65 protein-coding genes, 1 tRNA gene, 1 pseudogene and 1 riboswitch (2 of these 68 only partly in view) are annotated in these 56,275 nt (G+C 51.1%); of the genes and pseudogenes, 57 read left to right on the top strand and 10 right to left on the bottom strand.

Annotation, left to right across the window (positions count from 1 at the left end; all coding sequences use genetic code 11):
* Positions 1–1,342: the 5' portion of a sigma-54 interaction domain-containing protein gene (locus tag SLIP_RS06105; RefSeq protein WP_013175408.1), read on the bottom strand. The gene continues 62 nt to the left of window position 1, outside the view; 1,342 of the gene's 1,404 nt are visible here — the first part of the coding sequence; it begins with the start codon at positions 1,340–1,342; the stop codon falls past the left edge of the window.
* Positions 1,343–1,788: 446 nt separating this feature from the next.
* Between SLIP_RS06105 and SLIP_RS06100 the strand changes: the two genes are divergently transcribed.
* From SLIP_RS06100 to SLIP_RS12375, 3 genes are all read left to right on the top strand, one after another.
* Positions 1,789–2,013, top strand: coding sequence for a DUF1659 domain-containing protein (locus tag SLIP_RS06100; RefSeq protein ID WP_013175407.1), 225 nt, complete (start codon positions 1,789–1,791; stop codon positions 2,011–2,013).
* Between the two features lie 40 nt (positions 2,014–2,053).
* Positions 2,054–2,275, top strand: a complete 222-nt coding sequence (locus tag SLIP_RS06095; protein ID WP_013175406.1) for a DUF2922 domain-containing protein — start codon at positions 2,054–2,056, stop codon at positions 2,273–2,275.
* A gap of 337 nt (positions 2,276–2,612) precedes the next feature.
* A complete protein-coding gene (locus SLIP_RS12375; protein ID WP_013175405.1) occupies positions 2,613–2,768 on the top strand; it encodes a YvrJ family protein in 156 nt (51 codons plus the stop codon).
* Here SLIP_RS12375 and spoIIP read toward each other — a convergent pair.
* Together spoIIP and SLIP_RS06085 are read right to left on the bottom strand one after the other, a co-directional pair.
* The gene (gene spoIIP / locus SLIP_RS06090; RefSeq protein WP_013175404.1) at positions 2,765–3,715 is read right to left on the bottom strand and encodes a stage II sporulation protein P; all 951 of its coding nucleotides are present in this window, start codon (positions 3,713–3,715) and stop codon (positions 2,765–2,767) included. The two genes, SLIP_RS12375 and spoIIP, sit on opposite strands and share 4 nt — an antisense overlap.
* 108 nt (positions 3,716–3,823) lie before the next feature.
* Positions 3,824–5,101 (bottom strand): adenosylhomocysteinase, encoded by a 1,278-nt coding sequence (locus SLIP_RS06085; protein WP_013175403.1) that lies wholly within the window; start codon positions 5,099–5,101, stop codon positions 3,824–3,826.
* A gap of 285 nt (positions 5,102–5,386) precedes the next feature.
* Here SLIP_RS06085 and SLIP_RS06080 point away from each other — a divergent pair, with 285 nt between their 5' ends.
* Together SLIP_RS06080 and SLIP_RS06075 are read left to right on the top strand one after the other, a co-directional pair.
* Positions 5,387–5,839 carry a PaaI family thioesterase gene (locus SLIP_RS06080; RefSeq protein ID WP_013175402.1) on the top strand — a complete coding sequence of 151 codons (453 nt, stop codon included), beginning with the start codon at positions 5,387–5,389 and terminating at the stop codon, positions 5,837–5,839.
* Positions 5,840–5,857: 18 nt separating this feature from the next.
* Positions 5,858–6,145, top strand: a complete 288-nt coding sequence (locus SLIP_RS06075; protein WP_013175401.1) for a putative Se/S carrier protein — start codon at positions 5,858–5,860, stop codon at positions 6,143–6,145.
* A gap of 267 nt (positions 6,146–6,412) precedes the next feature.
* Here the strand turns inward: SLIP_RS06075 and SLIP_RS06070 are convergent, their stop codons facing one another.
* The gene (locus tag SLIP_RS06070; protein ID WP_013175400.1) at positions 6,413–7,420 is read right to left on the bottom strand and encodes a potassium channel family protein; all 1,008 of its coding nucleotides are present in this window, start codon (positions 7,418–7,420) and stop codon (positions 6,413–6,415) included.
* Between the two features lie 82 nt (positions 7,421–7,502).
* Positions 7,503–7,862, bottom strand: a complete 360-nt coding sequence (locus SLIP_RS06065) for a TIGR04086 family membrane protein (RefSeq protein WP_242649150.1) — start codon at positions 7,860–7,862, stop codon at positions 7,503–7,505.
* A 144-nt stretch (positions 7,863–8,006) separates the two neighbouring features.
* Between SLIP_RS06065 and SLIP_RS06060 the strand changes: the two genes are divergently transcribed.
* Together SLIP_RS06060 and SLIP_RS06055 are read left to right on the top strand one after the other, a co-directional pair.
* On the top strand, positions 8,007–8,984 hold the full coding sequence (locus SLIP_RS06060; RefSeq protein WP_013175398.1) for a daunorubicin resistance protein DrrA family ABC transporter ATP-binding protein: 978 nt from the start codon (positions 8,007–8,009) through the stop codon (positions 8,982–8,984).
* Positions 8,985–8,994: 10 nt separating this feature from the next.
* Positions 8,995–9,750: an ABC transporter permease gene (locus SLIP_RS06055; protein WP_013175397.1), complete on the top strand. Its 756-nt coding sequence runs from the start codon at positions 8,995–8,997 to the stop codon at positions 9,748–9,750.
* A 14-nt stretch (positions 9,751–9,764) separates the two neighbouring features.
* On the opposite strand, the gene SLIP_RS06050 is transcribed toward SLIP_RS06055, so the two are convergent.
* Complete coding sequence (locus SLIP_RS06050; protein ID WP_013175396.1) at positions 9,765–9,980, bottom strand: hypothetical protein; 216 nt, start codon at positions 9,978–9,980, stop codon at positions 9,765–9,767.
* A gap of 160 nt (positions 9,981–10,140) precedes the next feature.
* Between SLIP_RS06050 and SLIP_RS06045 the strand changes: the two genes are divergently transcribed.
* Positions 10,141–10,350, top strand: coding sequence for a heavy-metal-associated domain-containing protein (locus tag SLIP_RS06045; protein WP_041432792.1), 210 nt, complete (start codon positions 10,141–10,143; stop codon positions 10,348–10,350).
* Positions 10,351–10,377: 27 nt separating this feature from the next.
* On the opposite strand, the gene SLIP_RS06040 is transcribed toward SLIP_RS06045, so the two are convergent.
* Positions 10,378–10,737: a sulfite exporter TauE/SafE family protein gene (locus SLIP_RS06040; RefSeq protein WP_013175394.1), complete on the bottom strand. Its 360-nt coding sequence runs from the start codon at positions 10,735–10,737 to the stop codon at positions 10,378–10,380.
* A 152-nt stretch (positions 10,738–10,889) separates the two neighbouring features.
* Entirely contained in the window at positions 10,890–11,279 is a 390-nt protein-coding gene (locus SLIP_RS06035; protein ID WP_013175393.1) for a hypothetical protein, read from the bottom strand.
* A gap of 450 nt (positions 11,280–11,729) precedes the next feature.
* On the opposite strand from SLIP_RS06035, the gene SLIP_RS06030 reads away from it, so the two are divergent.
* The 13 genes from SLIP_RS06030 to SLIP_RS05970 all read left to right on the top strand — a co-directional run bounded on the left by SLIP_RS06030 (position 11,730) and on the right by SLIP_RS05970 (position 21,004).
* Positions 11,730–12,437: a ZIP family metal transporter gene (locus SLIP_RS06030; RefSeq protein WP_013175392.1), complete on the top strand. Its 708-nt coding sequence runs from the start codon at positions 11,730–11,732 to the stop codon at positions 12,435–12,437.
* Between the two features lie 76 nt (positions 12,438–12,513).
* Positions 12,514–12,957: a DMT family transporter gene (locus SLIP_RS06025; RefSeq protein ID WP_013175391.1), complete on the top strand. Its 444-nt coding sequence runs from the start codon at positions 12,514–12,516 to the stop codon at positions 12,955–12,957.
* Between the two features lie 105 nt (positions 12,958–13,062).
* Entirely contained in the window at positions 13,063–13,440 is a 378-nt protein-coding gene (gene queD, locus SLIP_RS06020) for a 6-carboxytetrahydropterin synthase QueD (protein WP_013175390.1), read from the top strand.
* On the top strand, positions 13,437–14,090 hold the full coding sequence (gene queC, locus SLIP_RS06015; protein WP_013175389.1) for a 7-cyano-7-deazaguanine synthase QueC: 654 nt from the start codon (positions 13,437–13,439) through the stop codon (positions 14,088–14,090). The genes queD and queC overlap by 4 nt, the downstream gene beginning before the upstream one ends.
* A 258-nt stretch (positions 14,091–14,348) precedes the next feature.
* Positions 14,349–14,909 carry a DUF366 family protein gene (locus SLIP_RS06010; RefSeq protein WP_013175388.1) on the top strand — a complete coding sequence of 187 codons (561 nt, stop codon included), beginning with the start codon at positions 14,349–14,351 and terminating at the stop codon, positions 14,907–14,909.
* A complete protein-coding gene (locus tag SLIP_RS06005) occupies positions 14,906–15,637 on the top strand; it encodes a 7-carboxy-7-deazaguanine synthase QueE (protein ID WP_013175387.1) in 732 nt (243 codons plus the stop codon). Before SLIP_RS06010 ends, SLIP_RS06005 begins: the two co-directional genes overlap by 4 nt.
* A gap of 31 nt (positions 15,638–15,668) precedes the next feature.
* Positions 15,669–16,235, top strand: a complete 567-nt coding sequence (gene folE, locus SLIP_RS06000) for a GTP cyclohydrolase I FolE (protein WP_013175386.1) — start codon at positions 15,669–15,671, stop codon at positions 16,233–16,235.
* Positions 16,236–16,263: 28 nt separating this feature from the next.
* Positions 16,264–16,449: a YpmA family protein gene (locus SLIP_RS05995; protein ID WP_013175385.1), complete on the top strand. Its 186-nt coding sequence runs from the start codon at positions 16,264–16,266 to the stop codon at positions 16,447–16,449.
* Between the two features lie 17 nt (positions 16,450–16,466).
* Positions 16,467–17,012, top strand: a complete 546-nt coding sequence (gene lepB, locus SLIP_RS05990) for a signal peptidase I (protein WP_013175384.1) — start codon at positions 16,467–16,469, stop codon at positions 17,010–17,012.
* Positions 17,009–17,785: a 5'/3'-nucleotidase SurE gene (gene surE, locus SLIP_RS05985; RefSeq protein WP_013175383.1), complete on the top strand. Its 777-nt coding sequence runs from the start codon at positions 17,009–17,011 to the stop codon at positions 17,783–17,785. Before lepB ends, surE begins: the two co-directional genes overlap by 4 nt.
* An 18-nt stretch (positions 17,786–17,803) precedes the next feature.
* Positions 17,804–18,061, top strand: coding sequence for a hypothetical protein (locus SLIP_RS05980; protein ID WP_013175382.1), 258 nt, complete (start codon positions 17,804–17,806; stop codon positions 18,059–18,061).
* A 60-nt stretch (positions 18,062–18,121) separates the two neighbouring features.
* Complete coding sequence (gene fusA / locus SLIP_RS05975; protein WP_013175381.1) at positions 18,122–20,140, top strand: elongation factor G; 2,019 nt, start codon at positions 18,122–18,124, stop codon at positions 20,138–20,140.
* Positions 20,141–20,179: 39 nt separating this feature from the next.
* Positions 20,180–21,004, top strand: coding sequence for an arginase family protein (locus tag SLIP_RS05970; protein ID WP_013175380.1), 825 nt, complete (start codon positions 20,180–20,182; stop codon positions 21,002–21,004).
* 123 nt (positions 21,005–21,127) lie between these two features.
* On the opposite strand, the gene SLIP_RS13110 is transcribed toward SLIP_RS05970, so the two are convergent.
* Positions 21,128–21,445: a DUF1540 domain-containing protein gene (locus SLIP_RS13110; RefSeq protein WP_423218582.1), complete on the bottom strand. Its 318-nt coding sequence runs from the start codon at positions 21,443–21,445 to the stop codon at positions 21,128–21,130.
* Here SLIP_RS13110 and SLIP_RS12910 point away from each other — a divergent pair.
* The 32 genes and pseudogenes from SLIP_RS12910 (at position 21,345) to SLIP_RS05800 (ending at position 51,859) form a co-directional block, all read left to right on the top strand.
* Entirely contained in the window at positions 21,345–21,557 is a 213-nt protein-coding gene (locus tag SLIP_RS12910; RefSeq protein ID WP_013175379.1) for a hypothetical protein, read from the top strand. The two genes, SLIP_RS13110 and SLIP_RS12910, sit on opposite strands and share 101 nt — an antisense overlap.
* A gap of 221 nt (positions 21,558–21,778) precedes the next feature.
* The gene (locus tag SLIP_RS05960) at positions 21,779–23,572 is read left to right on the top strand and encodes a sigma-54-dependent Fis family transcriptional regulator (protein WP_013175378.1); all 1,794 of its coding nucleotides are present in this window, start codon (positions 21,779–21,781) and stop codon (positions 23,570–23,572) included.
* Positions 23,573–23,816: 244 nt separating this feature from the next.
* Entirely contained in the window at positions 23,817–24,416 is a 600-nt protein-coding gene (locus SLIP_RS05955) for a 4Fe-4S dicluster domain-containing protein (RefSeq protein ID WP_013175377.1), read from the top strand.
* Positions 24,409–25,350: a CoB--CoM heterodisulfide reductase iron-sulfur subunit B family protein gene (locus tag SLIP_RS05950; RefSeq protein ID WP_013175376.1), complete on the top strand. Its 942-nt coding sequence runs from the start codon at positions 24,409–24,411 to the stop codon at positions 25,348–25,350. Before SLIP_RS05955 ends, SLIP_RS05950 begins: the two co-directional genes overlap by 8 nt.
* 3 nt (positions 25,351–25,353) lie before the next feature.
* A complete protein-coding gene (locus tag SLIP_RS05945; protein WP_013175375.1) occupies positions 25,354–26,388 on the top strand; it encodes an FAD-dependent oxidoreductase in 1,035 nt (344 codons plus the stop codon).
* A 30-nt stretch (positions 26,389–26,418) separates the two neighbouring features.
* Complete coding sequence (locus tag SLIP_RS05940) at positions 26,419–26,976, top strand: 4Fe-4S dicluster domain-containing protein (RefSeq protein ID WP_013175374.1); 558 nt, start codon at positions 26,419–26,421, stop codon at positions 26,974–26,976.
* 4 nt (positions 26,977–26,980) lie between these two features.
* Complete coding sequence (locus tag SLIP_RS05935) at positions 26,981–27,835, top strand: CoB--CoM heterodisulfide reductase iron-sulfur subunit B family protein (protein ID WP_013175373.1); 855 nt, start codon at positions 26,981–26,983, stop codon at positions 27,833–27,835.
* Between the two features lie 274 nt (positions 27,836–28,109).
* Positions 28,110–29,111, top strand: coding sequence for a CoA transferase subunit A (locus SLIP_RS05925; protein ID WP_013175371.1), 1,002 nt, complete (start codon positions 28,110–28,112; stop codon positions 29,109–29,111).
* A gap of 31 nt (positions 29,112–29,142) precedes the next feature.
* Positions 29,143–29,937, top strand: a complete 795-nt coding sequence (locus tag SLIP_RS05920) for a CoA-transferase subunit beta (protein ID WP_013175370.1) — start codon at positions 29,143–29,145, stop codon at positions 29,935–29,937.
* A gap of 120 nt (positions 29,938–30,057) precedes the next feature.
* Positions 30,058–31,377, top strand: a complete 1,320-nt coding sequence (locus SLIP_RS05915; protein WP_013175369.1) for an MFS transporter — start codon at positions 30,058–30,060, stop codon at positions 31,375–31,377.
* A 58-nt stretch (positions 31,378–31,435) separates the two neighbouring features.
* Positions 31,436–32,257 (top strand): annotated as a pseudogene (locus SLIP_RS12905) (CoA transferase subunit A).
* A gap of 2 nt (positions 32,258–32,259) precedes the next feature.
* Positions 32,260–33,012, top strand: a complete 753-nt coding sequence (locus SLIP_RS05905) for a CoA-transferase subunit beta (protein WP_013175367.1) — start codon at positions 32,260–32,262, stop codon at positions 33,010–33,012.
* A gap of 260 nt (positions 33,013–33,272) precedes the next feature.
* On the top strand, positions 33,273–33,524 hold the full coding sequence (locus SLIP_RS05900; protein WP_013175366.1) for an AbrB/MazE/SpoVT family DNA-binding domain-containing protein: 252 nt from the start codon (positions 33,273–33,275) through the stop codon (positions 33,522–33,524).
* Positions 33,508–33,933, top strand: coding sequence for a type II toxin-antitoxin system VapC family toxin (locus SLIP_RS05895; RefSeq protein ID WP_013175365.1), 426 nt, complete (start codon positions 33,508–33,510; stop codon positions 33,931–33,933). Before SLIP_RS05900 ends, SLIP_RS05895 begins: the two co-directional genes overlap by 17 nt.
* A gap of 213 nt (positions 33,934–34,146) precedes the next feature.
* On the top strand, positions 34,147–34,968 hold the full coding sequence (locus SLIP_RS13010; RefSeq protein WP_013175364.1) for a methyl-accepting chemotaxis protein: 822 nt from the start codon (positions 34,147–34,149) through the stop codon (positions 34,966–34,968).
* A gap of 140 nt (positions 34,969–35,108) precedes the next feature.
* Entirely contained in the window at positions 35,109–36,332 is a 1,224-nt protein-coding gene (locus SLIP_RS05885; protein WP_013175363.1) for a type IV pilus twitching motility protein PilT, read from the top strand.
* 82 nt (positions 36,333–36,414) lie between these two features.
* Positions 36,415–36,500: riboswitch (cyclic di-GMP riboswitch) on the top strand.
* 250 nt (positions 36,501–36,750) lie between these two features.
* Positions 36,751–37,503 (top strand): prepilin peptidase, encoded by a 753-nt coding sequence (locus SLIP_RS05880; RefSeq protein ID WP_013175362.1) that lies wholly within the window; start codon positions 36,751–36,753, stop codon positions 37,501–37,503.
* An 85-nt stretch (positions 37,504–37,588) separates the two neighbouring features.
* Positions 37,589–38,077 carry a type II secretion system protein gene (locus tag SLIP_RS13005; RefSeq protein WP_013175361.1) on the top strand — a complete coding sequence of 163 codons (489 nt, stop codon included), beginning with the start codon at positions 37,589–37,591 and terminating at the stop codon, positions 38,075–38,077.
* A 192-nt stretch (positions 38,078–38,269) separates the two neighbouring features.
* Positions 38,270–39,973, top strand: coding sequence for a GspE/PulE family protein (locus tag SLIP_RS05870; protein ID WP_013175360.1), 1,704 nt, complete (start codon positions 38,270–38,272; stop codon positions 39,971–39,973).
* Between the two features lie 73 nt (positions 39,974–40,046).
* Complete coding sequence (locus SLIP_RS05865; RefSeq protein ID WP_013175359.1) at positions 40,047–41,255, top strand: type II secretion system F family protein; 1,209 nt, start codon at positions 40,047–40,049, stop codon at positions 41,253–41,255.
* A gap of 10 nt (positions 41,256–41,265) precedes the next feature.
* Positions 41,266–41,742 (top strand): prepilin-type N-terminal cleavage/methylation domain-containing protein, encoded by a 477-nt coding sequence (locus SLIP_RS05860; protein ID WP_013175358.1) that lies wholly within the window; start codon positions 41,266–41,268, stop codon positions 41,740–41,742.
* Positions 41,742–42,122 (top strand): type IV pilus modification PilV family protein, encoded by a 381-nt coding sequence (locus SLIP_RS05855; protein WP_242649148.1) that lies wholly within the window; start codon positions 41,742–41,744, stop codon positions 42,120–42,122. Before SLIP_RS05860 ends, SLIP_RS05855 begins: the two co-directional genes overlap by 1 nt.
* Positions 42,112–42,765 (top strand): type II secretion system protein, encoded by a 654-nt coding sequence (locus tag SLIP_RS05850; RefSeq protein WP_169303751.1) that lies wholly within the window; start codon positions 42,112–42,114, stop codon positions 42,763–42,765. The genes SLIP_RS05855 and SLIP_RS05850 overlap by 11 nt, the downstream gene beginning before the upstream one ends.
* Before the next feature lie 94 nt (positions 42,766–42,859).
* On the top strand, positions 42,860–44,575 hold the full coding sequence (locus SLIP_RS05845; protein ID WP_013175355.1) for a chitobiase/beta-hexosaminidase C-terminal domain-containing protein: 1,716 nt from the start codon (positions 42,860–42,862) through the stop codon (positions 44,573–44,575).
* 10 nt (positions 44,576–44,585) lie between these two features.
* Positions 44,586–45,503 carry a type IV pilus biogenesis protein PilM gene (gene pilM, locus SLIP_RS05840; RefSeq protein WP_013175354.1) on the top strand — a complete coding sequence of 306 codons (918 nt, stop codon included), beginning with the start codon at positions 44,586–44,588 and terminating at the stop codon, positions 45,501–45,503.
* Positions 45,504–45,507: 4 nt separating this feature from the next.
* Positions 45,508–46,077 carry a PilN domain-containing protein gene (locus SLIP_RS05835; protein ID WP_013175353.1) on the top strand — a complete coding sequence of 190 codons (570 nt, stop codon included), beginning with the start codon at positions 45,508–45,510 and terminating at the stop codon, positions 46,075–46,077.
* A gap of 37 nt (positions 46,078–46,114) precedes the next feature.
* Complete coding sequence (gene pilO, locus SLIP_RS05830; protein ID WP_013175352.1) at positions 46,115–46,909, top strand: type 4a pilus biogenesis protein PilO; 795 nt, start codon at positions 46,115–46,117, stop codon at positions 46,907–46,909.
* A gap of 265 nt (positions 46,910–47,174) precedes the next feature.
* A complete protein-coding gene (locus SLIP_RS05825; RefSeq protein WP_013175351.1) occupies positions 47,175–47,867 on the top strand; it encodes a TIGR00266 family protein in 693 nt (230 codons plus the stop codon).
* An 18-nt stretch (positions 47,868–47,885) separates the two neighbouring features.
* Positions 47,886–48,566 carry a TIGR00266 family protein gene (locus SLIP_RS05820; RefSeq protein WP_013175350.1) on the top strand — a complete coding sequence of 227 codons (681 nt, stop codon included), beginning with the start codon at positions 47,886–47,888 and terminating at the stop codon, positions 48,564–48,566.
* 540 nt (positions 48,567–49,106) lie between these two features.
* Positions 49,107–50,120 carry an ABC transporter substrate-binding protein gene (locus SLIP_RS05810; protein WP_013175349.1) on the top strand — a complete coding sequence of 338 codons (1,014 nt, stop codon included), beginning with the start codon at positions 49,107–49,109 and terminating at the stop codon, positions 50,118–50,120.
* Between the two features lie 22 nt (positions 50,121–50,142).
* A complete protein-coding gene (locus SLIP_RS05805) occupies positions 50,143–51,072 on the top strand; it encodes an ABC transporter permease (RefSeq protein ID WP_013175348.1) in 930 nt (309 codons plus the stop codon).
* Positions 51,065–51,859 (top strand): ABC transporter ATP-binding protein, encoded by a 795-nt coding sequence (locus tag SLIP_RS05800; RefSeq protein WP_013175347.1) that lies wholly within the window; start codon positions 51,065–51,067, stop codon positions 51,857–51,859. The genes SLIP_RS05805 and SLIP_RS05800 overlap by 8 nt, the downstream gene beginning before the upstream one ends.
* A gap of 200 nt (positions 51,860–52,059) precedes the next feature.
* Here the strand turns inward: SLIP_RS05800 and SLIP_RS05795 are convergent.
* Positions 52,060–52,135, bottom strand: a tRNA-Trp gene (locus tag SLIP_RS05795).
* 298 nt (positions 52,136–52,433) lie between these two features.
* Between SLIP_RS05795 and SLIP_RS05790 the strand changes: the two genes are divergently transcribed.
* The 4 genes from SLIP_RS05790 to SLIP_RS05775 form a co-directional block, all read left to right on the top strand.
* A complete protein-coding gene (locus tag SLIP_RS05790; protein WP_013175346.1) occupies positions 52,434–53,306 on the top strand; it encodes a PHP domain-containing protein in 873 nt (290 codons plus the stop codon).
* On the top strand, positions 53,299–54,243 hold the full coding sequence (locus SLIP_RS05785; RefSeq protein WP_013175345.1) for a D-alanine--D-alanine ligase: 945 nt from the start codon (positions 53,299–53,301) through the stop codon (positions 54,241–54,243). The genes SLIP_RS05790 and SLIP_RS05785 overlap by 8 nt, the downstream gene beginning before the upstream one ends.
* A gap of 73 nt (positions 54,244–54,316) precedes the next feature.
* A complete protein-coding gene (locus tag SLIP_RS05780; protein WP_013175344.1) occupies positions 54,317–54,658 on the top strand; it encodes a hypothetical protein in 342 nt (113 codons plus the stop codon).
* A 140-nt stretch (positions 54,659–54,798) separates the two neighbouring features.
* On the top strand, positions 54,799–56,275 hold the 5' portion of the coding sequence (locus tag SLIP_RS05775; RefSeq protein ID WP_013175343.1) for an ABC-ATPase domain-containing protein. The gene runs 239 nt beyond the window's last position; 1,477 of the gene's 1,716 nt are visible here — the first part of the coding sequence; the start codon lies at positions 54,799–54,801; its stop codon lies beyond the right edge, outside the window.

Below are 56,275 nucleotides of genomic sequence, written 5' to 3'. Positions count from 1 at the left end.
TACCCAGGGCCTTGGCGGCCTTTTCTTTATCATAACCGGTGTTCTTCAGCGTATTAGCTATGTATTCTTTTTCAAACTCCTCCAGAGCGGTTTTCAGAGTCCTGTGAGCATCGCCATCCTGGAAAGCATTGCCGTTTGGGAAGGTTCCATTCCTATTATCGTGAGGCAACGGAAGGTGGCTCGGTTCCAGGATGTTGCCCCCTTGCATATCAGCCAGTATCATGGCGCGCTCCAGGGTATTTTCTAACTCTCTCACATTACCAGGCCAGTGGTAATTGGAAAGCATCTGCATTGCTCGGGTGCTTATTTCGTTGACTTTAGTTTTCAACCGCGCGTTAAGCTTATCAATGAAATGGTAAACCAGTTCAGGGATGTCCTCCCGTCTCTCCCGTAAAGGCGGTATCTCGAGACGTAACACATTTAAACGATAATAGAGGTCTTCTCTAAACCCATTCTGCTTAACCTTGGCTTCCAGGTCACAGTTGGTAGCGGCTGTAACGCGAACGTTAACCCTGACCGGTCTGCTGCCGCCCAGTTTTTCAAATTCTTTCTCTTGCAACACTACCAGTAGTTTGCTCTGCATGGATAGAGGCATTTCGCCGATCTCGTCCAAGAAGACCGTACCGCCGTTGGCGAGTTCGAACTTGCCTAGGTTACCCCCTTTACGCGCTCCGGTGTATGCTCCTTCTACATAGCCAAACAGCTCCGCTTCCAAGAGGCTCTCGGGAATTGCAGCGCAGTTGACTCGGACAAAGGGTAAACGCGAGCGTTGACTGCAGTTGTGTATGGCGTGGGCAAAAAGCTCTTTGCCAGTACCGCTTTCGCCGGTTATGAGCACGGTAGTCGATGAATGCAATGCTGCCTGCTGCGCGAGGAACTTGACGTTTTGCATCTTGGGGGAAGAGCCGATTATACTGGCAAAAGTGTAATGGGCCGAATACAGGTTGCGAACCTCATTCCGGTAGCTGTTAAGTTCGAACATGAGATTTTCTACCAGGTCTTTCGCGTCCCAGATATCCATGAAGAGGCTAAAAGCAAAACAACCCACGACTGTTTGGTTGCTTATAAGAGGTAAAGCACAAGCTATCATGTTGTATCCGTTGATTGACCAATCGTACCCGACAACACCCTTACCGGTACGCAATACCACTAGAGTCCTCGTATTTGGAGTAACATCGCCGATGTATTTTCCGACTACTTCTTCCTTTGACTTCTGTAAAACCCGCAAATAAGTAGAGTTAACCGAAACCACAGTACCTTTCTGATCTACGACTATCGCACATATAGAGGGATTTTCTGTTAACAACTCGATTACACCAAGACCTGTATCCAATGGCTCCATTGAGGATTCTCCTCCCATCCCAACTTTGCGGTTGCAGGGGACAATACGAGGTGACACTTTCAAGTGTTGTAGGGGTCCGTGTCAGAGAAGTTGCGCGGCCGAATGGTATGAGCACAGCGAGAACCCAAGAAGAACCATTAATGGCAGTGATTGTCACTACCGGACTTTATAATCATCCATATTTTATTATATCTGCATCTTGTCTGTGCGTCAAAACCAAGCTGGAAATCGGCTGGATGATCCAACAATCATGTCTATTGGCTTTGCTTATTAATGGTAGTTTTGCCTTTCTGACAAACCAGCGTGCATGGTTTCAGAGAAGTCAACCCTAACTTGGCCGAGAGTGTCTTTTTCCGCCTTTCTGCCTTGTTGACCTTGCCATCTCCCGTAATTCGAGGAAATAGAAGGGGCCGGTTTACAATGGCAGCAGAAAGGAGGTGAACACCATGGCGGTACAAGCTGTTACGGTTACGAGCGAGCTCATCGTGAACGTAGAAAACGGGGTCAACGCTCAAGGTAACCCAATCTTGGCAGCCCGACGTTACAGAAACGTTAAGCCTTCAGCGACGTCAGACGACGTTTACGCGGTCGGGCAAACCCTGGCAGGGTTACAGGAGAAGCCGGTGGCTGGAATTCAGCGGCGGGATGTAGCAGACTTGGAGAACGTATAATGCCCTGAGAAAGGTTTAGATTAGAAAGGAGGTGAACGGAATGGCTCAAGAACGGACCTTGGAAATGACTTTTGCCAACGCTGCCGGTCGTAGGGTCACCATCAGGGTGCCCGATGCCAGAGCAGACCTTACTGCGGCCGAAGTAGACGCAGCAATGCAGCAAATAATCAGCAAGGGGATATTTACTTCCTCCGGCGGTGACCTGGTGGGTCAGCTGGGGGCTCGGGTCGTAACCCAGGATACGGTAGAACTCGAGCTTTAGATAAGAAGCCCGGGATTCCCGGGCTTCTTTCATTGGAAACAGCCACTGATAAACACAGATTACCTCAGATTACCACTGATTAAAACCAATTATCTGGAGAACTTACAAGCTACAGGTCCTTATTGCCGGCTTGTTTCTGTTCTTTAGTGATGATTCTATTAGTACCACAGGAAAGCGTTAACCGGGGACGCGGCATTTAATGTCCCCGAGGTACGTTAAGTTTGTAACACTCAACACTCCCCGAAGAAACTTTGATGCAACCGTTTCCTCGTTGTAGCGGGGAGAACCAGAGAGTGCGTCTCAGGCAGTGATAATCCCTGGATTTGGAGGTGAGCTAATGTCAGACCTTTTGGTTCAAATCGGCAACTACGGTTTCCCAGCAGTTGTGTGCATATACCTTTTGGTCAGGATCGATAAGAAGCTTGAAGATCTGACCGGGGCGATAGTACAGCTGCGCGAGGCTCTTATCGAGGTTCGGGCCGGGGAGGTCTAAGTTCGAGCTCGCAGAACCTCTGCTACCACGTCTCCCATGTGTTGAGCACCGCGTTGGGCACTCTCCCGCGACAACTGGTCAGTGCCTATCTCGAACAAGAGAGTGGTGGGATACAGGTCCTGATTGTAATCGCCATGACCGATGAAGATGCCCCTGACAAGCCCGGGGTACACTGTGTCGGCATGGTTTTTTATTCGCTGGGCGAAATCCAGGTTAGATCCTAGATTAGGGTTCTGGCGTCCCACTACAATCATAGTTCGGGCTGTGGGCAGACCGTTGATCAAAGTGTAATAAGCTTCAGGCGGGGCCGAGTCCCGGTGGACATCAAAGATGGCGTCGGGACCTTCTTTAAGAAGTTGAAAGACTGTCCGGCGTGAACGGTAATATGCACCACTGTCGTGGGGTCCGTGAGTATTGTAACTGTGGGTCACGCTGATGCCGGAAGCCCTAAGACTGTTAGCCATATTCTCACCGACTTCGAAAATAGTGCCATTGCCAGGTATACTGGAGGTTCCGTCAGATATGGGATAAGATTCGTCTGAATGTGAGTGGTATATGGCCACGTGGATACCTGCAGCCTGGGCAGGGATCGCCTCCTTTACAGCCCAATGTTCTTTGATATCGATGCTACTGGAATTCCGGTCTTGGTTGAAAACTGATAGGGACGTCGGCCTGGCAACTGCGTCCCAGCCCTTCATTTCACAGATCTCGAAAACCCGGTTATCTTCGTTGATAAACACATCGCCGATGTTTATGGGAAATCCGGTTTGAAGCAAGACCTGACCTTGTTTATCGCGCACGGTATAATAATTACCTTTGGAAGCTTCGGTGGTACGGATAAGAGGTTTACGGGTCGGGGGACCGGTCCAGCGCATCAGCAAATACGCAGAAACGATGATGAGGGCCAGAATACCAAAAAAAATCAACAAAGTACGCTGCCGCAGCACAAAAAGTCCTCCTCGTCATTGACCTGTTCATATTCTTTGATATATGCTTGCCAATTATTCTCGCCTGGTGTTCGTTGTGCTGCGATCCCGTCCCCGTTCTACGACCGCTTATAATTGCCAGCTAGCGAGGTACCTTTCCTGTTCCTGCGTCAGCCGGTCTATTTCTACTCCCAGAGAACGCAGCCTAAGCTCGGCTACTTTGCGGTCGATTTCCTCGGGTACGTTGTAAACCCTGGGTAGCAGCCGCTCTTGGTTGTCTAACATATACAACAGGGAAAGGGCCTGCAGGGAAAAACTGAGATCCATGACTTCAGCCGGATGACCATCGCCTGCTGCCAGGTTGACTAGCCGACCTTCAGCCAGGAGGTACAACCTGCGCCCGTCCGGCAACAAATACTCTTCTATGTTGTTTTTAAGCGTACGGCGTGATACCGCCGAGGCTTCTAGGTCAGGTTTTGACACTTCTACGTCGAAGTGACCGGCATTGGCTAGAATAGCGTTATCTTTCATTACCGCCATGTGCTCTCTTCGGATGACGTTTACGTTGCCGGTCACCGTGATAAAGACATCGCCTTCGATCGCTGCTTGCTGCATAGGCATGACCTCAAACCCGTCTAGCAGGGCTTCGTTCGCTTTTATGGGATCGATTTCGGTGACTATTACCCGTGCTCCTAATCCTTTGGCTCTCATAGAAACACCTTTGCCACACCATCCGTAACCTGCTACGACAACGGTTTTGCCTGCCACCACTAGGTTGGTAGTCCTCATTATTCCGTCCCACACCGACTGGCCGGTCCCATAACGGTTGTCGAACAAGTACTTCATAAACGCGTCATTGACGGCCATCATCGGAAACAACAATGATCCTTCCCTTTCCATAGCCTTCAGCCGCAGGATCCCGGTAGTGGTTTCTTCGCAACCCCCGATAATCTTCCGCGCTTGTGCAGGCCGTTCCCTGTGGAGCATACCTACTAGATCACCACCGTCATCTATGAGGGCATCAGGCTCGCAGTCCAGGGCCTTGGCGATGTGCATGTCGTATTCTTCAGGAGTGGCCCCGTGCCAGGCGAAGGCAGTCACGCCTTTTTCGACCAAAGCCGCGACCACATCATCCTGCGTGGAAAGCGGGTTGCTGGCGCAGACTACCACTTCGGCGCCGGCTGCTCGCAAAGTTAGGGCGAGGTAAGCCGTCTTGGCTTCCAGATGCAAGCACATTGCGATTCTTTTTCCCGCTAACGGCTGGTCTTTTTCGAACTCGGTCTTCAGGATATTCAATACCGGCATGTGCCGGCTTGCCCATTCGATCTTGCGGTGCCCGCTGGGAGCTAAGGTTATATCCCGGATCATAGATGGGCGGGATGTTTGGTCGACGGCAGTAAGCTTCATTATCTAGGTAACCTCCTCTAGCCAGCTTTGCATCCATTGTACAACAGCGCGCCGTTTTTTGCCACGCACAGCAGGAATATCGCGTGTTGTGGCTCGTTACTCCCCCGGCCGTCAAGCTTTTTGGCAACGATTGATACGAGAAAAGCGGTTGCAGCTCAGCTCGCCTAAAGATTATAGTAAACTTAGCCGTTCTGATGCTTAGACAAGGATGAGCCCTAGCCCCCACGACAAATGAGGGTTTGTGTTAGTCTGTGGCTTATTTTATCCTGTTGCGAGGTGGATACGATGATAGAACCTAAGAACATGGGGATCGACGAGCTGCTTTTTCACCATATTATTGAAGCAAACGAACAAACTCCTTACTACCGGTTGGTTGGGATAAGAACCCAGGCTCTGGCTCCCGGTTCGGCGGAACTGGTGGTTGAAATCGACGAGCGTCACACCAATCCTTTAGGTAGGGTCCATGGGGGATTGATAGCGTCTCTGGCCGACGCGGCCATGGGCAACGCTATCCGCTCACTGGGCGTGAGAGGTGTTACTATTGACTGCAGCATAAGTTTCCTGTCAGCTCCTCCCGCCGGGGCCCTTCTGGTCGGCAAGGGCAGGGTTGTGAAGACGGGGCGGAACGTTATTTTTGCCGAAGCTTCGGTTTACGTCGGCGAGGATGTAGTGGCCTGCGCTCAGGGCAGTTTCTTTAGAACCGGTGTTGCCGAGTTGCAGAAAAACCTTTCCGAGTGACAGAAAGGATAGAGACAAGTGCGGGATATAATAAGTCTATCCGACTACTGTGTTATTGTTTTTCCGTCGACATCCCAAGCCATGAAGGCGGAAAAAGTCCTCAAATCAGTAGAGGCGGAGTTTGTGATGATGCCGACGCCTAGGGAAATCTCCACCAGCTGCGGTTTAGCGGTAAAATTTAGACCCCAGAAAACCGATGAGTACTGCCAGGTTCTGGCTGAGAATCAGGTCTTGATTGAAGGGGTTTATCACATTACCAGGGACGGCAAGAGGGCCGCCGTGGTAAAGATATTTCCTCAGGGATGAACTTCTGGACTGAAGGCAGCATATAATAGACTGAATCGTTGAACGAAGGGGTGAAGGGGTTGCGGGTGTTTTATTTCAGGGTGCCGGCCTTCTTGAGGAAGATATTGCTGAGGATCTGGGGATAATAAGGCTTGAGGCCAAAAAAGAAAGGGGACGAAGCTTTCAATATAAAAATGGGTCCGTCAGACGAGTGCACAGTGTACTGCGAATCCACAATCAGTCATAATTCTTTCATTGTAGGGACAGTGGCGAGTATTCGGTCAATACTTATTCCGGGATAGCTGTTGTTATACTGGATTCCAGCTTGCTCAGGTCTTCACGCGAACCCATGGCAATTAAGATATCGCCTGCCTCGATTTTGGTATTTGCCCGCGGACTAACGATTATGTTGTCGCCGCGAATGACGGCAACGATGATGACATTGGAGTCGTCACGGTTGATATTACGGATAGAGGTGTTGACCAGGGGTGAACCCGGGGCCACATTTATTTCTTCAATCTGTACTTCGATATTGTGGGTGGCAAACAAGGTGTCTACCAGCTGAACGCTCGCGGGTTTTAACATGGCTGTGGCCATGCGCTGACCTGCCAGCTGGGCCGGAGTAATCACGCGATCGGCTCCTGCCCTTTTTAGCTTGTCCACGGTTTCTTGGCGTTCGGCCCTGGCCACGATATGTAAACTAGGATTTAAGGCTCGGGCACTCAAAGTAACGAAAACGTTGTAAGGGTCCTGAGACAGGGCGGTAATTATGTCTCGAGCCCGCTGGATGCCGGCTCGGAGCAACACCTCGTCGTCACTCGCGTCACCGGCCATGGCTACAATACCTTCAACTTGCAGGCGGGCTACCGTCTCGGGATTCTGCTCCAAGAGCACGTACGGGATGTTTTCACCGCGAATGATTTCCAGAACGCTCATGCCAACTCGTCCCGCTCCACAAATAATGATGTGGTTGTTGAGGGCTCGAATAGTCTTTTCCATGGTATTTCTCCCCATCATGCGGTTGATCTGGCTTTCGATGGTTATACTGACGATGGCTCCCAGCGAATAGGCTACGACCCCTACTCCGGCTACGATCAATATCATCATAAAGATCCGCCCGCCAATGGTAACCGGAACAATGTCCCCGTAGCCGGTGGTGCTAAGGCTCACGATTGTAGCCCACACGGCAGTAAGCAAAGGCCAGTTTTCAAAATACATAAGCCCTAACACACCTACCACGATCACGATGATGAGGTAGGTGAGGGCCGTAATTAATTTAAGCCTTGCTTCGGACAAGTTATCACTCCATAATGGATGAGTGTATCCGAAAGATACCAGTTCTATTTTAACTTGTCGTCTTGTAAGATAAAAGGTTTTCTCAAGAAGAAAGTCCGATACCGAATATACCGCCCAGGCCTCCAGCGATGAGGCAGATGCACAGGTGTTGTAAGAAGGACTTGAAACCTGGCAGACTTGGGCTGAAAATTAGAGTTAGTACGAACATGACTACAAAAAACATGATGCCGAGAGTGATTCCTCCAATTAGTCCGCGGCTGCCTCTAGTTTTGGCTACATAACTGCCACCCACAAAAACGGCTATGATGAGGACAAGGTTAACCAGGGGGGCAAGGGTGGTTTCCTTAAGAGGACTGAAGTAAACTATGGCAGCTACCAAGGCCCCTAGTACCGCAGCCACGGTACAGGTCAGAAGAAGCCCTTTTAACTCTACGGATTTCATGATTGCCAAGATTTTCACCTCCAGTATGAACAATATGCAGGAGAGTTGGAATTATTACATGAGCCCATTGATAGTAAAAGCAGGGGACCGAAACGCAAAAGAGGAGTTGTCCCTAATTTGCATGAAGGACACGGGGGTTGAGCAATGATAATTGCCACTGAAAAGCTAACCCGCAAGTACGGTAGACTGGTCGCTGTAGACAGCGTGGACCTCGAAGTTTACGAGGGAGAGATATTTGGGTTTCTAGGCCCCAACGGCGCAGGCAAAACCACTACCATTCACATGCTCTGCACTTTGCTGAAGCCCAGCGGTGGGGAAGCCTGGGTTGCTGGGTACAATGTCGAGCACGAACAGACCCTGGTGAGGCGGAACATCGGGTTGGTTTTTCAAGAGCCCACTTTGGACGAAAATCTCACGGCCACAGAAAACCTGGTCTTTCACGGTATGATCTACGGTTTGACCGGCAGGTATCTCGAGGAGCGTATCAAAGAAGTGATGAAACTGGCTCTGCTGTGGGAACGGCGTAACGACTTGGTCAAGACCTTCTCCGGAGGAATGAAGCGACGCCTGGAAATCGCTCGTGGCCTGGTCCATTTGCCGAAGGTGCTGTTCTTGGACGAACCGACCCTGGGGCTGGATCCCCAGACTAGGAAACATATATGGGATTACATCAGACGTACCCGGGAGGAGACCGGGACCACGGTCTTTATGACCACCCATTATATGGATGAAGCAGAGAACTGTGACCGCATAGCGATTATAGACCACGGGCGTATCATCGCCTGCGATACCCCCGATAATCTCAAACAAATGGTCAAAGGGGACGTGGTAGAAGTCACATCTTCCAAGGTACACCAACTGGCGGCCTTTTTGGAAGAACGTTTTGAGGTGAAGCCGGAGTTCATCCAGGAAGGGCTCAAGTTCGAGGTTCAGCGTGCGGACGAGCTTTTGCCGGTTCTTTTGCAGCAAGCGGGGACGGGGTTGATTGAGAAAGTAAATTTTGCTAAGCCGACTTTAGATGATGTATTCTTGCGACTCACCGGTAAAAGCATGCGGGATGAGGACGCGGATCCGCGAGGAGAGTTCAGGCGCCGGATTGGAATGAGGCTCAGGAAAGGATGATGACTCGAACATGGGGTTAAAGCCAGACCTTGTAGCTGTGTACGTCATATGGTTGCGTGAAGTGAAAAAGTTCTGGAGAGAAAAGCTCAGAATAATCACTTCGATTGCCCAGCCGCTAATGTGGTTGTTTATTATGGGGGTTGGCCTCGGCAGCTCTTTTCGGAATCTCGGTTTTGACTACTTGCGGTATGTTTTTCCGGGAATAGTCAGCATGACCGTGCTCTTTGCTTCGGTGAACTCGGGACTTGGAGTGGTCTGGGACCGGGAGTTCGGCTTTTTCAAGGAGATCCTTATTTCCCCAGTGTCCCGTACTGCCATCGCCACGGGTAAGATTCTGGCTGGTAGCACAACCGCTATCCTGCAGGGAATTCTTATACTCGTATCGGCTCCGCTCATCGGATTAGGTTTAACCCCTGTGCTTTTTGTCAAAGGACTTCTCGCCATGTTGCTGCTAGCTTTATCTCTTTCGTCGGCTGGGGTACTGTTTGGAGTCAAGATCAGCACGTTTCACAGCTACTCGCTGGTTATGAACTTTGTGGTGATGCCTATGTTTCTGTTAAGCGGGGCTGTGTTTCCCCTGCAGGGCGTTCCAAAATGGATAGAAGTCGCCGCTCGCTGGAACCCGGTGAGTTACGGAGTTGACGTGATGAGACTGGCGATCAACGGTTACGGTTTGTTTCATCCCAGCCTCAGCATAGGTGTTCTCTTGGGAATGGCGGTCATCATGGGAGCCGGAGCAGTTTATTTCTTGGGAAAAGAAGGATAGGAAACCAGTCAGGCTCAAGCCAGGACCAGCATTACCGTGCCGACGAGAAAGGAAATGATTCCAGCTACAGCCAAGTAAAGAAACTCGGGCAGATTGTAAGCCATCTCCAAATAATGGGCAACTATATCGTCATCCTTTTTTGTCTTGACATTTCTCTTCAATATCTTATGGCTGATGAATACTAGTACCGTTCCTAACAAAATCAACAAATACCCTAATTTCAGTTTCATGGCTGTTTCCACTCCTAAGTATTTTGAGGCTTTTTTACACATATGATTATAGGTGAATTGGGACCTGTATTCAATGAGCGAATACAAAGCCTGCCAAAAGGCCACAGTAAAAGTGGTAAATGTCGAGGGAGACAGCATTTGTGAAAGGAGGAAAGACCACATGAAGAGCATGGTGCTTAAGGTTAGGGGAATGACCTGTATGCACTGCAAGGCCAACGTCGAGCAGGCCTTGATGCAAATGTCAGGCGTAAAGGAGGCAGAGGTTCACCTGCAAAAAGGTGAAGTATCCGTCACCTTTGACGACGCTGTTGTTGACTTAGAGGAGATACGGGAGGAGATCGAAGAAATCGGTTACGAAGTCGAGGGTTAAAACATGGGTTAGACGCAACCCCGCGAACTACCGATTCAAGATCATCTTTATCCCTACCAGCAACACAAGTACTCCGAATACCTTTTGTAAGGCAGAAGCGGGCAGGGCGGTTGCTATTCTGGCTCCGAAAAGTCCGCCTACGAACACCCCAAGACAGATCAGACCGGCAGCCTTCAAGTCCACAAATCCTTTTTGATAATAAGTCCAGGCTGCGAGGATACCGATTGGTGGCACCATAAGGGCGAGGGTAGTGCCCTGCGCTTGTTGTTGGGAGAAACCAAAAAGAAAAACCAGCGAAGGAATAATTACTATACCGCCAGCTATGCCGAGCAAGCCACTGAGTACCCCTGCTACAAGTCCCAGCGCTACATACATTATAATGTCCATTCCGGATTACCCTCCTTAGCGCCTTGTCGCTTGCCAAATTGCTATCTTGTTTCTACTATAATACGTTTACTAGAACAAGAAAGCAACTAACCCTGGATTCAGGTCCAGGGTTAGCAAACGTTAACGACAACGATTTGGGAACGATAAGCTTCTTAGGCCGGGAGTCTAACTGGTCCGTGTTTATCGACTCCATTTCTTTCTTCATATTGCGTAACCAGCTTGATTATGGAGCTAAGTTTTCCATCCAGACAAGCCTTACTTGACAGTATTTCGTGGATAGCTTCTTCGAGGTGCTTTGCTCTCAATATCCAGGCCAGACGTGCTGCGTTTTCTGGCGGGATATCATCCATATCGCCCAAGAACCTGCTAAGGGCTAATGCCTTCTGTTTAAACCTCTCATAGTTCTCAGGACCGTAACAATCCTGACGGTCAGTGCACCCCAGACATCCAGGATGATAACTGGGGTTGAGGTAGCAACTCATCATGATCCCTGAATAAAAGTCGGTTTCCCAATACTTCATGTTTTTTCCCTCCCTCGCCATAAACAAGAACCTCCTAAACTTATTTCTGTTTTAAATGAAGCCATGGATGCCAAAGGAAATAATAACTAGAATGTTAAAGGAATCGAAAGATGTGCGCTGGATAAAAGCTGCGTGGTTGAGCTAATAGACAAGTGGAAAACAGTCTTCATTCGTGTTTCGAATGTTGCCGGGAACTATTTCTCCCTCTAGGGGCGGGCCCGTATACCCGTCACAAACATCGCCTCCCTTCCCAACATTGCTCCATGTGGCGTGCCACTTTAGCTACGCCAGCTCTCTTTAACAGGATGAAGATAGTTTGATTCTATTCACTTTCATTATAAAACAGCGGGGAAGACTTGCCAGCTCTTTTGGAAGTAATTCAACCACTTTTGGTGGCACCGGTTCCGGTTTACCTGGACTAAATCGTTATTCTTAGCCATAGATATTAAGAAAACGACAGGGGTTCGGTGTGTGAATTCGAATTGTCTGGTATGGAGCGTAGCGGCAGGCGCCGGCACCCTGCTGGGGACGATCCTGGTATTAGTACGAAAGGAGTGGGGCGACCGCGGAGTTGCTTTCTTTTTGGGTTTGGCCGCGGGGGTGATGTTGGCGGTAGTTGCCTTAGATCTCGTGCCTTCAATACTAGTAGGGGGCACGTGGCGGGAAGGGCTACTGGGGCTGGCATCGGGAGGATTCTCCCTTGCCTGGGCCGATACGTTGTTTCAGGGTGAGGCATCGTCGTCGAACTGGGCAGCATTGGGATACCTGGTCATGTTAGGTATCGCCTTACACGATTTTCCCGAAGGAATAGCCATTGCTCTGGGTACAAGGCTTAAAGTTAGAACGGGAATGGCTATAGCTATGGGCGTGGGAATCCACAACATCCCAGAGGGCATGGCAATGGCAGTTCCCTTACTTAATGGAGGGGTAAGCCGGGTCAGGGTTCTTTTACAGGTATTGCTGGTAGCCACCATAACACCTTTGGGGACCATCGCTGGGCAAGCCGCTATTGCCTTTTTTCCCGCTTTCCTTCCGTTTTTGCTGGGAGTTGCGGCTGGGGCTATGTTGTACCTAGTCTTTTATCATCTTATTCCCGGTGCTTTACGTTTGCGAACCAGAGCCAGCCATTTAGGTTTTTGGCTGGGAGTCGGAATGATTGTGGTTGTTACGTATATCTGATACCTCCAGTGAAAGACTAGGAAGTGAAACTTTTAAAACCTAAGTCGATTAGGCAAAAGAAAGGGAACGGCTCGACGTGATTAAGTGGTTGTATATGGCAGTAGCCTTATTGGCTGGAGCAGCGATGGCCGTGCAGGGTACCATGAACGCTGCCTTGGGTAAGGTAGTGGGACTTTGGGAGTCTACGTTCATCGTTCACGTTATTGGAACTGTAGCCGTCTTAGCCGTAATATTACTGGGAGGCATAGGATTCGGCGGTTTAGTTAAAGCGGGACAAGCCCCTTGGTACGTATACATGGGTGGACTACTGAATGTCGTTATAATCTACGCCGTGGCCCGCAGCATTCCGCAAGTCGGGGTAGCAAACGCTACTACCGCAATCGTTGTTGCTCAGACACTGACTGCAGTCCTCATCGACCACTTAGGCTTGATGGGGGTCAAAAAATCCCCTTTCGCTTACACGGACATCATAGGCGTGGCGCTTATGGCAGTTGCCGCTCGTGTTTTGATTAACAAGTGATACGGCCTTTTCATAAGTAGGCGCGGGTTAAATTTGGTACGATATTATTGGAGTTTGGTATGGGATACATGATAGAATTTAAACATCTTAAGGGTGGAGGGTACCATGTATCAGGTTACAGTACAGGTGGAGATCGCCGCAGCCCATCAGTTGCGAGATTACGAAGGTGAATGTGCCCGGGTTCACGGCCACACTTGGCAGATTGAGGTTACCGTGAGGGGCAACGATCTCGATCCGCAGGGGATGCTCATAGATTTTCGAAAACTGAAACAACTTGTTAATCTGGTCGTGGCCGGCTATGATCATTCATTGTTAAACGATGTGCCCCCTTTTGACCGGGTCACTCCCACCGCCGAAAATTTGGCAAAGAAGATATTCGAGGACATCGAGGCTCGGTTAGAGGCTCCGGGAGTAATTCTTGAAAAGGTAACCGTGCGCGAGTCTCCGCGAGCGTGGGCCACTTTCAGGAGGGATGGACAATGATGAAGGCAATTACTCTTCTTTCTGGCGGTTTAGATTCTACCTTGTGTACGGTTTTGGCTTTAAGGGATATGGAGGTTATTTTAGCACTGACCGTGGATTACGGGCAAAAAGCGAGGACTCGGGAGGTCGAATCTGCCGGTCGTATAGCGGCTTTCTACAACATACCCCACAGGGTGGTCGAAGCGGGATTCTTGCGAACTTTTGCTTCCGGGCTGACCCGAGCGGAAAGGTCCACGAGGAGCAGCCGTGAAGTATGGGTTCCCAACCGCAACGGCCTTTTTATCAATATCGCCGCCTGCTATGCGGAGGAAATGGGAGCCGAAGCCGTACTGGTCGGTTTTAACCGTGAGGAAGCGGTTGATTTTCCCGACAACAGCCCGGATTTCGTGTCTGCGGTCAATCGTAGCCTTTCTTACTCGACCCGCAATCAGGTTCGGGTCATCTCTTATACCATGGAAATGGACAAGACCGAGATGTTAAGAGAAGCCATCCGTCTCGGCATACCCCTCCATTACACCTGGAGTTGTTACGAGGACGGGCCAAGTCCTTGCGGGGTTTGTGCTTCGTGCCGCTTGCTGGCTAAGGCTAGGGAGAATCTCGATTTAAGAGCCACAGATGAACACAGACCCGGCACTCAGCTCAAGCCTTGATAGATGAATATTGTTATCAAGAGAAGCTGGCACGTTGCACAATTTCGGCCAGCTGAGTGCCGGGCTGATTAGCACAGATTAGTTTTTAGACGCTGATTAACGCTGATTTTGGCTGATTTTAATACTGAGAAATGCGTTACAGCGTCTTCAGGTGAAGAAGCTACATTATGTTCATTTTTATCTCGTTTTCTGTATGTCAGTGTTTATCTGTGAACATCAGTGTGAATCTGTGGCTACAAGGAGAAAGCGGGGAGGAAAATGGAGACGAGGTTTATCGAAGAGAGGATTAAATACGATGGGAGCCAGTTGTCACCACACTGGATTTATCGGAATTTCTCTATTCTGGGCGATGCTGTTGTGAGCTTTACTGGGGAGTGCCGGGTGGAGTTGTCGCATATGGTGGATCTGGTCGATGTGAAGTCGGGCCAGTGGATATACAGTCCTCTTATGCTGCATTTCATCGTCGAAAAATTTGATACGGATCTGGAAAGAGCGGTTTTGCGGCAGAGAATGCTGATAACTATAATCAAAGAGTGGTTGGAAGAGAGGCTTACGTCAAGGGTGATACGGCGAGGCGATGATCTTTTTGTGGGGGAAGGCAAGTTGTCGGTTTCAATCGCTACTGTCTCGCTGGCTTCCACTCTCATTCATGTCGGCCTAAACATTGATACCGAGGGTACCCCGGTTAAAACCGTGGGCTTGAAAGATCTTGGTATAATAGATGCTAGGCAGATGGCCCAAGACGTGATGAGCCGGTTTAGGGAAGAGATGATGGGGATTTATCTTGCAAGATGTAAAGTGAGAGGAGTCGGGCTGTGAAAGCCTATTTGTCAGAGATTACGGAGAGCATACAGGGAGAAGGCACCCTGGCCGGAAGCAGGCAGATATTTTTAAGGTTTTGCGGGTGTAATCTTAGATGTCCGTATTGTGATACTGTGGGGAGCTTATCTAAAACCCCATCTTGCAAGATTTTTTTGAAGCCGGGCTCGAAAAACGATTTTCGTGAGTATGCCAATCCTCTTTCAATTTCTGATGTTGTGAAGGCTACTGCGAACTTTGATACCCGGTGGGTTAGTCTCACCGGGGGAGAACCCTTGCTTTGGGCCGATTATTTAAAAAGGTTAGCTCCTATATTGGTGAGCAAGGGTTACAGGATGCTACTGGAAACAAATGGCACCCTGGTCGAAAACCTGGTCGATATCCTTGAATTCACCGCTGTCATAAGTATGGATTTCAAATTGCCCAGTGCGATTGGCATCGATCTGTTCCCGGTTCACAAGCGTTTCTTGGAGCTTGCTGCTTGCCGCCCGGTTTACGTCAAGGTTGTAGTGACTCCTTCAACCGAACCTTGGGAGATAGGAGAAGTTGCCCGGATAATTGCCGGAGTTGACGCCACTATACCTTTGGTCTTGCAGCCAGTCAGCTTGGTCACCAGCCAGGTAGCTGTACAAGCTGAGAAGTTGTTTGACCTGCAGCTCGATGCTTTAAAGCACCTAGAGGACGTGAGGGTTATTCCTCAAATACATAAGTATTTAAGGGTTACCTGATTGAAGCAGCGTTTGGGAAGGAAGATGAGTCATGGACATCGAAAAAATTGAAAAGGCAGTTCGAATGATCATCGAAGCCATAGGGGAGGACAAGGATCGAGAGGGGTTGCGCGATACTCCCCGGCGGGTAGCTCGTATGTATGCTGAGCTTTTCAGCGGGATTGAGGAGGACCCGAGCAAACATTTGCAGGTGCTGTTCACGGAACACCATGATGAGTTGGTTCTTATCAAAGACATCCCTTTGTATTCTATGTGTGAGCACCATCTATTGCCTTTTTACGGCAAGGCTCACGTGGCTTATATACCCCGGAAGGGCCGCATTACCGGGCTAAGCAAGCTGGTGAGGGTGGTAGAAGGTTTTGCCAAAAGACCCCAGCTGCAAGAGAGGTTAACCAGCCAGATTGCCGATTCCATCATGGAGAGATTACAGCCATGGGGAGTAGCGGTCGTAATCGAGGCCGAACACATGTGCATGACCATGCGAGGAGTCAACAAACCCGGTTCTATGACGGTCACATCCGCGGTACGCGGGATATTCGAGACTAACCCGGCCTCCAGAGCCGAGGCTTTTGCTTTGATCAAGGGGCCGATTAGGTAACGCCATTGTGGAGCAGGAGGATTGGGAAGTGAATAATAATCAAGGGGAGCAAAACGGTCTCCAACTTATAGCCCGCAAGACTTTCCGGGCCAACGATGAACTAGTTAAGGTCGTAGATTTTCTCAACAAGCACTTAAAAGACAGGAAAGTGCTTTTCGGCCTCACCAAAGACCGCGACGGGCAAGAGATGACTATCAACATCTACGAAATATAGAACAGGAGGAAGATTTCATGGGGAGAGAATTGCGGGGCATTGTTAGGGAATTCGTCAGCATAATTATAATTTCGTTTTTGTTGGCCATGGTTCTGAGGGCCTTCGTTATCGAAGGTCGGGAAATACCCAGCGGATCCATGATACCTACTCTGCAGATTGGGGACAAGGTGTTGCTCAACAAGTTTATATACCACTTCAAAAAACCGGTCAGGGGGGATATAGTGGTTTTTACGCCCCCAGAGGAACTAGGGCAGGAAGGGCCGTTTATCAAGCGGGTTATAGGGCTTCCCGGGGAAACCGTGGAGGTAAGGGATGGAAAGGTGTTTATTAACGGAGTGGCGTTGAAAGAACCTTACCTGGCTGAACCGCCGATGTACGATTATGGACCGGTGGTTGTTCCGGAAGGGTGCCTTTTTGTTATGGGAGACAACAGAAACAGCAGCTTTGACAGTCACCGATGGAATGCTTGGCTGAGGGAGGATCATCTTATGGGAAAGGCTTTCATGATCTACTGGCCACCTAGTCGTATCATGTTGCTACCGCGGGGGGTATCTGCCGAGTGAGGATTCTTTTGACCAATGACGACGGCATCGATTCTCCCGGAATTTTGGCTGTGCTACGCGAATTGGAAAAAATGGGCGAGGTATATGTGGTGGCCCCGGACCGGGAAAGGAGCGGAACAGGCCATTCTATAACGGTTTTTAGCCCTATCAAAGCGCAAAGGGTCGAGGTTCCAGGTTCAAGCGCTTTGGCCTGGGTTATCGACGGCACCCCGGCCGACTGTGTCAAACTGGGGATCAGCGCTTTAATCCCGAAAACCCCGGATTACGTGGTATCCGGAGTTAACCGGGGAGCAAACCTGGGTACAGATGTACTGTACTCCGGTACTGTTTCCGCCGCCTTAGAAGGGGTCATTATGGGTTTTCCTTCGGTGGCGGTGTCACTCGATTCTTTTAATCCCAACGAGGATTTTTCTTTTGCTGCCCGCTTTACCCGGCTGGTCTTGCGGATTTTACACAGAGAAGGTGTCGGCAAGGACATAATCCTCAACATTAATGTGCCTTGCCTTCCCCGTTCCGAGATAAAGGGTATACGCATCACCAAGCTAGGGGTCAGGCGCTACGAAAACCTTTTTGAGGAGAGAAAGGATCCCCGCGGTAATTCTTATTACTGGCTGGGGGGAGAAGTTATAAGAGAAGAGCAGGATCCCGACAGCGATGTAGCGGCTGTCACCCAAGGGTATATATCGATTACGCCCATTCACTTCGATTTGACGGATTATCAGCTTATCGAGGATTTTAGACGTCGCTTTCAACCTTACATCGATATCGGCTAAGCTATAGGAGATGTTGTAGTGTTATTTGGATTGCAGTTGATAGTGAATATTTTGGTTTTCTTGTTTTTATTCAATTTGAACTGGTTGTTCGAGAAAAGGAAAAACCCCGACTACGCCGGCGGACCTTCACCCAAGTCGGTGTTTATCCCCGTGATTCTTGGAACTGTCCTGACTTTATTGGATGTACTGAGGATCCAGTTTTTGGTTCAGTTGGCCGTGTTGGCACTCCTAGCAGTGGTGCTATACTGGGTTTTTTCTATTTTCACTCGCAAGTAGATCAGTTATAATTAATGGGATTTTGGAAATTCCTTATAGATAGGCAAGGAGGGAATGTTTGTGAATGTTTACCCCACGGAAAAGATACGAAACGTAGCCATCATCGCCCACGGAGGGGCGGGAAAGACCTCCCTGACTGAGGCTATGCTTTACCAGACTGGAGCCATCAAGAGGCTCGGCCGGGTGGATGACGGAAACACCACTGCAGACTTTTATCCTGAGGAGATAAAGCGCAAAATTACTATTAATACTACCCTGGTTCCCTGCGAATACAGGGGTTTAAAGATAAACGTGCTCGACACCCCAGGTTTTGCCGATTTCGCCGGTGAAGTCAAAGGAGCGCTGCGGGTAGCAGACAGCGTGATCGTAGTCCTTTCTGCTGTTGCCGGTGTCGAGGTTCAGACCGAGATTTACTGGGAAGAATGTGGGGATTTACCTCGTATAGCGTTTATCAATAAGATGGACAGGGAGAACGCTTCTTTTGAAAAAGCCCTGGAAGAGATGAGAGAAAAGTTTTCCCAGCCCATAGTGCCACTTCAGATCCCGATTGGGGCTGAAGCCAATTTTAAGGGTGTAGTGGACCTGATCAAAATGAGGGCTTTGTTGTTTGAGCCCGGAACCGGAAAGATGACCGAAGCTGAGATACCTGCGGAGCTTGCGGACCAGGTTGAAGCTTATAAGGAGCAGATCGTCGAGGCTGCAGCTGAAGGCGATGATGAGCTTTTGAACAAGTACCTGGAAGGGGAGGAACTTACCGACGAGGAAATCCAGCGGGGGATAAAGGGCGCTGCGACTAACGGTACCGCTGTGTTCGTTTTTTGTGGTTCGGCCTTGAACAACATGGGAATCCAGCCCATGATGGATTTCATAGTCGATTGCATGCCTGATCCTAGCCATCATTCCGATGTCAAGGGCAAAGACGTGAGTGCAGAACCCTTGGCCGCTTTGGTGTTCAAGACTATCGCCGACCCTTATATAGGGCGCCTCAATTTCTTCCGGGTCTTCACCGGAACCATGAAGGCCGATTCCGTGGTTTACAACGCCAATAAGGAAAAAGAGGAGAGGATCGGCAACCTTCTGGTGATGCGCGGCAAGGAACAGTTCGCGGTTCCCGAACTGAAAGCGGGGGATATAGCCGCTGTTGCCAAGTTGTCGGTTACCACTACCGGGGACACGCTCACGGATAAGGCCCGACCTGTCATTCTCAAAGGAATTGAATTCCCACAGCCTACCCTGGCGATGGCGATAGAGCCGAAGAGCAAAGGGGACGAAGACAAGCTCTCCAGTGCTTTACAGCGGCTGATGGAAGAAGATCCTACTATTACTATGGAAAAGAACACCGAGACCCGACAGACTATCCTGAAGACTATGGGCGAAACGCATACAGATATAATCGTAGAACGATTAAAGAGCAAATTTGGCGTGGATGTCGGCACCACCGAGATGAAGATACCCTACCGCGAAACCATACGGGCAATGGTTCAGGTAGAAGGAAAGCACAAGAAACAAACCGGCGGGCACGGTCAGTACGGGCATGTATGGCTGAAACTCGAGCCGCTGCCCGATGCCGAGTTTGCCTTTGAGGAATCGGTTTTTGGGGGAGCGGTGCCGCGTAACTTCTTCCCGGCGGTAGAAAAAGGCGTGCGGGAGGCCATGACCGAAGGGGTTCTTGCAGGGTACCCGGTTACCAACGTTAAGGTCACGCTCTATGATGGTTCTTACCACCCTGTGGATTCGTCCGAAATGTCGTTCAAACTGGCGGCTATTCTGGCTTTCCGCAAGGGCATGGAACAGGCAAAGCCGGTACTGCTGGAACCGATAATGAATGTCGAGGTTTTGATTCCGGAACAGTATCTGGGGGACATCATAGGTGACTTGAACAGTAAGAGGGGCCGGGTTCTGGGCATGGAGCCACAAGGGAAGAACCAGCTGGTGAAAGCCCAGGTGCCCCTGGCGGAGATGGCCCGCTACAGCATTGACCTGAAGTCAATTACCCAGGGCAGGGGCAAGTTCCAGATGTCTTTCTCTCATTACGAAGAGGTACCCGCTAACATAGCGGAAAAAATAGCCAAGAAATAGTACGGTTGGCCCCTGGGGCGGGTAGAGGAGGCTTGTGGAATGAAGGCTGGAGTCTGGTATCATCCTGATTTTTCCCTGAGGGGGCACTCGGTGCTTCGGGATCGGGTTGAGCCTGCCTTCAATGCCATGACCGACCTGATCGAAGCTGGCAAGATAGGGTTATTCACCCCCGCGATTACTCAAGAAACAGAAGAACTGTTAAACCAGTGCCACAGCGCAAGACATATAGCTATGGTCAAAGCTGAACACTATCATGATGTTGCTCTTTTGTCGGCAGCGGGAGTAGTGGAAGCAGCAGAACGTTTGGCGACCGGGGATTTGGAATTTGCTTTCTGCTTCGTGGGGGCAGCGGGTCACCACGCCGGGTACGACAGGTTTTGGGGCTTTTGCTATTACAATGACGCGGTAATGGCGATAAAAAAGCTTCGGGCTCTCGGGATCAAGAGAGTGATGATAATAGATGTGGACCCGCACTTCGGCGATGGTACTAGGGACTTGATCGGCGCTGATCCGGACGTCATTCACGTTAACTTCCATTCCGGGAGTTGGCGCATAGTAGAAGATCCGGAGCTCAACAACTACGACATCGGGCTGGGAAGTGGCGGAGACAGCGATTTCATCGATGCTCTAAACCGGGTGTTGTCGAGATCTTGGGATTACGAGATTTTGATGATCATATTCGGACATGATTCTCATATTCTCGATTACGGAGGATTTGCGCTTACCGAGATATCGTTCAAACATTTGGCCGAGGCCATCAAGGAATTCGCGGCAGGCAAGCCGGTCTTGTTTATTCTATCGGGCGGAGCCAACCCCGAGGTTGCAAAAACGGTTATTCCCATGGTTATTAAGACCTTTTTATAATGTTGGCCGGGCAACTACTATAAAGGTTCTGGTAACAGCAGGCCAGCACGGAAACCGAATTGGAGGTCTAAACCTGCACCAGACTGTAGAGTTGGTGCAGGTTTAGTATTGATGCGAACATTTCTAGGCCGGTTCGAACATGTCACATTCAGTATCAGAATGGCGTTGAGCGGTACTACCCATTATTTTGATATTGTCGGCCTCACAGTATCCGTCTCGGTTATGCCGGCATTGCCGCACGCTACATAGGACTTCAGGATTGGCCGAACCCTGGGTGAGGGAGCTGGTAGTGTGTTGGGGGAGGATCTTCATTTCTGGTCCTTCCACGGAGGACCGCAGGGTGAAGGTAGAACAACTGGCATCGGGGCCAGACGATACTACTTCGATGGTGTCAGCGGAGCAGCTGTTGCCCGGCACCCAGTACGCGCAAGTATTAACCATGCATTCGGTCGTTGTTCTCGACATTAGCTTGACCCCTTTCTTTTTCTTATTATTGTGCGCCGAAAACGAGCCACAGATGCACACAGACCCGGCACTCAGCTCAAGTCTTTGATTAGCAGCGAGCGTTTTCGGGACCCAATGGCATGTTACAATTTCAGTCAGCTGAGTGCCGGGCTGCCGTGTTCAGCTATCAATCGCAGCCGAAATATATAAATGAGGGCCAAAGGTTTGTGAAAGATTTCATTTTCTGTCGCTTTTACCGGTTGTAATGTTACAAGAATCGTTATATCATAATCATGCCGGTGCAGGCCTGAGCGAAAGGAGGCGAGTTCGATGCCCGTATTGAGAATCAGCGAGCTTCAGGTAGGCGAAGCAATGACAAAGCGCTTTGGCACCGCATCTCCAGACGAGACCTTGGAGCAGGTTATCGCTGCCATGCTGCAGAACCGGTGGGAAGAGGTCGTAGTGGTTGAAGGTAACGGCAAGCTGCTAGGATTGGTAACGAAAGAGCACTTAGTGCGCATTTTGTCGGACGGCTTGCCTCAAGACAAACCTATAATCGACGTATGTCACCGAAATGTTTTCACTACTACGACTACGGAAGACCTGGTTCTTGCCCGTGACGTCATGAGGGAGCACCATATAGGCCGGTTGCCTGTACTTGATGAGACAGGGACTGTAGTCGGTATATTGACTGCCAAAGACGTCTGCAATGGTTTTTCCGACAAATTGGAGGTAATTGGGCGTCATATGCAGGCGGTTATGGATAATATAACTGAAGCGATTCAGGTTGTGGACTGCTTCGGTGTAATAACTTACTGGAACAAGGCAGCGGAAAGAATGTTTGGGCTCAAGGCGGACGATGTAGTTGGCAAACGCCTTAAAGAGATATATGATGACGGCTTAATAGAGAGCGTTCTGAAAGAGGCCAAATCGCGGCGCAATGTTCTTGCTGAACTTAAACCCCAGCAGTATGCGATCAGGAATGCAGTTCCCGTTATTACGCCGGCAGGGGATGTCATCGGGGTGGTGTGTACCACTCAAGATGTTACCCAGACCATGAGTTTGCTGGATAGATTGCACTACGCTAATTCAAAGGTGAAGAAGCTGGAAAAAAGGGTTCGCCAAAGCGAGCCCAGTTCGGAAGATGTTTTTTACACTGCTGATAAGTTTACTTTGAGGGTCTTGCAACAGGCTCGCAAAGTCGCAGCCACTGATGCTACTGTTCTTATTCAAGGAGAAAGCGGGACCGGCAAGGAGCTGTTGGCCCGGGTTATTTACCAAAACAGTAAGCGTTCTAACCGTCCTTTCGTGGAAATCAACTGCAGTGCTATCCCGGAGACTCTCTTTGAAAGCGAGATGTTCGGGTACGAGTCCGGATCATTTACCGGGGCCAAGCGGGAGGGAAAGCCGGGGAAGTTCGAGCTGGCCCACGACGGAACTATTTTCCTGGATGAGATTGGCGAGCTGCCTCTGGAGATGCAGGCCAAGCTGTTGCGGGTTATTCAGGAAGGCCGGTTTTATCGTGTGGGCGGAACTAATCCGATCGAGGTCAATGTGCGTTTAATAGCGGCCACTAACCGCAACTTACACGAAATGGTGTCGGAGGGTCGGTTCAGAGAGGACTTATTCTATCGGCTTAACGTGGTTACCCTTGAGATCCCTCCCCTGCGAGAACGAAAAGGGGATATACCAGGTCTGGTGGCAAGGTTTATAAACGAACTGGCGACAGACTATGACCGGGAAGTTGATGGCATAGATGATGAGGCACTGGATGTTTTAGTCGATTATGATTGGCCGGGTAATGTCCGTCAATTACGTAACGTTCTGGAGAGTATAATAATACTGATGGAAGGAAACTTAATAACCCTCCATTCGCTGGAGGAAGCGGGGGTAATGGATATGTTGAGGCCGGGGAACAACGGTTCGAGAACCAAGGATAAGGAAGTATTGATGGCGGGAGAGGTCCTGGAAGAGGCGGTGGCTAAGACCGAGAGGGACGTCATCATGAGAGCTTTGGAGGAGTGCGGTTACAACAAGGCGAGAACGGCAGAGATGCTGGGGATTCCCCGTAGCACTTTGTATTATAAACTGCGGACTTTAGGGATACCCAGTATCTCCGACTAGAAAATCGAGCCTACCGATGTCAATTCGAGTGTCAGTTTATTAGACAGGTGTCCAATAAACTGACACTTTTATTTTGACAGGTTGAGTTTTGGTTTTTTGCACAACGCTGAGACGGCAGGCTGTTTGGCAGTGTGCCACCTCAGCTCTTTTTTGTCTTGGTTGGCACGCATATTGCAACGCTAACATAACGGAAGTGGTAATTGTGAAATACATAACCTAAAGAACTCAAGACAGAGGAGCGTTGATGGCTGTGCCCAGAGAAAGCGACACCCAGTGGGTGCAGGGACTAGACAGAATAGTGGATAGGTATAACTTGGTAGGCAACCTCGATGCCTGCTTGACCTGTGGAAAGTGCGTGGGAAACTGCCCGGTGGCGGCTATCACCCCTTCCTATAACCCAAGACAGATCATCCGGGATGTCCTTATGGGCAATCTGTCTCGCCTGGTTCAGAGTGAAGAGATATGGCGCTGCTTTTGGTGTGCTAACTGTTACAGGGTATGCCCGAGCGACATACACTACCCGTTACTGATGATGCAGATACGCTACAAGGCCATCGAACACAACTTCGGGCTTAAATACGTGCTGCCTTTCAAGCGTTTTGCTTTGAAAGCCCGCGAAGACGCGATGACCTTTGTTCCGGGTGCTAAGGGCAAGGAAAGAGTTATGAAGATTCGTAGCGAAGCAGGAATGACCCCCTGGCCGGAGGTTTCGGACAAAGCCAGAAGCGAGTACCAGGCTCTTTTCGATTTGACCGGTACCACAGAGTGGCTCGAGGCTCTGGACGAAAGCAAGGAAAAACCTGTGGAGTTCAAGTACCGGGAAGGAAGGATAATTTATGAATAAAGCTAGAGTGATTCCGGTAGAAAAAAGGATACCCGAGATTCCAGAAAAGATATTCCTGTTTCGCAGTTGTACCGGAAGTCTCGAGTATCCCGGTACCGAAAATGCAATCAAAGAGATAATGAAGATTTTGGGTATTGAAGTAGTAATGGATCCGGACCAGACATGTTGTTCCGGGTATCTCCTGACCTGTTCTGGGTACTTGCCAGAAGTGTCACTGGCGGCTACCGCTCGAAACTTGGCCTTAGTAGAAGCCAAGGGGCTGGATACCTACGTCTTTTGTAACGGGTGTTTCGGGTATAATAAGGAGCTTTCACATATTCTTCTGCATAATCCGGATTATCTCAAAATGGCGAACGATCTTATTGGACGGTGGGGCTACGAGTATAAGGGACGGACAAACATCTTTCACGTTCAGGAATTATACTACCGTTTAAAAGACCGGATTGCTTCAAAAGTGGTACGCCCTTTGAATGGGCTGCGGGTGGCCGCCCATTACGGGTGTCACTACCTGGCCCAGCAGTACGGGATCCTTGACGACGGCGATCTACCAACTTTCCACGAAGAATTGTTTGAAATCTTGGGAGCTACCCCTGTTACGTATAAGGAGGGAAGGACCTGCTGTGGCTATTCGGTGGGAAGGGGATTTACCCACCGAGAAGAGGTGGTGCAGCCTCACCTGGGCAAGAAACTGAGAAGTGCTAAAGAAGCGGGCGTAGAACTCATAACCACGGTTTGTCCAGGGTGTAACGTGGCTCTAGACAGGGAACAACCCAACCTGGCCAGGAACGGTCATGGAGAAATCAATATTCCGGTTATCGACCTAGGTCAACTCATAGCGTTAGCGCTTGGAGTACCGGTAGAAAAGCTCGGTTTCAAAGCCAATACTGTACCGCTTAACGGGGTACTGGAAAAACTTGGACTGAAAGGAGTCTAGTTTATGGAGAGCACAGGCAAAACGGCTCTAGTAATTGGAGGAGGCCCGGCAGGTATAGAAGCAGCTGTCAAAATTGGCCAAGCCGGTCATGATGTGATTTTGGTGGAGAGGGAGTCAGTTTTGGGAGGACGCCTGAATCTTCTGGCAGGGACCTTTCCACGCAACGAGGATACTTCGGCCATGTTGGCCAATAGCCTGAGGCTCATTGAGGAAAGCGGAAAAGTCGTGGTCAAAACCGGAACAACGGTTGTCGGGGGGCAGCGCGACGGTGAAGGCTTCAGAGTAAGTTTGAAACAGACCGCAGATGATACGGTTGCAGATGTAAACGTAGACGCGGTCGTGATAGCTACCGGTTTTGACTACTTTGACCTGTCGGCTTACGGAGAATATGGCTACGGGACATATAACGGGGTTGTAAGTGCGGTTGAATTCGAGGGAATGCTGAAGGGATGGCGCCAGTTAGGATATCGCCAAAACATACCCAAGGCCATAGCGTTTTTCAAGTGTGTGGGATCCAGGGACCGGTCAAAAGGCTACCCGTACTGTTCTAAGATTTGCTGCATGTATACCGCTAAACAAGCGGCTATGGTGAAGGAACTCTCGCCAACCACTGCTTGCTATGTCTTCTACATGGATATCCGGGCAGCAGGCAAAGGATACGAGGAGTTTGTGCGCCGGGCAATTGAGGACAAGAAGGTTAGATACGTTAGGGGTAGGCCGGCCAAGGTGATACCCGACGCGGGACGGCTGTTAATCCGAGCGGAAGATACGCTTATGGGTAACCCGATTGAAATAAGGGTAGACATGATCGTTTTGGCGGGAGCGGCAGTGGCGAGGAAGGAAACGGTAGAGCTTGCGAAGATGTTCGGTGCGAAGACAGATGAGTACGGGTTCTTGGAAGATGACGGCATGAGCCCGGTAAGAAGCGCGGATAAGGTCTTCTTTGCCGGTGGAAGCGGGTTCCCTGTTGATATACCGGGGGCGCGAGAGCAGGGAGCGGCTGCGGCTGCGGAAGTCATAGCCCTGTTTTCCCGGTAAGCAGCCGTGTGAAGTTAGGAGGGGAAAGGGATGCCGATTCAGCTGGATGCTACCAGCTCGACGTTACAAGAACAAATTGAAAATGACTGCCGGGTCGACCTGAGTTGCTGTTACGAGTGTGGTAAGTGCTCGGGTGGATGTTCGACGGCCTACCTTATGGACTACACGCCGCGGCAAGTTATTCAGCTTATAAAACTAGGAGCCAAAGAAGCGTTGTTGCAGAGCAAGGCGATATGGGTCTGCGTGAGCTGTCACCTGTGTCAGGACCGGTGCCCGGCAGCCATTGATATACCTAGGATCATGGATTACCTGCGAGAAATGAGCTGTGGCGAAGGAGTCGTATCGGAAACCAACCATGTGTTTTTGTTCAATAAGCTGATGTTAGACCATGTGTTTAAGCGCGGAAGAGTGTCGGAAGCGGAACTGGCACTGAGGTTTAATCTAAAGACTGGCCAATATACAAAGGATGTCAAGCTTGGTCAGAGGCTGTTCTTTAAGGGGAAAATGATGCCGTTTGTTCCGGGAGTCAGGGACCGGCGAGCGGTAAGAAAGCTGTTCAAGTTATACAGGCCGGGGAAGGAGGGATAAGAAGATGGAGGTTGCATATTATCCCGGGTGTTCTGGCCACGGGATGTCCCGTGAATACCAACTGTCCACAGCGGTGGTCTGTCGTCACCTGGGCCTCGTCCTTCACGAGGTAGAGGATTGGAACTGTTGCGGGGCCAGCGCGGCTCATAGTTTGAATCATTCCCTGGCCTTGGAATTGAATTTTCGCAATCTGAGATTGGTGGAAAAGATGGGGCTTACTACTGTTACGACGCCGTGTGCCGGGTGTTACAGCCGGCTAAAAACGGCTGAGTCCACGCTGAAAGAAAGCATTGGGGCCAATAAGCAAAGCCCGCAAGGCTCACAGGTGGAGGCATCACATGTATTGCAGTTTCTGGTTGAGAAGGTCGGCCTCGAAACCATAGCCCAGGAGGTGAAACGGCCACTGTCAGGGCTTCGTTTGGCGGCTTACTATGGCTGTCTCTTGACCAGGCCGCGGGGGCTTACCAGGTTCGACGACCCGGAGCAGCCCAGGGTATTGGATGATTTGTTGAAAGTTCTCGGAGCGGAAACTGTCAATTGGTCCCACAAAGCTGAGTGTTGCGGCGCGGGCATGGCTGCGTGCCAGACCGAGATAGTGGTTCAGCTGTCTGGGGAAATATTGGAGGCTGCGAAGCAGGCGGGAGCCGAAGCAATAGTGGTCGGGTGCCCGTTATGCCAGACTAATTTGGATACCAGGCAGTCACTGGTAGAGGCCGAGCGCGGAGTCAGGTATGGGTTACCGATAATCTACTTTACCCAGTTAATGGGTCTTGCGTTCGGACACTCGGTTAAGGAGTTGGGCCTGAACAAGTTGTTAACATCACCGCTTCCTTTATTGAGAGCGAAGGGGTTATATTAGAATTCATGTCCTCTGGGTCCGGTCTTCGAGGGTTTCGGGCTCGGGGATCTGAAGCATAGAAAATGCGAAAGCATGTGAAATATTGCGCCAGGGAGGTGAGAGACAAGCACGTTGAAAAGCCCGGACGCACTCCACACGGGAAAGGAGGTAAAAAAAAGCCGGGTTTAGCCCGGCCCCACAAGAAAACAATAATTTAAAATAAGCTCCCAGACTCATTCTAATTCCCCCGCATTGATTGAGCAAACAGTAAAAAAACGAGAAGGAGGGAAACCCGTTGCGTAACAAGCTGATATCGATGCAAGAGGCTGTCAAGAAATACACGTGGGACGGAATGACCTACGCCCACGGCGGCGCCCTGCCAGTAGGATCTGATTCCATCGCCTTTGGGCGGGAAATGGTAAAGCAAGGAAGAAAGGACCTTAACCTGATATCCAACTGTAATACCCAGCAGTCCAACCTCTTGGCCGCAGTGGGGGCCGTTCGCAGGATCGAAGTAGGATTCAGCGGTTTGGAGGTCTATGGGTTTGCCAACGGTTTGAGAAGAGCGGTGGAAACCGGACAAACTATTCTTGAAGACTACTCCAACGGAGCTATCCCGCTAAGGCTTCTGGGCGGAGCCTTAAACTGGCCCTTCATACCGGCTACCGTAAACATCGGCTGCGACCAGCAGTGGTGTTGGGCAGACAAGCCGGACGAGTATCCGGCCCAGAATAAGACTCCTGAGATCGTTGACCCCTTTACCGGCAAAAAGTGTTGGGCGTTCCCAGTTATAAAGCCCGACGTAGCAGTGATCCACGTTACCATGGCCGATATCTACGGAAACGCCATTATGCTGGGGACGGAATGGAGCCGTTACGAATTGTCGAGAGCTGCTAAGCAAGTTGTGTTGCAGGCCGACTTCATAGTGGACACAGACTGCATGAGACAGTTTCCGAACCTGGTCAGAATCCCGGGCGAAGTGGTCAATGCCGTAGTCTACTGGCCGCTGGGAGTATGGCCGGCCTGCTCCACCGGGGTGTATGACAGCGACGAAGAGCACATGTTCTACATGAACAAGGCCTTGGCAACCCCTGAGGGCACCGAGGAATACCTGCAGAAGTACGTCTACAGCTACAACACCAGGGAAGAATATTTAGAGGTCATCGGTAAAGAAAAGATCGAAAAACTCACCGACACTCCTACCGCCTTTTTGATGGATCCGTACCGGAAATGGATCAAGAGCGACGAAGAAATCGCTGAGCTGGAAAAGGCAGCTCAGGCCGAGAGCGGGCAATAAGGTGTAAGGACTTAAGAAGGGAGGTTACGAGATGGATTACAGTAGACAGGAATTCATGGCAATAGTAACCGGAAGGGAACTGCGCGATGGTGAACTGGCCATATTCGGTGTGGGCTTGAGTATGCTTGCCGGGTATTTTGCCATTAAAAACCACGCTCCTAATCTGATGGCTTTTACCGAGGGCGGAGTTTTCGGCTCAACTCCGGTAGGAGGACTCCCTTGGGGCATTGAGTGCAACCGTATTTCCGCGAACGCGACCAGCTTTACCAATGCCATTGACGCTCTTGGTTGCCTGGTTGCTTCCGGTCGTTGCGATGTGGGGATAATCGGGGCAGCTCAAATCGATAAGTACGGCAATGTTAATACGACCGGAATCTGGGATCCAGACCAGGTGCCGTGGAAAGTCGGGAGGTACACCTTACCGCGGGTACGTCTGAACGGCAGCGGGGGAGCGAACGAAATCGCGGTTGGATGCAAGCGTTATATCATCATGGTAACCCACGAAAAGAAACGTTTCGTAGATAAGGTAGACTACATCTCCTCTCCCGGTTATATCAACGGCGGTAACGACCGTGAGAAGTACGGTTTCCCAGGCGGAGGGCCCTCTGCCATAATTACGACGTTAGGCATTTTGCGCCCGGATCCTGTTACTAAAGAGTTTTATCTAGATGCCTACTTCCCCTATGCAACCATCGACGAAATCAAAGCAAATACCGGATGGGAATTAAAGGTATCACCCGACGTAAAAGTTATTCCGGAACCCACAGAACAAGAACTAGCAAATCTCCGGGCAGTAGACGTAACCGGCTCGCTCCGTAAGAAGTAAGGGACTCTGTTAACCTCAAGGCAAAAGCAGGAATAAGCCCCGGGCGGGTCGGGGGAATCCCCCCCTCTTCCCGGCCTACAGCCCGGGGTCCTGCAAATTATTTAAGAGAGGAGAGTCTGTATGGCGGAAATCGTATCGGAAGCAAAAGGCGTAACCAAGGCGATGATTCAAAAAACCCTGTCTTACCGGTACATCATATACCTGGTAGTGGCTCTGGCTTATTTCTTCGTGTATTTCCACCGCACTTCGGCAGCCGTCATGGCTCCGGAACTGACTAAAGCTTTTAACATCGCTCCAACTGCCCTGGGATTGTTCGGATCGATGTACTTCTACGCTTACGCTTTGGGACAGTTGCCGGCCGGGATTTTGGCGGACAGGTGGGGAGCCCGCAAGACCATGGCTCTGTTCGTGTTCATTGCCGGCATCGGAGCTATAATCTTCGGAATGGCGGGTACGTTTAGCACGGCACTTGTTGGAAGATTCCTGGTCGGGTTTGGGGTAGGTTTCGTCTATGTGCCGGCTATGCGGATACTGGCTGACTGGTTCAAGAAGAACGAGTTTGCAACCTATTCGGGACTGCTGCTAGCTGTGGGTAACATTGGGTCTCTAGCTTCGGCTGCTCCTCTGGTAGCTCTGATGGCCGCCATCGGGTGGAGAAGCTCGATGATCTCAGTGGGCGTAATTTCGATGGTTATTGCGCTTTTGGCTTATTTGTTCATTAGGAACAAGCCCCACGAAGTTGGCGGAGCCAGCATACCTGAGATTGAAGGGACCGTAGTAGCTGGAACAGCAGGGCCGTCGTTAGGCATCGGGCAAGCCCTGGCCATAATTTCGCGGAACTACAACTTCTGGACCATATCGGTACTGTTCTTTATCCTCTACGGAACCATCATGGGATTCCAGGGACTGTGGGCTGGTCCCTACCTGATGAACGTGTACGGAATGGACAAAGCAGCCGCAGGTAAGGTGTTGAGCCTTATTCCTCTAGGCATGATTTTTGGCTGCCCGCTGTCAGGGATCATTTCTGACCGGATACTGAAGAGCAGGAAGAAAGTGGTTTTTGGCGGAACCCTGATCTACCTCTTGACCTGGATACCCCTGATATGGATGACTAATACCATGTCTCCTGCGTTCCTGAAGGTGCTGTTCTTCGTATACGGTTTCTTCGGCGGATTCTTTGTAGTAATGTACGCTAACCTGAAAGAAAACGTTGACCTGCAAATTCAGGGGACGGCCACCGGTTATCTGAACGTGTTCGTATTCGTCGGTGGAGCTGTGTTCCAGCAAGTTATGGCTGCGATCATCGCGAAGTACCCGACCACGGCTGCTCAACTTATCCCTGCTACTGCCTTTAAGTCGGCTTTCCTCTTCTGCTTCGTAGCACTGATCGTTGGCTTGGTGGTCTATGCAACTCAGAAAGAAAAGAGCGCTCTGAGCTAGCTGGACTGACCGAGTGGCGGTATAAGACTGGCAATATCGTAGTAAAGGAGGTCAATTCATGAAAGAGAAAGTAGTGTCTCTGTCACAAGCCGTAGACCTGGTCAAAGATGGCATGCTGCTTGCCATCGGGGGAAACGGCATGCACCGCAATCCACTACTGTTTTCCCTGGCCCTGACTCAGAGGCCGGTGAAGGATCTCAAGGTGTGCGGTGCGGCGCTGGGAATCGCAGCAGATGTTTTGTTCGCAACGGGCCAGGCAGATACAGCTTATTTCGGATTCTTTGGGCTCGAAAATGAAGCTGGTCTGGCTCCGGGGATGCGGAAGGCTATGGAAGGGGAGGAACCGAAGGCTAAAGCCATCGAAGGTTCCTGAACTGCCATAATCCACGCTCTCCGTGCGGGAGCATACGGAATCCCATTTATGCCGGTCGGCGGTATGTGGGGAAGTGATTTGGTAGGTCTTCGGCCTGAGTTCTACCAGGTAATGAAGAGCCCATTCGGCGACGAAGAAGTAGTATGTGTAAAGGCCTTAGTGCCCGATTACGCAATAATTCACGTGCAGGAAGCGGACATTTACGGAAATGCCAGGATACTAGGACCTAGTTATCAGGACCCATTGATGGCGCGGGCAGCTAAGAAGGTAATACTGACAACGGAACGGATTGTCGGCACTTACCGGATGCAGGAAGAGCCGAAACTGACGGCCATCCCTCACTTTTTGGTGGAGGCGGTAGTAGAGCTGCCGGGTGGGGCGAAACACGGGATATGCTACCCCGAGTACGTCACGGTGGACTGGGACACGCATAAAGCCTACCAGAAAGCGGTCAAGGCGGAAGAGGTTCCCCAGTTTGCGGCGAAAATGCTGGAAGGGAGGCTTTAGACATGGAATATGGCAAGGACTACGGCAAAGCGGAAATGATGGCGGTAGCCATCATTCGTGAGATTCAAGACGGGGATATTGTATTCCATGGCCTGGCTTCGCCGACTCCCATGGTAGCGATGAAGGCTGCAAAAGCTCTAGGCAAAGACTTCACTTATGTCACTTTAAGTGACGGGGTTGACCACAACTGGCAAAACCCGCCATACGTGGCTTCGACTCTTACGGCTAACACTTACGAGGGTTCGGTGGCTACTTTCGGACTGGATGAGATATTCGACCTCTATGCTTCAGGGAAAGGCGATATCGCGTTTCTGTCCTGTTTGCAGATGGACAAGTCCGGGCGTATTGCGATGTCGGTTTTAGGCGGAAAAGACTATGACCATCCCAAGCTGAGAGGGCCAGGTGGAGCAGGGAGCGCTACTTTGACCCCTGTTACTAAGCGTACGATCATTTGGAAGCCGCAGCATGATACCAGAACTTTTGTGCCCCACGTACAGTTTGCTACCACTGCTCCGGCTGTAGATAAGCCGTTCACGGTAATAACGCCACTGTGCATATTCCGAAAGCCGGCCGGAGAGAAGTTTCTCAAGTTAGACTGCATATTCCCGTACACTACAGTCGAAGAAGTAAAAGCGAATACGGGTTGGGAAATCGAAGAAACAGACGTACCAGTAGTGCCTCCTCCCACTGAGGAAGAACTCAAGGCATTGAAGAAGGTTGACCCCAACGGGATACTCTACTACGAGTTTAAATAACCAGCCCCTACTATACCATAGCTTGAGAGCTCATTCCTCCCCATGTACGTTTACTTTCCCAGGCAGACCTCAGAGGGTCTGCCTTTTTTTTATGAAAAGAAACCCAAGCGCGTCTGGAAAAATGGGAGTGCTAGAAGTTGGGGAGGACCGCAAGTGGGAGCCGAAAAGCTGATATGTGTCTGTTGCCATCCCTTAGGTAGAAAAGGTTGTGCCTCGGGAAAAGCTGTCTTACAATGAAAGTAAGAAAGGGGGTATTGGTCATGTCGATAGTCCGATTGTCTTCAAAAGGACAGCTAGTTCTTCCTAAGAAAATAAGGGAACATCTTGGGCTTAAGCCCGGCGAACAGTTGAAAGTAGATTTAATCGGGGGCAGGATAATTCTTGAACCCGTTGAGCCGCTAACCGAAACCGACTGGCACCGCTGGAAGGGGGCCTTGAAAGGAGATCAGGCACTTCAGGGACACCTAGAAGAACACAGGCTCGAGGTGGTCGGGGATGATCAAGGTATTTGACGCTTATGCTGTGTTGTGCTGGATGCAGGAGGAACCGGGCGCCTCTTATATAGAAGACCTCATGGAAAAAGCCGAGAAGGGTTCCCTGGATATCCGGATCTCGGCGATTAACATTGGTGAGGTCGTCTATCGTTTGATAAAAGTCGGTCGCGAACAGGATGCCGCCCTGTTCATGTCGGATGTTACCAGGCACGTTTTTCCGTGGAAGGTTATGCCCGCTACAAATGCGCGTGTCTGGGAGGCGGCCAGACTAAAAGGCAGGTACAGCATCTCCTACGCTGACGCATTTGTTCTTGCCCTGGCTAACGAGACGAGAGGAGAAATCGTTACCCGGGATCCTGAAATACTTGAAGCCTGTGAGCATGGTGGCTTCACGTTGGATCCTTTTGCAAAGGGGGACCGTTTTTGACGAGCGAAGAGTTCGACATCTTTTTTGGTGAATGAATCAGGCGAGGGAAGGAATTTGTCGTTGCTGTACAGAAGTATATTGCGTGTTACGTGCAGCGCTGCAGACAAATAGTGTCAAAATATTGTTTATGGCCCTGAAGAACGGGCATAAGAGCCGGGGTAGCATGGCGCGGAGGGGTCTATATGCTAGTAAAGCAGCAAGGGGGGACGGTAAGTGGAAGCGATCGATTTTTGGAGGAACTATGCGGAGATTGGGCGCAGGATTCTTCACTTCTGGGACAGGGCAGTGGCATATGCTTCTGATACCGAGAAATTTACCGTCGTAGAGGAAAAGAACTTTGAGGTGCCCTTCGCTAAAGTGGGAAAGCCGGTTCAAAAAGGGGGCGCTATTGAACGGGCGATGCTTACCAAACAGCCCGTAGTCATCGAGGTAGACGCGTCCGTATATGGTGTGGCTTTAAAGAGCGTTGGCGTACCTGTTTTGGATGACCATGGCAACGCCATCGGGGTTTACGGGATAGCTTTTCCGCGAGATATCGCGGTGAAAACAAGAGAAATGGCCCAGGCTTTTCGGGAAAACATGCACCAGATTGCAGCAGCTATTGAGGAAACGGCAGCTTCGGCTAACGAGATCAACCTGAGCGCCAAGCGGCTGGAGGAAGAGATTCAATCGGCGGTAGAAGCGGTCAGGAAGATTGAAGAGATAGCGGGAGCTATCAGGCAGATCGCGGCGGAGTCTAAAATGCTTGGTCTCAATGCGGCTATTGAAGCAGCCCGCGCTGGGGAACAGGGTCGGGGTTTTGCGGTTGTAGCAGACGAAGTCCGTAAACTGGCGGAGGAGTCAAGAAGCCTGGTAGACACGGCTCAAGCCATGACCAAGAGCATACACGAGGTCACAGAACACCTAGGAGATTACGTAAACCAGATGGTGAGGGGTACCGAGGAGCAGGCGGCGGCAGCAGAAGAGATCACCGCTTCAGTAGAGGAGGTAGCCTCCCTTTCGGAGCAGCTGGAGGAGATTGCGGCCAAGCTGTAGCATTACGCCGCTCAAACTGGCAATGACTGTAAATAGGTTCGATCCTTTGGTCGTATGTATTCTGATAGACGTCGAACCTGTAGTTGCGCTGGTTAGAGAGACGCCTCTTTATAGGGGTTGATAAACAGGGGGTTGGTGTTTTGCCGGATGAGCGTCAAGAAGCGGAGCACGATGTCACAGGGGGTCCAGCAGGAAGAGGATACAAAAGAGAATCGTTTTTTCACGACCTTCTTGTATGCGCGGTACGGCTGGGGGCCGCCGATATTCACCTCACCGTGGGTAAGCCTCCGGTAGTGAGGCTGAACGGAGTCCTTTGGGACCTCGGAGACCTGGCGGCCAGAGGCCCGGACGAAGGCCGCAGGGAAGTTGGACAATTTTTACATATGTGGCCCGAGGCTGGCCATGCCCTGAATCCGGTGCAAACCGAAGAAATTGCCACCTGTTTGGTAGCGGATTCCCGCCGCTCCGAGGAGATGAAGAAGAAAGGCAACGCCGATATCGCGGTGTCGCTCCCTGGGCTTTCGCGGTTTCGGGTAAACGTATACCGGCAGCGAGGAAGTTTCGCTGTGGCCTGCCGGGTTTTGGCCAGCAGAATACCTACGGCCGAAGAACTCTTCCCCTGCACGCCTTCAGTGGGTCTGGTGGTGCGGCGGCTGGCCGAACTGCCGCGGGGGTTGGTATTGGTAACCGGGCCTACCGGCTCGGGCAAATCGACTACTCTGGCGGCTATGGTCAATCACATCAACGTAAACTTTAAGAAGCACATAATAACCCTCGAAGACCCGATCGAGTACTTGCACCGGCATAAAAAGAGTATTGTGAACCAGCGTGAGGTAGGAGAAGACGTGGAGAGTTTTGCCGAAGGATTGAGGGCTGCCCTGCGCGAAGACCCCGACGTTATAATGGTAGGTGAGATGCGGGACCTGGAAACGATAGCTACCGCTATTACCGCAGCCGAAACCGGGCACCTGGTTCTGTCCACCCTGCATACCAATACGGCGGCGGAGACGGTGGAGCGTATAATCGATGCTTTTCCTCCGCACCAGCAATCCCAGGTTAGAGCCCAGCTGGCTTCAGTGCTGCAGGGAGTTATATCTCAACAGTTACTCCCGCGCCTGGACGGGCAGGGACTGGTGTGTGCAGCCGAGGTGTTGGTAGTCACCCACGCGGCGAGAGCACTGATCAGAGAAGGTAAGACCCATCAAGTGCCTTCAATCATTGAAACGGGAGCTCAGGAAGGGATGATACCTCTGGATCGTGCCTTGGCCGAACTGGTGAGAATGGGTGTGATCACAGAGGAGCGGGCAAGGGAAAGAGCTGCCGATTCCCGCCTGCTTTCCAGGTATCTGGAAAGGCGAGGTTAGGGACGGGCTGGTCCATATAATGAAACGGTTGCCAGGGTAGCCAGAATGCGGTTATAATATCGTGGAAGTAGCCTGAATACATAACAACTAAGGGCAAACTCACCGAAAGGTGAGGGCGCAAAGCCTCGGGCCTAAGGGCGAGGAGTCTATGGCGGCCGGGTTGCCTTAGGAAATTAACCCCAGAATTCCTAAGTACAGCGTAGCATATCTTAGGTTCTGGGGTTTTGTGTTATAGACGACACTGATTTATGAATTAGACGCTGATTAACGCTGATGAATAACTGGTGAGAAAATAATTCGGAGATGGAATCTTACGCGTATTAGATCCAGCACTGTTTGATAATAAGGTTAACTTTTTAGAAAAGACCATTGTTAATCTACGCCTATCAGCAGACGAACAAAGGGGAGGGGAGTGCAGTTGGGGACGGGTTTGTTGGTTTTTTTGCTGGGCCTGTCGGTCGGGAGTTTTCTCAACGTCTGCATCGAACGCCTACCTAAGGGAGAATCCGTGATATCCCCCCCTTCACACTGCGCCGCCTGCGGGCACAGGTTAGGGTTATTGGACCTTATCCCGGTGCTCAGCTACTTTTATCTCAAAGGCAGGTGCCGTTACTGCCAAACCTCCTTTTCCCTGCAATACCCGATGGTCGAGATGATAACCGGGTTGCTCTTTGCCGGTGCCTGGGCGCGGTTCGGGTACTCCTGGAATGTCCTACTCGCCTGGGTGTTGGTGTCCTGCCTAACCGTCATCACCGTGGCCGACCTGAAACACATGGTCATACCGGACGAAGTCATCATCTTTGCTCTGGTGACAGGTGGAATTTTGCTGTACCTGGATTCTTGGGCCCGGTTGAAATGGGGCCTGGCATCAGGGCTAGGGGCCGCCAATTTCCTGGCGCTGGTAATCCTCGTGTCCAGGGGAGGTATGGGCTGGGGAGATGTCAAACTGGCAGGAGTTTTGGGTCTGTTCCTGGGCGTGGGCGGCACCTTGGTGGGGCTTTTTGTGGCTTTTGTTGCCGGAGCCCTGGTCGGCTTATCGCTGGTAGTCGCAGGCAGAAAAGGTGCCAAGGATCTCATACCCTTTGGCCCTTTTTTATCCCTCGGGGGCCTGGTGGCCTTTTTCTGGGGACAGGAAATTGTCGACTGGTACCTGAAGCTGCTGGTGCCGTAGTGAAGGGGGTGAGACTCAGAGGGAACCTGACGGGGAATAAGGATATCGGTAAGCTTCAGGCAATTTAAGAAAAGGAGGAGATGTTATGTCACTGTCGAAAATTAGGAGAAAAAAGCAAAAAGGATTCACGTTAATCGAACTGATGATAGTCATCGCGGTTATAGCGATATTGGCGGCGGTGTTGATTCCCAGGTCCGGCGTAGTACAGAAGTCCGCGAAAGAGGCCGGCGTACAGGCTAACATGAGATTGGTACAAGCGATAATGGAGGGCATGTCGAGCAAGACATATGATAGCGACAATGATTTTAGGGAGGCTCTCGTAACGAGAATAAACAACTCGAATGCTCTTCAAAACCCATTTACAGGTAAAAAGGGTGCTATCGATCTAGGAGACCTCAGCACAGCTTCAGACTCTACTAAGGCTGTAAACGTTAGTGGCGGAGAAGCACCTTCGAATGGACCGAAGGGATTAGTATGGGTTCAGGTTTTAGAAGATAGTAATGGTCTTTTAACCAAAGTCATTACTGGTTATGATGCAAATGGGAACACGCTTGATTCCGTAACGGTGGACTGAAAATCGAACATGGCTTTTTCGTGGATTCTGTCATACGACGTGGGAAGTTGCATGGGTTTTTGAAAATAGACATCTGTGACGGGACAAGAATGAATGTTTTATCTTTTTGTTTGTATTTTGTTTTTCCATCATGCGCCAACGTAGTTGCTGTTTAAGCAATAGTGTCTAAAATGAGATTGCCAATACGATTGGGTGAAGGTATTGGGTACACAAGGAGTTAAGAGCAGACTTAAACTTGGCGAAATCTTACTTCAAGCCGGAGTCATAACCGAAGACCAGCTTAAGCAGGCTCTGGAGCTGCAGAAGCAAGCAGGGCCGGGCCAGCGGCTGGGGGATATCCTGGTAAAGAACGGTTTTGTTACGGAAGCCGAGCTGGCCAGGGCCTTGGAAGAACAGCTGGGGATAAGGAGCGTTGATCTCAAGATTGCTCCGATCGACGTGGAAGCGGCGCGCAGGATTCCGGAAAATCTGGCGCGCCGCCACACGGCCATCCCTGTCCAGGTGGTAGACGGTGCTCTTATCGTGGCCATGAAGGACCCCCTGGACATGCTGGCGGTGCAGGACATCCGCCTGGTAACGGGCATGCCAGTAACTCCGCTGCTGGCCTCAGAAAAGGACATCCTGGACACCATCGAAAACGTGTTTTCCCAGCGAAGGGCGGCTGAGCAGGCGGCCCGCGACGCGTCCAGGATGCAGGAAGAGGCTGCAGCCCAGGCGGCAGCAACTCTCGATATCGAGAGCGCGCCTGCGGTGAGGCTAGTGAATTCTTTAATCGAAAACGCGGTCCGGAGCCGGGCCAGCGACATACATATAGAGCCCAGCGAGAAGCGGATGCGGGTGAGGAACCGGGTGGACGGAGTTCTCCACGAAGTATTGAGTACGGATATACGGGCCCACGCTCCGGTTGTGAGCCGCATCAAGGTTATGGCCGGCCTCAACATCGCGGAAAAAAGGATACCCCAGGATGGAAAGATAGTAACCCGGGTGGACGGGCGGCCTATAGACCTGAGGGTTGCTACCATGCCGACCGCCTACGGAGAAAAGGTGGCCATCAGGATTCTCGACCGGGCTTCTTTTTTTATCGATAAATCTCAGCTGGGGCTGAGCCTGGAAGATATAGAAAAATTCAACCGGCTGGTGAGCCGCCCCTGGGGTATAATTCTGGTAACGGGGCCTACCGGCAGCGGTAAGACCACGACCCTGTACGCGATGCTGGCCGAGATGGACTCGGAACGAAAGAACATCGCCACTCTAGAAGATCCTATCGAATACGACATGGAAGGGATAAGCCAAACCCAGATCAACGTTCAGGCCGGGCTGACTTTTGCCAGCGGGCTGCGGACCATGCTGCGGCAGGACCCTGATATTATAATGGTAGGAAAAATACGGGACGAAGAAACCGCGGAAATCGCGGCCAGGGCAGCATTGACCGGGCACCTGGTGCTCTCGACGCTTCACACCAACGATGCCGCGAGCACCGTTGTCCGGCTTATGGATATGGGGCTCATGCCCTACCTCATCTCATCTGCCTTGGCCGGGGTTGTAGCCCAGCGCCTGGTGCGAAAAGTCTGTCCCGACTGCAGAAAAGAATACGATGCGGGTCCCGAAGAAAAAAGGATGCTGGGAATGCCTGAAGACGAGCCTCTGCTGCTGGTGCGATCCGGGGGCTGTGTAGCCTGCCGGGGAACCGGCTACCGGGGCCGAACCGGCGTTTTCGAGATCATGGAAGTTGACGGGGAGCTGAGAAAGCTCATCAACCGCGGGGTATCGGCCGACGAAGTGCGCGAGGCGGCGTTACTCAAGGGCATGGTGCCCCTGTGGGAAGACTGCAGGCGCAAGGTGCTGGAAGGAATCACCACCTTAGAAGAGGCCCTGCGGGTCACGAGTTCTTACTAAAGGTAGTGGTCGCCGCCGGGATTTGACTCGGTTCTGTCGACAGCTCGATTACCGAAGGGGAGCTGGGCAAAAAGTGCCGGAGTTCAGTTATGCGGGAGTAAACGCCGCTGGGCACCTGGAACAGGGTGTACTGCAGGCAGATAGTGCGGTCATGGCTGAGTCACTGCTGCGGGAGAAGGGAATCCTGCCGGTTTATGTCAGAAGCAAGGCTTGGTGGCTGCAGTGGAGAGCGCCGGTTACCAAGAAAATAGGGTCCCAGTCCCTGGCCGTTTTGTGCCGGCAGATGGCCATGGTTCTGCGATCGGGGATGGGTGTGAGCGATGGACTGGAGCTGGTCAGCCGCCAGGTCAGCGACAGGCTCTTGCGAAGGGAGGCTCTGCGGTTGTACCGCGAGGTCTTGAGCGGCAGGAGTTTGTCGGAAGCCATGATGGCGGAGGACAGCCTGATACCCGGTTTGTTGGCCAGGATGGTGGCCACCGGAGAAGCTTCGGGTAACTTGGAGCAGATACTGCACAACATGAGCCAGTACTACCAGCAGCGGTACGAGACGGAGAAGCGGGTGAAAGGGGCATTGATATACCCGGCCCTGCTGATGGTAGTGGGCATCGGCCTCTTGGCTTATGTTTTTGCTTTCTTGATTCCCCAGGTTGAGAGCTTGCTCCATTCGGCAGGGGCAAGACTGCCTTTAGTGACGAGGATTATTCTGGGCATCACGCATTTTTTGCAGAACCATTTCCTGGCTCTAACCGTGGTACTGGTAGCGGTGCTATTGGCGGGGACCTTATACCTGGCTACTCCTCAGGGCAAGTTTCTCTGGGATCGAACCGTAGCCAAACTACCTCTAGTTGGAAACGTAGTCAGGAACGTGGTTACAGTTCGTTTTGCCAGTACGGCGGCCATGGTATTTAGGAGTGGCATACCGGTATTGCCAGCTTTGGAGCTCCTGCGGGAAAACGCTGGCAACGAGGTGGCGGCAAGGGCTTTGGACAAAGCGGTGGAAGGGGTAAGACGCGGCGATACGATAGCCTACCACCTGGCAACTACTGGCTATTTTGACCCCCTGGTCGTACAAATGATAAGGGTAGGCGAAGAAACCGGCAGTCTGGACGAGATCATGCAGCAGATGGCGGATTTTTACGAAAAAGAGGCCCAAACCGGTATAGCCCAACTCATGAGCCTTTTGGAACCGGTCATGGTATTGATCATGGGGCTAGTAGTCGGCACCATCGTTCTTTCGGTTATGTTTCCGCTTTTTGACCTGGTGTCTTCTTTTAAACGCTGAGGAGTTGTCTATGAAGTCTCTTCATCGTGGCTTTAGTTTGCTGGAACTCCTTCTGGTCATCGGGCTCCTGTGCCTGGTGATAGCGGTGGCCGTGCCCAATTTCAAGCCGGTGCTGCATGAAGCCGACCTGGAACAGTCGGTGCGGGTGCTGGAGGTCGACCTGGGATGGGCCCGGGCGGCGGCCCGTGCCGCAAAGACGCGGGTGTGCGTACGGTTCGACGAAAGGGGCTACTCGGTGTACAAAGAGAACGGAGGCCTGCAAGAAGAGCTGCGCAGGCGTGAATGGCCCGGCGCCGCGACGTTGGAAAGCCTAAACCCGGCTTTGAGCGGTAACGTATTCGGGTTTAACGAACGGGGACGGCCGATTACCGCGGACGGTTCGGAACTCACTCATGAGATCACCATAACGGTCGGCAGTGCTGGCAGCAGCCGGGCTCAGGTGAAAGTGAAACCTTATACCGGCAGGGTGGAGGTCGTATATCCGTGATGGCAAGAAAAAGGCGTGGCGGGTTTACTCTAATAGAGGTGTTGATCGCGGTAGGTGTACTGGCGGCGGTCTTGACTGTAATGACCGGGATGGTAAAGGTTGCTTACCAGCTCCTAGGTGACAGCTGCCGCGAATTACAGAGAGCATATACCGAGAGATCTGTGCTGGAGATAGCTGCCGTGCTGGCCGCATCTGGAAAACTTTCCTCACAAGGCGGCGAGGTGTGGGTGTACCCGCTCAAGATTCGGGAGAAAGGGGTAGAAAAGGATCTTTTGTTTTATGAGGGACCTTATCCCAAAGAATGGAAGGCGAAGATAAAGTACGAAGGGAACCGTGTTTCAGCAGAGATTTACGGCAGAAATGACGAAAATGATTACTAGTGAGAAGATGCTTGCTAAAGAAAGGAATAGAAAATTAACTGAAGGGACTGGCAGCCACCATAACCGTTCGTCACGCGGCTTCACTCTGTTAGAGGTAATGCTGGTGCTAGCGGTTTTGGCAGTAGTATTGGGGATAGTGGGAGGGATATTGAAGGCGTACTTCGGCATGCTTTTTTCATTTTTGGTCGAACGGGAAAACATAGCCGAAGCAAGGGCAGCCATGGAGGCGATTGTTGACGTTTTAGATGAAGCGCGCAGAGAACGCAAGTGGACTCTGGAGGTTGACCCGACCGGGACTAAGATATTAGGAAGAGAAGGAGAAGGAGAGCCGCACCAAGTGCTGAGCATAGACGAGGACCATTCCGCGGAATGCCGGTTATACAGGGGTAGCGACCGGTCTCTTTATCGCTATGACGAAAACGAAGGCGACTGGCTGGAAGTGGCAAAATACGTTGATAGCCTTGAGGTTTCTACGGTGTTAGGCACGGATATAAAGCCGTACATAGATGGGGGTTCGGAGGTATTAGAACTTCCTGACGATGCTGTTTTTTTCCGTGTTACAGTCGAAACGGATAAAGAAGGCAGTGGCGAAGCGGCCTGCAGGGTAACGACCTATGTGTACTCGGGTTGGATCAGCGATTGAAGTTGGCATTTATCTTCTCCGATATGCTTTTGGCTAGACAATGAGTAACGCACTGCTGGGCCTGCGAACAGGGTGCAAGCGAGGGGTACGAGGTATGCTGAAACCGCGAAACCACAGTACAAGAGGCGCAGCCCTGGTGATGGTCATCATTATAACCTTGATACTCTTAAGTATTGGGACCACAATGCTGGTGGTCAGTTCCGGAGATCTGCATACCAGCCGCACCATTACTGGTATTGACGATACTAGGATAGTTCCTCCGTGTACTGTGGAGCCGCCTGAAGCCGACCCGCCGCCCGGCACTTATGACCGACGCCTGGATGTAGCTCTGACATCGACGTTACCTGGAGTGTCGATCTACTATACTACTGACGGTGAGGATCCGACTCCCCAGAGTCAGCTGTACGTGGAGCCTATAACGATAGCAACTTCTACTACTGTAAAAGCAATAGCGGTTAAAGACGGCATAACCAGTACGATTGCGGTATTCGAGTACGTTATATTGAGGCCGGCGACTCCCGAAGCATCGCCCCCGCCAGGGTACTATGCACAACCGCAAACGGTTACGCTTTCAACTACGACCCCGGGAGCCGTAATCCATTACACGCTGAATGGCGAGGATCCGACTACAGACAGCCCGGTGTATGTAGGACCTATTACTATAGGAATATCGACAACCATTAAGGCCATAGCAGTAAAAAACGGCCTGCAAAGCGATATCGCTCAATTCAGCTACGACATAGGTACCGGGTTTGCTTTCATAGACCGCGACTATGACAACCGTTATGATCCGGGCGAAGAGATCGTGCCCAGGCAACGTCTGGAGAGTGGGCAGGTATTGGCAACCCCTTACCGGCTGGTAATCCCGCAGGGGGTAGGGACCATTAGCCCGTCCTGGTTTACGAAGGTAGACTACCGAGCTGGCAACGGTATTGTTATTGGAAAAGGGGTAGAAATAAATACCTGGCTGGCTCCGATCTGCCTTGACGGGGGGAGCGGCCCAGTGATTATCGATCAGGCCCGGGTAGGCAATGAAACGCCGTTGTTTGGTACAACCGCTGTGACGTTAAAAGGAGGAACGGTTACTGTCTCCGGACAGGGGCAAACCCGGGCGGGGATTTACAGTTCACTGGGAGACATAGCTGTAAATACGGTTTCAGGTCAACTGGCGGTGGAGCGGTCTGACATCAAGGTCGGGTTTGGCGGAATTAGTTTGGACAGCTCAGCAGGTGTGGTCCTTGATAGAGGTAAGATTCAAGCATTTTCAACAGTTAGCATTAACGCCGAAGAACAAATTGAAGTCAGCAGAACAAAGATTTCTTCCCTTTTGGGACAAGCCGTTCTGAATGCCCAAGGAACGGTCCGCCTTTTTGACCCGGGTAATCCTAATGAGAATAGTACTATAGAAGCGGCGTCCGGAATTAAAATAAGCAGCCAAACCGGTGGTATAGAAGCCAAGCATGTCGACTGCACGACTTTTGCGGGCGATGTTTTACTTGACGCCCACGGAGCAATCGACGCCAGCGGCAGCAGTCTTAGGATATCAACGGGCGGAGCTATCCGTATAACCAGTCTCGGCGACATTGACGTTTCCCAGGCGGTGCTAGACGCCGGGTTAACAGGGGAAATAGTTATGACCGCCGGTACGTTGAACCCGCTGCGTTCAATTTATGTAAATCAAGCAGTCTTCAGAGACTGGGATGATAGAGCGCAGGCCTACCCAAGGGATCTCGTCAACAGTATTGCGGTCAAGATAGTAGGGCGTCCGCGGGAGGGCAGCATAACCAACGGTATTATTACCGTTCCTTAGAGGTGACGATATGTTTCGGAGGAACAAGCTTTATATATCACTGGAAGAAAACTGCGTGCGGCTGCTTCTGGGCCGGGCAGATGGCAAGCGTGTGTTTGTCGAGGGGTTTGCTGCCTTGTCTTTGGAGGAAGGCCTGGGGAGAGCACGGGACGCGGGCGATCTCTTCGCGGTAGGGGAACGGATCAAAAACCTTGCTCAGGAACAAGGATTATCGGCGAAACGATACATGGTGGTCCTGGACCGAAGGGGCATTGTGGCGAGAACGGCCCGGGTGCCGGTTCTTAAACCGCGCCTTTTGGACCGGTTTCTGCGTAATGAGATGGGATCGTTCCTGCCGGTGGATCCTGAAGAATACGTTTCAGATTATGCAGTGCTGCAAATGGTAGAAGAGGGAAACGAAAAATACTATCAGGTCTTTCTAGCCGGTGTCCCTCGCTTCATGGTGGAGCAGGTCGGGGTCATGGCCCAGGCGTGGGATGCGTACGTAGAGGCGGTCGAAGTCGCTCCACGCTCCGTATTGAGGCTGTTTCAGCGTTCGTCTCAGCCAGACAGCCTTGTTTTGAACCTCAGAGCGGATGGGGGCTTTGTGATGGTAATGGAAAAACGGGGTTTGTTGGTGTATGCCGATTTGCCGTTCGCCAGCCTTGCTGGGGTTGAGGCGGGCGAAGTGGCGAGGGAGGTAAGGGGTTACTTGGATTTTTATTCATCGCGCAACCAAGGAAAAACCATTGACCAGGTCCGGCTAGCAGGACAAGCAGGCTGTGATGGCGAATGGGTGAGAGAATTGGCCGAATTTTTGCCGGTTCCCGTAGAAATGCTGGCTGCTTCGGGAGTAGGGTTAGCTGTTTGCGGTCGCCGGGCAGAGGCCTTTAGCCAGGCAGAATGTGCGTACGCTGCTTTGATCGGCGCGCTTCTGAGAAAGGGTTGATGAAGTGGCAACGAGGGTAGTAGCCAAAGACGTTAATTTCTTGCCGCAAGCGGTACTCCTGGAAAGGGATAAAAAGAGAAGATTAACACAGCGGCTCAAAACGGCGGTTGTCGCAGGGCTTTTGGCCGGAATAGCCTTTTCTTTGCCATTGTATGTGGAGGCACGCGAACGTTACCAGCTCGAGCTTTTGACTGCTCGTTACCGGGAGCTGGAAAAAGGGCGGCCCTACCGCGAAGAACTGGTAGCCAAGGAAAAACAATACTTCCGGGAAAAGGCGGTCGTGGAAAAACTGAAGAAGGAAAACATCTCGGTGGTTGCTATCATAGACGCCATTTACGATGCTCTTCCACCAGGGCTCTGGGTGACCGATATAGAGGTGGAGGCAGGGAGGGCCGTTCGGCTGAAGTGCGAAGCCACCAGTACCTTGGCTGCTGCCAGGTTCATGGCTGGGCTTGATTCCCTAGGACTATTCGATAGGATCGAAACTAACGAGGTGCCCCTAGGTTCGGGCGTTGCCCAGGTTGAATTTTACCTTTCCCTTAAGGCCGGAGGCGGGAGTTCGCCCCGCAATTGATTTCCGGTGTCACGTCAACTAACCCTGAGGAACGGTGATGGCAGCATTGTTGAAACGCAGGCTTTTTTCATTAGGGTTCGCTGAACAATGGAAGTTGAGGCTTATTTTCGCTATTTTGCTGTCCTTTTTGGGCCTCTGGGCAGCGTATAAATGGTATTTCCATCCTCACCTGAATAACATAAACCGGCTCAAAACTGAACAAGCCGAGATGGGAAAGGCCGTAGCCCGGGCTGAAAAGGAACGCTGGGATGACATCCAAGGGATGCAAAAGGATATCGCGGGCTTCGATGAGAAGCTGGCAGAATTGAGGGAAGTCGTGCCCGATTACCAAGACCTGCCCGGGGTTACGGTTTACATATCAGGGCTGGCTGAAAAATGCGGGGTCAAGCCGGCTTGGAAAGGTGATCGCAAATCAGGAATAAAGATAGAAAAACCGGTCAGCCGCAGCGGCTATACCACCTATGACCTGAAGCTTAATATCTACGGTTCGCCCTACCAGGTATACGCTTTTCTAAAAGGGATAGAAGAAATGCCGAGGTTGGTCCAAATCGAGAACCTGCAGTTGGAAGTCGTGGCGTTCGATAACGTGCTGTGTTCGCTCACCCTGCGGGTCTTTGTTCTTGGTCGGCCGCAAAAAGATCCTGGAAGTTATCCTTTTATGAGTTTTGTGATGCCAAAATCCTGGCCTTATGAAATGCTGAAGCCGTCTGTCCTAGAGCAGGTGAACAGCCAAGGCTCAGCAACTGCTGCACCCCCATCCCCGGTTAATGCTGGAGAGGAGACGGGAGGCGGGTATCCCGGCCCAAGTACGGAGATCAGCAATCCTAAGTAGTTCATCTCTTCTCGCGCTCACAGCATCATGACAATCTATTTGTCCTTGACAACCCGGCTTTCCGCATTGAAAAATCCCTGCATTTTTGGTTATTCTCGTTTTACCCCAAGATAGTGGGGCAGGGTGAACTGAACCGCAATCATGGAGAAAAAAGGAATAAGGGAGCCCTGGTTCCAAGCTTAAAGTTGTGGATTTTGGCCCTTTCGCGCTTCTGTAGACCTGAGCTTGTTTAAGTCACATTTTGTGAAGAATGGAGGGATGGAGGTTGGAACAGGAAATACTCTATTCCCCGGAGTACGCGGTGGCTAAAATCAAGCTGCTCCCGGGAGAGAGCGTGATCGCTGAGCCGGGAGCCATGATCGCCATGACCCCGAACCTAGAAGTAAAAGCAGAATTTGCCCGGGGCGGGGTTTTGAAAAGCATGGCCAGGTCCTTTTTTGGCAAGGAGTCTTTCTTTACCACTACGTTTACCGCTCTGGGAGAAGCCGAACTGGTATTGGGGAGGGGTCAACCGGGTGACATGTGGTGCGTTTCTTTGAATAACGAGACTATCTACGCGCAGTCCGGCGCCTTTGTCGCCTGTACCCCTGGAGTCCATGTCAATGCCGGGTGGGGAGGAGCGAGGGGGTTCTTTGCCGGAAATATGCTATTTCTGCTTGAAATCACGGGAACAGGACTTGTCTGGCTGGCTACTTTCGGCGCTCTCAGGGAGACAACACTCGGGTTAGGAGAAGATTACGTTATCGACACAGGCCACGTAGCGGGGTTCCACGGGAACACGATGTACACGGTGACTTCGGCAGGCGGCTTTAAGTCGTTTCTCACCAGCGGTGAAGGTTTTGTCTGTCGTTTTCGCGGTCCAGGCAAAGTCTGGACCCAGAGCCGCAATGCGGTCGCCTATGCATGGTGGATCGATAAGTACCGTCCGGTCAAGCGCAGCAGCCGAGACCATGATTGATCGTGAGGAGGGAGAAACGTGCAGTTGGAAATTCTTTACCGTCCTTCATATTCTTTGGCGGTGGTGAAGCTTAACCCAGGGGAAGGCATACAGGCGGAACCAGGAGCTATGGTCTCTATGAGCCCTACCATAAGCTTGAAAACGGAAATGAAAGGAGGGTTCATGGGAGCCCTGAAGCGCAAAGTTCTGGGCGGGGAAAGTTTCTTTGTCAGCAACTACGTGGCGGAAGGCGGCAGCGGTGAAGTTACACTGGCACCGGCTGTACCCGGGGACGTAATGGGCCTGGTTCTCAACAACGAGACCTACTTCGTCCAGTCGGGTTCTTACCTGGCAGGTGACACCAGCCTTCAGATCGACACCAAATTCGGAGGAGCCAAAACCTTTTTCGCAGGCGAGGGGCTGTTCCTTCTCAAGATCAGCGGCAGTGGGATGCTGATATTGACCAGTTATGGAGCTATCATGGAGAAAAAACTGGTGCCAGGAGAGAGATACGTAGTGGACACCAGTCATATCGTGGCTTTTCAGTCAACCGTTAATTACTCCATAAAGAAAGCCGCAGCCGGGATAATGAGTACCATCACCAGCGGCGAAGGCCTGGTTTGCGAATATGAAGGTCCCGGCACCATCTTCCTGCAGACCCGCAGCACCCGCGCATTCCTCGACTGGCTGATCCCGCTTTTGCCGGCTAAGGAAGGGTAAAAAACTTGTTTTTGTGGTTTAGCAAACAACGCGCAGACATTATAGGGAATCCCCAAACTCTTTTTCAGTTATTTTGAGCTGTTTTTTGAGAATCCTCTGCCACAAGTGCTTTGGGATCTCCTTGGGAAGCGAGCGAGCTAATTTGGTCCGGAGCACCGTACCACCTAATAAAACCTTTTCATAGTACCAGTGCTCCGTGCTGCGAACCTGACCAACGGTCCCTGATTTGCATGGTTTGCAGATGAATATCTTGTTGACGCACAAAAGAGGTGGGCATACAATCAATTTTAAGAGGTTCAAAATACAGATCGCGAGAAGCTGAGAATAGACCACAGACGAGAGGAGAAGGTATGAGGTGAGAAGAGCATCGGCTGAAAAGATAAAGGCTGGTTCTCGCCGGCCTTTTGTATTTCTCCTTCCTTTAAAGGATAGCTGGCGCCCTTAGGGGGCGCCTAAGTTAGTGTCAACAGGGTTATTACCAATCCTTATCGCACCTGCCATGATAATTGGCTGGGAGATTTTAAAAAAGGGGAAGTGAGCATGATAAAGCGTTGGTTTTCGGCTCTGTTAGCTGTTGCGTTCGGCTTTATGATTCTAATGCTGGCCGGTTGCGGTTCAGGGAATACCTCCAGCACCTCCGGAGACAAAGCGGAAAAGAAAAAATTTACCATCGGTATCGTTCAGATAGTTGAGCATCCATCGCTCAACACCATTAGGGAGTCATTTATCGCTGGCCTGGCCGCCCAAGGGTATAAAGATGGCGATAATGTAGTTATCGATTACCAGAATGCGCAGGGCGATCAGTCCAACCTGAAGAGTATCTGCCAGAGATTTGCTAACAAGAAATACGATCTCATCGTAGCCATAGCTACCCCTTCAGCCCAGGCAGCTGTTGGCGAAACCAAGGATATTCCTATCGTTTTTGCAGCTTGCACTGATCCGGTCGGTTCTGGGCTGGTTGCTGATCTTAACAAGCCGGGGGGTAATGTCACCGGTACTTCTGACGCCGTATCAGCAGAGAAGATAATGGAACTAGCGCAGCGCATTACTCCTGGGTTCAAGACTATTGGGGCTTTATACAACTCAAGTGAAACCAACTCGCTGTCAGTAATCAACAACCTAAAAGAGTACGCGAAGAAACAAGGCCTCCGAGTGGTGGATGCCACGGTTACCAATTCTTCCGAGGTTCAACAGGCTACGGCATCGCTTGTAGGGAAGGTAGATATCATTTTCTCGCCCATCGATAACACCGTAGCCTCTGCGATGCCAGTGGTCACCCAAGTCACAAGAAAAGCTAAGATACCGATGTATGTTGGTGCAGATTCTATGGTCAAAGACGGCGGCCTCGCAACCTACGGCATCAATTATGAGGTGTTGGGGAAAGAAACGGCTGAGATGGCGGTTCAAGTTCTAAAAGGAACGAAACCGGGAGACATTCCGGTTAAAACCATGTCCGACATGGATATCTATGTCAATTTGGAAACCGCTAAGGCGATTGGGGTAACCATCCCTGACGACATTTTAAAGAAAGCTGCAAAGGTTTTCGGTGACTAAGATTTTGAAGGAGATTTACTGAATGACGTTTATAGCCTTTCAGGGGTCGGTTGAGCTCGGAATCATTTACGCCATAATGGCCCTAGGTGTTTTCATATCGTTTCGTACGCTTAACATGCCCGATCTAACGGTAGACGGCAGCTTCACTTTAGGAGCAGCCGTTTCTGCGGTGATGTGTCTCCAGGGCAGCCCTTGGATGGGGCTGCCTCTGGCCTTTGTAGCTGGATGTTTGGCAGGATCGGTAACCGCTCTTTTGCACACCAAATTTAAGATACAGCCTTTATTGTCCGGTATCCTGGTCATGCTGGCTCTCTACTCTGTCAACCTCCGGGTGATGGGGCGAGCCAATATCCCGCTCATCAATTTGAAGACCGTTTTCCATTCCTGGCCCTGGCTGGGTGGGTGGATGAATGAGTACGCCACGCTTTTAGTGCCTAGCGCCCTGCTCGGCCTTATCCTTATACTGCTGTTTTTGTTCTTGAAAACACGCTTCGGATTCGTGCTTAGGGCTACTGGGGACAACCCCCAAATGGTGCGCTTTGTTGGAGTCAACACTGATGTGACTATCCTGGCCGGGTTAGCCCTATCCAACGGGCTAGTAGCTCTATCCGGCTGTCTGATTGCCCAGTATCAACTCTTCGCGGATATCAGCATGGGAGTAGGCATGGTGATTATCGGCCTGGCCTCGGTGATCATCGGGGAAGGCGTCTTCGGGACTAACCCCCTGTTGCGTCGCCTATTGGCAGTAGTGCTTGGGGCTATCGTGTATCGATTGGTTATTGCCATCGCAATGGAGCTCGGTATGCCACCGACCGATCTCAAACTCGTTTCTGCGGTAGTTGTCACTCTGGCTCTGGCGGCTCCGGCCGTTAAGGAGCAATTAGCAGCAACCAGACGACGAGTCCAAGCCCAAGCCAGCAAGAACGGAGGGGAGAACAAGCGCGATGCTTGAGATTCGAGAACTTAGCAAAACGTTTGCCCCTGACAAGGTCAATAAAGAGATAGCCCTCGATAATTTGAGTCTCACCCTCGAGGAAGGCGAGTTCATCACCGTGATTGGCAGCAACGGAGCGGGCAAATCCACCTTGCTCAACTGCATTTCTGGCGTGCATTTACCCGACGCGGGCCGAATAATCCTGGATGGAATGGATATCACCTTCTGGCCCGAGTATAAACGTTCGCGTTATATCGGGCGGGTATTCCAGGATCCTCTCCTCGGCACCGCATTCGACATGACTATAGAGGAAAATTTGGCCATGGCCTATGCGAAAGGCAAGACTCGTGGGCTTCTGCCCGGCGTGCGAAGGAATGAAACCAGGCTGTTCAGGGACAAATTGGCTGAACTCGGCCTGGGATTGGAAGATAGAATACGACAGAAGGTCGGGTTTCTATCGGGCGGAGAAAGACAAGCCCTTACTCTGCTCATGGCTACCATTGTGAGACCGCGCCTGTTGTTGCTCGACGAACACACGGCAGCTTTGGACCCTGCGACTGCCCAGAGGGTGCTTAAACTAACACGGGACATCGTTTTGGAGCATCAACTAACAACCATCATGGTTACGCACAATATGAGGGAAGCCTTGGAATACGGTACTCGTACCGTCATGATGCATAATGGCCGTCTTATACTGGATATTGCGGGTCCTGAACGCGAAAACATGACTGTGGAGAAACTCGTATCCCTCTTTAGCCAGAGAAGCGGAAGCGGGATAGAGAACGATAGAATGCTGCTTGGTTAGACTCTTTTCTTTCTCCTTTCGTGCGCAAAAACCGATTTCGATAGAAGGGTACTCCCACTGTTGAAAAGCGGATCGTCGACTACAATCGCGATGAACCTTCGTGCGGAATGAGAGCCATTCCTAGTTCGTATAATTTGCAAAATAGTAAATCGGCATAAAAGTTAAAACCGCGCCAACCCGCGCGGTTACTTATTTTCATATGGCAGGGGAGAGAGGCCTCGAACCCCCAGCCCTCGGTTTTGGAGACCGATGCTCTGCCAATTGAGCTACTCCCCTGCGAACTAAAAGTCATTTGCAAGAAACTCTTTCGCTGCGGCAAATGCCGTGGTGACCGCCCTTGCAGGCATTCCAACATGCGGCTTCCCAGCACCTATTTTAGCATACGATTGTGGCCGATTCAACCTGCCTGGGCTTTTCGGCCGGCAAAAAAATTGGAATACGCTTCTTGCTATTTGCTATTATATTGTAAGAAGCGCAAGAAGAAAATGCTTAGAAGGTGTGCTATAGGAACGGGAGGTGGGAATGCAGGATACGTCTAGGAAGCGCAAGAAGAAAATGCTTAGAAGGTGTGACTATGGTAAAAGCCACCGTGGATCTACACTTGCACACGACCGCGTCGGACGGGGCTACTTCTGCCCTGGAACTCGTACACCAGGCGGCTGCTATGGGCCTGAAAACTATCAGTTTTTGTGACCATGAAAGCATCGAAGGATACAAGCAGGCGTTAGAAACGGCAGAAGAACTGGGGTTGGAGCTTATTCCTGGGGTGGAGCTGCTCACGATGCACGAGGGAAGGGAAATACATCTTCTGGGATATTATGTAGACCCTGATTCCCCGGTCCTTAATTCCTGGTTAAAGGAACTGAGGGAAGACCGAAACGTAATAGCAGAACAGATGGTCGACAAGTTCAATAAGCACGGTTATGACATTAAGTTTGAAAGAGTAAAAGAGATTGCGACTGATAACGTGGCTATCGGGAAGAACCATTTTCTTTTTGCGCTCATTGAAGCCGGTTATATTAATACGAAGGACGAGATTATCCATATCCTACGGGACTACCTGGCTCAACACGGATTAGCTCATGTCGATTTTTCTAAGAACCCGTACTATGAAGCGGTGGAAATCATTATAGAGTGCGGGGGAATACCGGTGCTGGCGCATCCCGGGCTGATACGGGATGACCACTTGGTTCTGGATCTGTTACGCCATCCCAAGCTAGGACTAGAGGTGTACTATTACTATCTCGGACCCGATGCTGAAAAGCTGCGACAGAGGTATTACACCCTGGCTCGGGAGAGAAACCTGGTTATGACTGGAGGAAGCGATTACCACGGGCGGTTTTCCCCGGATGTCAAGTTGGGACAGGTATACGTGCCGGAGGGGGTAGTTGCCCAGTTAAAGGCTCAAGTAGCTTTAAGAGAGAAAGGGGTTCTAAAGAGTGGGTAAGAAGGTGCTGGTTCTTTACGGGGGGAAATCTAAAGAACGGGAGGTCTCGCTTCGCAGCGGCAGGGCCGTAGCCGATGCCCTGTCCCAAAAGGGGTTCGAGGTTAGTGTTCTCGACCTAAATGAAAACTCGGTAGCCAGCATTGTCGCGGACAGGCCAGATGTAGCATTCATCGCTCTTCACGGTAAGTACGGAGAGGATGGAACAGTCCAAGGCTTGCTCGATATCTTAGAAATACCCTACGTCGGTTCAGACGTTCTCACCAGTGCGGTGTGTATAAACAAGGCTACGACGAAGAAAATATTAGCCTATGAACAACTGCCTACGGCTCCTTTTGTCATCCTTAACACGGAACGGGGTCCCAAGATAGGCTTGGCAGAAATGGCGGACAAAGTTGTAAAGGAACTGGGCCTGCCTGCAGTAGTCAAGCCTGCAACTCAAGGGTCTAGCATAGGCACTACCATCGTCAAAAAGGAAGAGGCCCTTATTCCGGCCCTCGAAACTGCTCTGGGTTATGACGGGGAGCTAGTGGTAGAAAGGTTCATCGACGGTACAGAAGTAACCGCATCAGTGTTAGGCAACGAAGATGCCGAGGTACTTCCCCTAATTGAAATAGTGGCCGAAAACGAGTTCTACGATTACGAAGCCAAGTACACGCCCGGTATGAGTCACCACATAATCCCGGCCCGTATCAGTGAGCGGGCGCGGGTCAGGGTGGAAGAGATTGCGTTGAAAACATACCATGCCTTCAAATGCCGGGGTTTTTCGAGGGTAGATTTCATCGTAGACAAGAATGACAATCCGTTTGTTCTCGAGATAAATACAATTCCCGGCATGACTTCGCTCAGCTTGTTCCCGGATGCAGCTCGAGCGGCGGGAATGAGCTTTGAGGACCTATGTGCCCGCTTGGTCGAATTGGCCTTATCCGCCAAAAAATAAGTTTTTAAAAACGAGCAGGATTATGACGGAAAAAGTAGAAATAGTAACTATCAATTATCAGGGATGAGGGACCTTGACGAATTTTTTACCAGCCGGCATAATCTTGGATCAGTTGGAAGACATCCTACAATATACCTTGGAGCTCGAACAAAAGCTTGAACAACAGGTAGTATCGGCGGAGACGAAGCAGATAGCCAGTAGCATTGCAGGGACTGTGCGGGATCTTTTGGGGTTTCTACAGAAGTTCCCATGCCAGCCTTTGGTTTACACGGGTAGCGGAACTACGGAGGAAGTCATCGCTAGGCTCGAATGGTTGCTCGCACTCTATTCAATGGAAGACAGTGGTATTACTTCGGGTCGCAAGCCCCGCAAGAATCGAAGGGGCAAGCAAAAACAGGCAGTTTCTAGTTCATGATCTCGCGTCCTATTCTTCGTACAAAGTAAGCTAGGTGGTTATGCACTCCAGAGTGGGCAAAACTAGCCTTAGGCTACGGCTTAAGGCTAGTTTTATTGTAAATTGCGTTCTGCCTAAATAATAGTTTAGGAGGATCAACAATGTTGAAAAAGGCGGATTTAGTCAAGATTCTGTCGCGGATTGAAGGAAGAGGTTACAAGGCCTATCAGGAGATAAGAGGAAGCTACGAAATGGGGACTCACTTACTCTATATAGACCACGTACAAGGAGACCCTTTTGCTTCCCCATCTCGAGTTCGGGTTCAAGTGCCCCTGAGTCGGGCGGGATTTCCAGACTATCTCCTGGACGGAATAGAGCGCAAGGTGGCGTTGGGAGATATATTGGCCCGTCGCGCAGAGATGGTTATTGCTCGCCTTGTGAAGGGGCGAAGAGGAACGGGCAAGAGCGGGATGATTCACATCGATGCCGGGGAACAAGAGGTCCTGCCACGAACTGCGGTAAGGATCGGCACCGATTACTTGGAAGCTAGAATTTCTGTCGGGTTACCCGCAGCCGGTCGCACTGTTTTGGGACACGAGGCGGCTAGCATGTTGACGGAGGAATTGGGAGCTGTAGTTGAAGGCACCTTTTTTATGAACGCCTGGAAGGAGGAGGAATTACGCCGGCACGTATGGATGTTCGAAGATCAGAACTGGATCCGTAGCCAACTGAAGGCGCTGGGGCTGGTAGCTTTTATCGGCAACGGCTCGGTTCTTCCACGAAAAAGCGGTATCAGCAACAAGCCGATGACCACCTCAGAAGTTGTCCGGTTTTTTGCTCCCTCAACCCTTGAAGTAGTGATCGACACCAAACATCACGGACCGATAACCGGTATGGGTATTCCGACCGGGGTAACCTTGATCGTAGGGGGAGGGTACCACGGCAAAAGCACCCTTTTGAAGGCTATCGAGAGGGGAATATACAACCATATCGCGGGGGACGGACGCGAGTGGGTAATTACTAATCCGACCGCGGTCAAAATCCGAGCCGAGGATGGGCGTTATGTGCAAAAAGTTGACATAACTACTTTTATCAGCAACTTGCCGTCGGGAGAGCCTACGAGCAGCTTCACTACTGAAAATGCCAGTGGCAGCACTTCCCAAGCAGCCAACATAATCGAAGCCCTGGAAATGGGAGCCGAGGTCTTGCTCCTAGACGAAGATACAAGTGCCACCAATTTCATGATCAGGGATGCCCGCATGCAGATGCTGGTACCGAAGGAGAAAGAACCTATTACCCCTTACATCGACCGGGTGCAGCAGTTGTACCGCGAAAAAGGGGTATCGACCATAATAGTCATGGGCGGGGCAGGGGACTACTTCGACGTGTGCGACACCGTAATTATGATGGATAATTATCGTCCGCATGATGTGACGAAGGAAGCCAAGCTGACTTCCCGGCAGTTACCCACCAAAAGGCAGCCGGAAGTTCCGGGAGGTTTGCCGGCTTGCAGACAACGCGTGCCTCTCAAGGAAAGCTTTAATCCGTTCCGCGGGCGCAAAGTGAAAGCTGAGGCCAGAGGTCTGCACACGGTGGTGTTTGGCGAGCTGACAATCGATTTGAGTTTAGTGGAACAGA

This window comes from Syntrophothermus lipocalidus DSM 12680 (assembly GCF_000092405.1).
Classification (GTDB): domain Bacteria; phylum Bacillota; class Syntrophomonadia; order Syntrophomonadales; family Syntrophothermaceae; genus Syntrophothermus; species Syntrophothermus lipocalidus.
Note: the sequence above shows the minus strand (reverse complement) of the source record. Positions and strands in the feature narration are given on the sequence as shown.

Bases quoted from the DNA above. Each gene is read 5' to 3' on its own strand.
- SLIP_RS06100 (WP_013175407.1), top strand. From the start codon at position 1,789: ATGGCGGTACAAGCTGTTACGGTTACGAGCGAGCTCATCGTGAACGTA.
- SLIP_RS06095 (WP_013175406.1), top strand. From the start codon at position 2,054: ATGGCTCAAGAACGGACCTTGGAAATGACTTTTGCCAACGCTGCCGGT.
- SLIP_RS12375 (WP_013175405.1), top strand. From the start codon at position 2,613: ATGTCAGACCTTTTGGTTCAAATCGGCAACTACGGTTTCCCAGCAGTT.
- SLIP_RS06085 (WP_013175403.1), bottom strand. From the start codon at position 5,101: ATGAAGCTTACTGCCGTCGACCAAACATCCCGCCCATCTATGATCCGG.
- SLIP_RS06080 (WP_013175402.1), top strand. From the start codon at position 5,387: ATGATAGAACCTAAGAACATGGGGATCGACGAGCTGCTTTTTCACCAT.
- SLIP_RS06065 (WP_242649150.1), bottom strand. From the start codon at position 7,862: ATGAAATCCGTAGAGTTAAAAGGGCTTCTTCTGACCTGTACCGTGGCT.
- SLIP_RS06060 (WP_013175398.1), top strand. From the start codon at position 8,007: ATGATAATTGCCACTGAAAAGCTAACCCGCAAGTACGGTAGACTGGTC.
- SLIP_RS06055 (WP_013175397.1), top strand. From the start codon at position 8,995: ATGGGGTTAAAGCCAGACCTTGTAGCTGTGTACGTCATATGGTTGCGT.
- SLIP_RS06050 (WP_013175396.1), bottom strand. From the start codon at position 9,980: ATGAAACTGAAATTAGGGTATTTGTTGATTTTGTTAGGAACGGTACTA.
- SLIP_RS06045 (WP_041432792.1), top strand. From the start codon at position 10,141: ATGAAGAGCATGGTGCTTAAGGTTAGGGGAATGACCTGTATGCACTGC.
- SLIP_RS06040 (WP_013175394.1), bottom strand. From the start codon at position 10,737: ATGGACATTATAATGTATGTAGCGCTGGGACTTGTAGCAGGGGTACTC.
- SLIP_RS06035 (WP_013175393.1), bottom strand. From the start codon at position 11,279: ATGGCGAGGGAGGGAAAAAACATGAAGTATTGGGAAACCGACTTTTAT.
- queD (WP_013175390.1), top strand. From the start codon at position 13,063: ATGTATCAGGTTACAGTACAGGTGGAGATCGCCGCAGCCCATCAGTTG.
- queC (WP_013175389.1), top strand. From the start codon at position 13,437: ATGATGAAGGCAATTACTCTTCTTTCTGGCGGTTTAGATTCTACCTTG.
- SLIP_RS06010 (WP_013175388.1), top strand. From the start codon at position 14,349: ATGGAGACGAGGTTTATCGAAGAGAGGATTAAATACGATGGGAGCCAG.
- folE (WP_013175386.1), top strand. From the start codon at position 15,669: ATGGACATCGAAAAAATTGAAAAGGCAGTTCGAATGATCATCGAAGCC.
- lepB (WP_013175384.1), top strand. From the start codon at position 16,467: ATGGGGAGAGAATTGCGGGGCATTGTTAGGGAATTCGTCAGCATAATT.
- SLIP_RS05970 (WP_013175380.1), top strand. From the start codon at position 20,180: ATGAAGGCTGGAGTCTGGTATCATCCTGATTTTTCCCTGAGGGGGCAC.
- SLIP_RS13110 (WP_423218582.1), bottom strand. From the start codon at position 21,445: ATGGTTAATACTTGCGCGTACTGGGTGCCGGGCAACAGCTGCTCCGCT.
- SLIP_RS05960 (WP_013175378.1), top strand. From the start codon at position 21,779: ATGCCCGTATTGAGAATCAGCGAGCTTCAGGTAGGCGAAGCAATGACA.
- SLIP_RS05955 (WP_013175377.1), top strand. From the start codon at position 23,817: ATGGCTGTGCCCAGAGAAAGCGACACCCAGTGGGTGCAGGGACTAGAC.
- SLIP_RS05950 (WP_013175376.1), top strand. From the start codon at position 24,409: ATGAATAAAGCTAGAGTGATTCCGGTAGAAAAAAGGATACCCGAGATT.
- SLIP_RS05945 (WP_013175375.1), top strand. From the start codon at position 25,354: ATGGAGAGCACAGGCAAAACGGCTCTAGTAATTGGAGGAGGCCCGGCA.
- SLIP_RS05940 (WP_013175374.1), top strand. From the start codon at position 26,419: ATGCCGATTCAGCTGGATGCTACCAGCTCGACGTTACAAGAACAAATT.
- SLIP_RS05935 (WP_013175373.1), top strand. From the start codon at position 26,981: ATGGAGGTTGCATATTATCCCGGGTGTTCTGGCCACGGGATGTCCCGT.
- SLIP_RS05920 (WP_013175370.1), top strand. From the start codon at position 29,143: ATGGATTACAGTAGACAGGAATTCATGGCAATAGTAACCGGAAGGGAA.
- SLIP_RS05915 (WP_013175369.1), top strand. From the start codon at position 30,058: ATGGCGGAAATCGTATCGGAAGCAAAAGGCGTAACCAAGGCGATGATT.
- SLIP_RS05905 (WP_013175367.1), top strand. From the start codon at position 32,260: ATGGAATATGGCAAGGACTACGGCAAAGCGGAAATGATGGCGGTAGCC.
- SLIP_RS05900 (WP_013175366.1), top strand. From the start codon at position 33,273: ATGTCGATAGTCCGATTGTCTTCAAAAGGACAGCTAGTTCTTCCTAAG.
- SLIP_RS05895 (WP_013175365.1), top strand. From the start codon at position 33,508: ATGATCAAGGTATTTGACGCTTATGCTGTGTTGTGCTGGATGCAGGAG.
- SLIP_RS13005 (WP_013175361.1), top strand. From the start codon at position 37,589: ATGTCACTGTCGAAAATTAGGAGAAAAAAGCAAAAAGGATTCACGTTA.
- SLIP_RS05860 (WP_013175358.1), top strand. From the start codon at position 41,266: ATGAAGTCTCTTCATCGTGGCTTTAGTTTGCTGGAACTCCTTCTGGTC.
- SLIP_RS05855 (WP_242649148.1), top strand. From the start codon at position 41,742: ATGGCAAGAAAAAGGCGTGGCGGGTTTACTCTAATAGAGGTGTTGATC.
- SLIP_RS05850 (WP_169303751.1), top strand. From the start codon at position 42,112: ATGATTACTAGTGAGAAGATGCTTGCTAAAGAAAGGAATAGAAAATTA.
- SLIP_RS05845 (WP_013175355.1), top strand. From the start codon at position 42,860: ATGCTGAAACCGCGAAACCACAGTACAAGAGGCGCAGCCCTGGTGATG.
- pilM (WP_013175354.1), top strand. From the start codon at position 44,586: ATGTTTCGGAGGAACAAGCTTTATATATCACTGGAAGAAAACTGCGTG.
- pilO (WP_013175352.1), top strand. From the start codon at position 46,115: ATGGCAGCATTGTTGAAACGCAGGCTTTTTTCATTAGGGTTCGCTGAA.
- SLIP_RS05810 (WP_013175349.1), top strand. From the start codon at position 49,107: ATGATAAAGCGTTGGTTTTCGGCTCTGTTAGCTGTTGCGTTCGGCTTT.
- SLIP_RS05805 (WP_013175348.1), top strand. From the start codon at position 50,143: ATGACGTTTATAGCCTTTCAGGGGTCGGTTGAGCTCGGAATCATTTAC.
- SLIP_RS05800 (WP_013175347.1), top strand. From the start codon at position 51,065: ATGCTTGAGATTCGAGAACTTAGCAAAACGTTTGCCCCTGACAAGGTC.
- SLIP_RS05790 (WP_013175346.1), top strand. From the start codon at position 52,434: ATGGTAAAAGCCACCGTGGATCTACACTTGCACACGACCGCGTCGGAC.